This is a genomic window from Flavobacteriales bacterium (genome assembly GCA_019694795.1).
In the GTDB taxonomy this organism is placed as follows: Bacteria; Bacteroidota; Bacteroidia; order Flavobacteriales_D; family UBA2798; genus UBA2798.
Map to the genome: position 1 here is coordinate 1 of JAIBBF010000017.1, position 57671 is coordinate 57671.

Consider the following 57671-nt stretch of genomic DNA (forward strand, 5'->3'; position numbering starts at 1 on the left):
GGTAATCGATACGATGGCAAGGATATATCACTCTTTTACGATTGAAATTACGGATCAGGCTTTTGTTTCCGGCGAATTTCAGTATAAGCAAACCGCAATAGTTCATTTTCTGAATCGCAATCAGAAAATTATTGATACTGAAAAATACGGAGTAGCCGACACCAATCTGCTCTATCAAACGCTGCACGACGAGGGAATTTTGGATCTCAGCAATTGTTACGTAAAAAATTTCTCGCTTAACGACTACCGCTCCCGCTTCGATATCGGTAAGCTGGATGTGGTGCACATTAAATCGTTTTCTGCCATCAATACCTTTTTCGACAGCGAGGACATCAGCGATTTTTCGCATGCCGAATTTGATGGTGTTTCGGCGGATTTTGTGAACACCCACTTTGCCAATGGAGCAGTTTCCTTCTATAAATCGAAATTTCACGATATAGATGTCGATTTCTCGAATGTGAATTTCGGAATGGAAAACGTGAATTTCCAGTTTACTTCATTTGGGAAAGGCAACATCAGTTTTGAAAATACCGTTTTTGGGGATGGAGATGTTTCTTTTGTGAATACCTCATTTGGAGAAGGGAAAGTCAACTTTAAGAATGCAGATTTCGGACTGGGGAATGTCGATTTCCACTTTGCGCGATTTGGAAAGGGAGATATCAGTTTTGACAAAGCCAATTTCGGTGGAAAAAAAATCGATTTCAGGAGAGTGGAATTTGGCGAGGGAAAACTGGAATTTACGCGGACTTATTTTGGCGACGGAGAAATTTCATTTGAAGAAAGTGAAGGCGGTAAAGGACGGAAATCGTTTAAAAAAGCCATTTTCGGAAATGCGAATGTATCGTTTGAACTTTGTCATTTCGACGAAGAACTGAATTTTGAAAACGCCGAATTTGCCGGTGGAAAAATCAATTTTTTTAAAGCACAGGTAAAAGGGATTTCTTTTCGGAATTGCCAGTTAAATAACTACCTGGATTTGCGTGTTGACCGTTGTGAAATTCTGGATCTTTCCAATACGATTATCAAAGACATTATCGATTTAAAACCCGGATTTTCGAAGGTTGAAATCAGTACACTTTTATTAGTCGGAGCCCGTAATCTGGGTAAGATTTTTATTGATTGGGAAGAGAATAGTGTTTATCATTTAATAACGAGTCAGGCCGACAGCAGCGCGCTCGAAAAAGCAGAACAGTTCCGCATGCTGAAGGAAGACTTTAATGCGAGTGGTCAGTATAACGACGAAGATGCCGCCTACGTTGAATTCAAACGTTTTGAATTAATGCATTCCAAAGCCGAACGCATTCGTAAACATCCATCGCAAAAGTGGATGATCATTTTTTCTACTCAATTACAAAAACTGCTTTTCGATAAAATGGGATTGTACGCTACCTCTCCCATCCGTGTATTAAGCAGCATGCTCGTTGTGTATTTATTTTTCACCGCTATTTACGCCCTGGTTCCCTATACCGGCTGGGGAGAAATACAAACGGGACTCAGCACTCCGGAGCCGCTCAGTCAGACTATCATTTCATTTTATTTTAGTGCCGTTACTTTCTTCACCATTGGTTATGGCGACTACTTCCCTTATGGTTTATTACGGTGGATTGCCTGCGTGGAAGGATTTGCAGGTGTATTTATGATGGCCTATTTCGTGGTAGCCTTTGTGCGAAAAATGTTACGCTGATTAGTGGAACCAGTAATAGATTTTTTTCATCCATTCATTGTTAAAGGCAATTAATCCTTCTTCCGTTTTCCACCATTCGTATTCCTTGTATTTAATGCTTGGAGCACCCACCAAACAATATTCAATTCCCGAATCTTCCAACTCATTATCGAATACCGATCGCATACGGGATGTGTGGTAGAGCGATGACAATAACATGATTTTTTTTAATCCGTGTTCCTCACAAAAACGATGAATCACTTTCGCTTCTTCGAGTGTAGAAGTGGATTGATTAATCACAATAATATTCTCCTTTGGAATACCTTCTTTTTCCAGGTAAAAAGCCGTGGCCTCTGCCTCGGTCATTTTCGTCCCCACCGCCTCCAAAATAGAAGGCACATTTTCTCCGGTGCAAACAAAATAGCTGGCAAATCCTTCTTTATACATTTTTAAAGCATGCTTACCCCGCTCCAATGAACCTCCTCCCATAATGAAACAATAATCCACTTTTTCCGGTTCATCTGCAGAAATTAAACAAGATGCCATTCCGCGCATAATGGGAAAACGCAGCAAGAATAAGATCACGATTATACCCAGGTAAATACTCCAGCGGATCATTCGTCTGCGATGGAAAAAGTTCCGGATTAGGTCCATCACCCTGGTGGTCCAATTTTTCATTCCGTAAATTTAAGCAATGTGTACGCTTCGTATATTTAAAACATGAAACTGAGCAGCGATTTTTTTATTGACGAAAACGTGGTGGATCTGGCACAACAACTTTTAGGCAAGGTGCTGGTTACCCGAATCGATGGGAAAATTACTTCGGGTATTATTTCAGAAACCGAAGCCTATAACGGAATTTCGGATAAAGCCTCGCATGCCTATGGTGGAAGAAAAACCGCCCGGACTTCAACGATGTATGAAAAAGGAGGAATTTCATATGTGTACCTCTGCTATGGAATTCATCACCTGTTCAATGTGGTTACGGGTCCAAAAAACAATCCGCAGGCCATTTTAATTCGTGCCATTCAGCCACTGGAAGGTAAGGAGGAAATGATGCGGAGGAGAAAATCGAAAAAACTCAGCACCGGTGGACCCGGCACTTTAAGCCAGGCATTGGGAATTGGAATACAACATAATGCCATCTCACTTTGTGGTCCGCTGATTTATATCCGGGATGAAAACATCCGTGTATCTCCTTCTTCCATTGCTATTGGTCCACGCATCGGGGTTGATTATGCCGGAGAAGATGCATTGCTCCCGTATCGCTTTTTATTGACGAAAGATTATACGCATTAGTCAACAAGAGGGCATTTCGCTTGTTTTATCCTAGCTAAATCGCACGAAAAGGTTAATTTTGCAATTCACTTCAATTCATGGGTACACAGGTTAAGCCGTATAATCAGAGTCAGGGTAAAAAGGAGCAGGTTGCTCAAATGTTTAACAACATATCCGGCAAATATGATTTTTTAAATCATTTCCTCAGCATGGGTATCGATCACCTCTGGAGAAGAAGGGCGATTGGTATGTTGCGTAAAGAACAACCAAAAGAAATGCTCGATATTGCCACCGGTACCGGTGATTTTGCCATTGCAGCCTTAAAACTGAATCCGAAAAAAGTGACCGGCATAGATATTTCCGTAGGCATGCTGGAAAAAGGCCGTGAAAAAATGAAGAAGAAGGGCTACGACGACCGTATTGAAATGCTGGAAGGCGATTCGGAAAATCTTCCATTTGCAGATGCTTCGTTTGATGCCATTACAGTTGGATTTGGCGTACGTAATTTCGAAAATCTGGAAAAGGGATTAGGCGAAATGCTCCGCGTTTTGCGTCCCGGTAAAACCGCCATCATTTTGGAATTTTCCAAGCCGCGTCGTTTTCCCGTTAAACAAAGTTTTAATTTTTATTCGCGCCGTGTTATTCCTTTTATCGGAAGAACCATATCTAAAGATAAAGCGGCCTATACCTATTTACCGGAATCGGTTGCGGCATTTCCGGAGGGACAGGACTTTCTGGATATCCTAAGCAAAGTGGGATACACCGATGTAAAATCCAGAACGGTATCCGGTGGAATTGCCACTATTTATTCGGGCAGAAAAAAATCTTAAGCAACAAAGTCATGATTTTTTCGTTTCTGAATCCGGAGGTACGCAATTGCATGAATGAGCATCATTTTTGGAAGAAACAAATTATCCTGATTGTATTTATTCTTTTTATCCCCTTTTCTATCCGGGCTCAAAAAGAAAAAGTAAACAACCTGCGGAATTTCGATAACAAACCTTATCACTTTGGTTTTATTCTGGCTTACAACTCAGCCAACTTTTATATGGATTTGTACGATGTATTTCCCACATCCGATTCATTGATGAATGTCACCTGCGAAAAACAACCCGGATTTGATTTGGGTCCGCTCGCCTCATTGAATTTCAGCAAAAACATTTCTCTTCGTTTTATACCCGCTATTTCGTTTCAGGACCGCAAGTTGCTTTACGATTATTACAAATACAAAAACGGAAAACTGCAACACGATTACGTAACACGCAGAGTGGAATCTACCTTCATCAATCTTCCGCTCAACCTGAAATTAAGAACCGACCGCGTAAATAATTTCGCTGCTTATGCCGTTTGTGGTTATCAGTTCAGCATCGATATGCAATCGCAAAAAAATGTAAGTAATAGCGGACCTCAAGCCATTGTAAAAATTAAAAACATTGATCAGGCATGGCAAGTAGGTGGCGGACTGGATTTTTTCCTACCCTATTTTAAATTCGGTGTTGAATTAAAATTATCGCATGGTATTCCCAATCTTTTAATTCAGGACGGAACCATGTATTCGTCTCCAATCGACAAACTGCGGAGTAAGACCTGGTTATTGTCGCTCACCTTCGAAGGTTAAATACTGTGGCACGTACCTTACAACTTTCAGTTCTTCCGGAAGACACGCAAGATGATGAGCATTTGCTTCGTGCCATTGTACGCCAAAATGGAATTCCTCAGCATGAAATCGGATCGTTTCATGTGGACCGCAAATCGGTGGATGCGCGAGGAAGAACCGTTAAATTTCAACTAAAAGTTACTGTGTATTCACCCGGTGAAATTCCGGATGAAAAACCTTTTGTATTTGAAGGGAAAAATGTTTCGAATGCAGAACCGGTGCATATTATCGGGGCTGGACCAGCAGGATTATTTGCGGCTTTGCGTTTAATTGAATTAGGTAAAAAACCAATTGTATTTGAACGCGGTAAAAACGTGCGAGATCGCCGCAGAGATTTGGCCGCCATTAACAAAGAGCATTTGGTGAACCCCGAATCGAATTATTGTTTTGGTGAAGGTGGTGCAGGAACCTACTCCGACGGAAAACTGTACACGCGTTCAACCAAACGAGGTGATGTAAACCGTATTCTGCAATTATTGGTTCACCATGGTGCAGGCGAACATATTTTAGCAGAAGCTCATCCGCATATTGGTACGAATAAACTTCCTAACATCATTGTAAAAATCCGCGAAACGATTTTGGCACACGGAGGGGAAGTCCACTTTAACAGCAAACTCACGGATATTATTTTTTCGGGTGATTCGATTCGTCAAATCGAAATCAACAACAATGAAAAACACGATATCAAGTTTTTAATTCTGGCTACGGGTCATTCTGCCCGCGACATTTTTTATTTACTCGACCGCAAAAAAATTCTCATCAAAGAAAAACAATTTGCATTGGGCGTGCGCGCAGAACATCCGCAGGAATTAATTGACCGTATTCAATATCATTGCAAGGTCCGTAATCCCTATTTACCTCCTGCCTCCTATTCACTCGTTGAACAGGTGAAAGGTTTAGGTGTATATTCGTTTTGTATGTGTCCGGGCGGAATCATTGCCCCCTGCGCTACGGGTCCCGAAGAAATTGTCACCAATGGTTGGTCGCCCAGTAAACGCAACAATCCCTTTGCCAATTCCGGAATTGTAGTGAGTGTATCCGATGAAGAACTTGCTCCCTACCGAAAATTCGGTGCATTGGCAGCGCTTAAATTTCAGGAAAGTGTTGAACGGATGTGCTGGTCCACCGCCGGAAAAACCCAAACTGCTCCTGCGCAACGCATGGTTGATTTCAGCAGAAAAAAAATCTCTGCCGATTTGCCCTCATGCTCCTATCAACCCGGTATTGTTTCTACCGATTTACATCAGGTTTTACCACAGGGAATAGCGCAACGTCTTGCACAGGGATTTGAATTGTTTGGTAATAAAATGAGAGGCTATTTTACCAATGATGCTGTATTGGTAGCTCCTGAAAGCAGGACATCTTCCCCCGTTCGCATTCCACGCGATAAGGACAGTCTTCGTCACCCCCAACTCATCAACCTCCTTCCATGCGGAGAAGGGGCCGGATATGCCGGCGGAATCGTTTCTGCGGCCATTGACGGAGAACGCTGTGCGGAGTCCTGCATTTTGAATTCATAGTCGAATAGCGGATATTGCATTCATGATTCGGAAAGATATTTTACAATTCATCGTTATTGCATTTGGACTCGCATGGATTATTGCCTGGCTATTATATGTAACGGGGACAACCTACGGCGGATTATCTTCCCAGATTCTGGTGGCTGTTTATTACATGTGGGCTCCTGCAACGGCTGCTATCCTTGTTCATTCCTTCGGTAAAAAAGAAGCGTTAAAATCCATCGGCTGGAATTATGAATCGCGCACCAATGAATGGTTGTATCTCACACCAATGATTGTTACCGGTACCTATCTTTTATACCTCCTTATTTTATTCCTCGGCGGAAATGTATTTTGCATTGAAGGGTTTGGTCACCTCGATTTTAGCAATACTGCTCTATCCATTAAAATGTGGGAACTCAGCGGGGCGGATCCTTCTACACCGGCAGTTAGTTTACCTTTTCCTGCATGGGGAATGTTTATTGTTACCTTTTTCACGGGATTAATGGCGGGTTCCACCATCAACCTGGTGTTCACCTTTGGTGAAGAATTAGGCTGGCGCGGATTTTTACTTAAGAACATTCAGCATCTCGGCTTTTGGAAAACAACGTTCATTAGTGGAATCATTTGGGGATTATGGCATGCTCCATTGGTGGCTATGGGACATAATTTTCCGGGAACACCCATCTCTGGAATTTTCATTATGACGGCCGGTTGTCTGGCCCTGACTCCCCTGTTTAATTATGCGATGCATAAAAGCGGCAGTATTCTTATTCCCTCCGTGTTACATGCCATCATAAACGGAACCGTTAATGCTACGCAACTTTATTTATACGATAACGATCCGCGTTACACCCACTTTTTAGGATTGGCCGGAATCATCAGTATTTTAATTGTTACTGTGGTCATTTTCCTTTTGGATCGAAACTACATTTCAACATTCAGTTCCTATAATCAGGAAAAATTGTCACAACCCACCGAGTGATAAAGACATTTTTTCATTCTTTGGAATGAGGAACCTGTAAATATTTCCGCTTTTTTCTATTGGCACATCCCTTGCGCAATTCCATTTCAGAGATCGCGAACTCTTGAACGTTAAACATTAAAAAAAAATCACCATGAGCCTGATTAGAAAATACAACAGCTTTCCATTTTTTCCGAGCGTATTCGACGATGAACTTACACGCTCGATGAGCAAATGGCCCGGCACTATGCATTATAGTGCAAGTATTCCCGCAGTGAATATAACAGAAACAGAAAATCAATTTCAGATTGAAGTTGCAGCTCCGGGAATGAACAAAGAAGATTTTAAAGTGGAGCTTGAAAACAACATTCTCACCATTTCTTCAGACAAAGAAGAGAAAAAAGAAGTGAGTGACGAAAAAGGAAAATTCACCCGCAAAGAATTCAGTTATCATTCCTTTACACGTTCCTTTTCCATTCCAGAAAAACTGATTGAACAATCGAAAATCAGCGGTAAATATGAAAATGGAATTCTGCAAATTCTATTGCCGAAAAAGGAACATCAGATTGAAAAACCGAACAAACAAATTCAAATTCAATAAAGAAAAGGGGGCTCAGCCTCCTTTTTTATTTTCTTGCCCGCGTCATTTCCCGTTTACCGGGCGGGCCAGGCAATGTTTCCACTGTAAACCCCGCCGTTTTTAAATTGCGTTTTACTTCGCCTTTTGCGCAATAGGTTACCAATACGCCTCCGGTTTTCATTAGAGAATAAATTTTTTCGAAAATAGAAATGGTCCATAATTCCGGCTGAACACGCGGTGCAAATGCATCATAAAACACAAGATCTGCATTCTCAATTCCAATTATCTCTTCAATTCCTTGGTCCATTTTCTCCAATGAAAAGTATTCGTCCAGTTTCACCGTTTCATTCCATTGGCAGGTGTGAAGCTGTTTAAATTCATCTTCCATTGCTACTTTTTCACCATAGTGCAGTGCGGAAAAAATGCTTTCATTCAATGGAAATTTTTCGCTGCTGCAATAGTGTATTTTCACACGGTGACTGCGTGCAAATTGCCAACTGAGCAATGCATTTAATCCTGTACCAAATCCAATTTCCAAAATAGAAATGGAGGACTGTTGGTGGGAAATAGGTTTTAATCCCGCATCAATAAAAACATGCAGCGATTCGGTAAGTGCTCCGTTTACGGAATGATAGGTTTCATCCTTATCCGGCAGATAAAGTGTCACCGTTCCATCAGCGGTAAGTACCGTTTCAATAGTGGATTGATTTTTCAGAAAAAGGTCGTTTTTACGATGCAACGGTTCAAATTTACCGATAAAAGGAACATGGATAAAAGCAAGGGTTTAAAAGGTGAAATAGGCAACACAACCCTTCGACACAGGCTTACGTTTTAAGAACAAATGGACATTAAAACGATAAGCCATGACTGATAAATCAACCGCCTATGCTTTCCTTGTGATTGGGATTTTCACAATGATCGCGATCTTTGTGTGCTAAGCACGCTCTCTCCTCTATCGATATAGATTCCCGGTTCGATGAATTTTCGACCGGGATTTTTGCTTTTGTGGGATATTAGTTTACATTTATAGGGTTAACAATCAACCACAACCAAAAAAAATTTTAGTTATGTCAATTGAAAACTACTACAACATCGTAGAAAATTGCATCCGCAATCTCGGTGTTGACCCGGCTCTTTGCCGTGGCGAAAATCCCGGACAATGGAGTCTGGTTAAAGGATCTGCAAAAGTGTGGATCGATGTATGGTATATTGAAAGAGAACAACGGGAATACATCCAGGTGATGTGTCCTGTGATGGAAGTTAACACTTCTAATCCACAAGATTTATACAAAGAGCTTTTAGAAATCAACGATAAGTTATTCGGATGTGCATTTACCATTTACAACAATTGGGTATGGTTAAAAGTCATTCGCGAATGTGCAGGTATCGATGAAGCTGAAACTTCTGCAATGATTCTGAGAATCGGAAATTACAGCGATCAGTACGACGATTACCTCATTGGTAAATACAGCACTGCATCTGCAGGTAATCAGGCACCCTGATTATTCCCAACGCATTGAGAAAGCCATTCCCCCCGGAGTGGCTTTTTTTTTACCGCTTATCCAAAAATGAACATTTCTTATTTTCCCTTTGTTATTTTTGTCGACATGAAGTTTCTCCAGGCGATAGGGCTATTTCTTTTGGTACTCACCTCTTATGCACAGGGTGAGAACAATCAGCGCTCTATCCGTGCCACGCATTCGGGAACTAAAATTAAAATCGATGGTGTGCTGAATGATTCCATTTGGCAAAACAGCGAGAAGCAAAGTCAGTTTTACCAACAATACCCCTTCGATTCATCACGTGCCGTTTCCCGCACCGAGGTGATGGTCAGTTTCGATGATGAACACCTTCACATTGCGGCCATTTGTTATGATGATTTACCGGGTGAACACGTCATTCAATCGCTTAAACGCGATTACGATCCCACGCTCAGCGATGGATTTTATGTGTATATCGATCCCTTTTCGGATCAAACCAACGGATTTGTTTTTGGTGTAAATCCGCATGGTGCGCAATTGGAGGGACTTTTACAATATGGCGGTTCCATGGGCATTTCTACGGTTTGGGATAACAAATGGTATTCGGAAGTAAAGCAGTATCCCGAAGAGGGAAAATGGGTGGTAGAAATGGCTATTCCGTTTAACACTCTACGTTATCCGGAAAAAGTTCTGGAATGGAAAATCAATTTTTGTCGCTACGACCTAAAGCGAAACGAAATCTCCGTCTGGTCGCGCGTGCCCCGGAATTTTCCTCCAACATCATTGGCCTTTACCGGAAATCTTCAATGGGAAAAATCGCCCGAAAAAAAGGGTGCAAATATTTCGCTGATTCCTTATCTCATTGGAACAGGATCGCAGGATTATTCCGGAAATAATAAAGCGGAAGGGAAACCCAATGCGGGTATGGATGCAAAAATTGCGGTGAGTTCATCCCTCAACCTCGATCTCACTGTTAATCCCGATTTCGCCCAGGTAGAGGTGGACCGGCAGGTTACCAATCTTTCGCGTTTTAGTTTGTTTTTTCCTGAGCGAAGAAATTTCTTTCTCGAAAATTCCGATTTATTTGAGCGCTTCGGATTCCGACAGATTCGTCCCTTTTTCTCCAGGCGGATTGGTCTTTCCAACGGAAGAGCGGTGCCCATTTTATTCGGTGCACGTTTAAGCGGAAAAATAAACCGCGATTGGCGAATTGGTGTAATGAATATGCAAACCGAGGGCGGATCGCAGGAGGGATTAAATCCGCAGAATTATTCGGTTGCGGCTGTCACTTACCAATTAAAAGGAAGATCTAATCTATCTGCCATTTTAGTGAACCGGCAGGGATTTGAAAAGAACAGTGTGAATTGGTCGGACTACAACCGTATTGCGGGTATCGACTGGAACATTGCTACGGTAGATAATAAATTAATGGGAAAATTATTTTTCCATCATTCCTTTTCGCCCGATCAAAAAGACAATGCCTTTGCGCATGCTTCGTGGTTGCATTATGAAACACCGAAAGTCACCTTTGAATGGAATCACGAATACGTGGGGAATAATTATGCAGCCGAAACCGGATTTGTACCGCACATTGATTTTTACAATCCGAATACCGGCGAAATTGAAAAGCGTTCGTATTTGCGTTTAGAACCCTATGCATCGTATTCGTTTTATCCGAAATCTGCCATCGTTAATAATCATGGTCCAGCCGTGTACATGAGTCAGTATTTCGACGGCACCTACAAACAAAATGAGCGTTTGTTATCCTTTCAATACATTGTCAATTTTCAAAACTCTGCCATTGCCGGTGTAGAAGCGAATAACAATTTTGTGTGGTTGTATTTCGATCAGGACATCACCTTTTCCGATAATACACCTGTGGCTGCGGGTGCTTATACCTTCAATAATTTTTATCTCTATTACAATTCGAACAAACGGAAAAAATTCAGTTTTAATTCGGGACTCGAATACGGTACTTATTATTCGGGTACAAAATTCACTTTAGAAGAAAGCATCAATTTCCGTAAACAACCCTGGGGAATTTTCAGTTTAACGGCCCAATACGATCACATTGTGATGCCTGAAGGATATAAGGATGTTGAGTTATTGTTGTTATCACCGCGGGTGGATTTATCATTTACAAAATCCTTGTTCTTTACCACTTTTGTGCAGATCAATACGCAAATAGAAAATGTAAATATCAATTCCCGTTTACAATGGAGATTTCGTCCGATGTCGGACCTCTACCTGGTTTACACCGAAAACTATAATCCCTACAACATCTCCATTAAAAACAGAGCTCTGGCGGTGAAATTGGTTTGGTGGATTAATGTGTAATAAAGCGAAAACTACAGCGTAGTATTTTTCCATTGATGAACATAAAATTCAGCCGCTTCCTGTAATCCGCGTTCCAAATTATATTCCGGCGCATATCCCAACACTTGTTTTGCTTTATCAATGCTGGCCAGCGAATGTGGAATTTCGCCCACACGTTCCGATTTATAAACCGGAGAAAGATGCGCCACGTCGGGTTGATAGTGTTGTAAAATGCTTTTTAAATTCCCGATTAAATCATTCAGCGTTGTACGTTCGCCATAAGCCACATTAAACACTTCACCGAATGCATTGGACTCCGAAGTAAATGCTGCTTTTTCGTTGGCTTGAATTACGTTTTTGATATAGGTAAAATCGCGCGAGTTATTTCCGTCGCCATAAATCTCGGGCGATTGCTTATTGAGCATTAACTGAATAAATTTCGGAATTGCCGCTGCATAAGCCCCGTTTGGATCCTGGTTTTTTCCGAACACATTAAAATAGCGCAATCCGATTATTTCCATGCCGTACAACTGATGAAAAACACCGGCATATAATTCGTTGACGTATTTGGTAACCGCGTAGGGCGATAATGGTTTTCCGATGTTCTCTTCCACTTTCGGTAATTCTTTGCTATCGCCATAGGTGGATGAACTGGCCGCATAAACAAAACGACGAATCCCTTCGCGATGGGCCGACTGCAACACATTGAGAAATCCACTGACATTAATTTCGTTGGTAGTAAGCGGATCGTTAATGGAACGGGGCACCGAACCAAGTGCAGCCTGGTGAAGAACAATCTCCATTCCTTTCACCGCTCGTTCGCAGGTGGAATAATCGCGGATATCACCGGTGATTAATTCAAATTGCGGATGCGAATAAAAGTCGGCAATATTAGAAGGTTTTCCGGTGAGGAAGTTATCGAGAACACGAACGGAATGTCCTTTAAAAAGAAAATACTCAACCAGATTTGAACCGATAAAACCGGCACCACCTGTGATGAGTATTTTCTTTGAATCAGTCATGAACGACCGAAAATTTATTTTGCGTAGTTAACAGAACGCTTTTCGCGGATAACAGTAATTTTTACTTGTCCGGGATAGGTCATTTCCGTTTGAATTTTCTGAGAAATATCGAATGAAAGTTTGTCTACATCCGTATCGCTCACCTTTTCACTTTCGCAAATCACACGAAGTTCTCTTCCTGCCTGAATTGCGTAAGCACTACTCACTCCGTTATAGGAAAGCGCAAGTTGTTCCAGTTCTTTAATCCGTTTAATGTACGACTCAACAATTTCGCGACGTGCGCCAGGACGAGCACCTGAGATGGCATCGCACACCTGCACAATGGGGGCGTAAAGTGTGGTCATTTCTACCTCATCATGGTGAGCTCCGATAGCGTTGCATACATCCGGTTTTTCACCGAATTTTTCGGCGAGTTTCATACCCAGAATAGCATGTGGTAATTCCGGTTCTTCATCCGGCACTTTCCCGATATCGTGCAGTAATCCGGCACGCTTCGCGATTTTGGGATTGAGTCCGAGTTCCGAAGCCATAATGGCGCACAAATTGGCGACTTCACGGCTGTGTTGTAATAAATTTTGACCGTAAGAAGAACGATACTTCATCCGACCCACCATGCGGATTAATTCAGGATGTAAACCATGAATTCCAAGGTCGATAGTGGTACGTTTTCCGATTTCAATTATTTCTTCATCGAGTTTGTGTTTGGTTTTAGCCACCACTTCCTCAATACGCGCAGGATGGATTCGTCCGTCGCTCACCAATTGGTGCAATGCTAAACGGGCAATTTCGCGGCGAATAGGATCGAAACAGGATAGGATAATGGCTTCCGGCGTATCATCCACAATAATCTCAACTCCGGTTGCTGCTTCCAGCGCACGGATATTTCTTCCTTCGCGGCCGATAATTCTTCCTTTCAATTCATCATTTTCGATATTGAAAACAGAAACTGCATTTTCTACTGCTTGTTCGGTAGCAACGCGCTGAATGGTTTGAATTACGATACGTTTCGCTTCTTTGTTTGCGGTTAATTTGGCTTCATCCATGATTTCTTTCACGTGAGCCATTGCATTGGTGCGTGCTTCAGCTTTGAGTGCTTCAACCAATTGCGCTTTCGCCTCTTCTTTGCTGTAACCGGAAATTTTCTCGAGTTCTGATACTTGTTTCTGATGTGCTTTATCGAGTTCTTCCTGACGCTTTTTAATTTTTTCGTTTTGAGCATTCAATTGCTCGCGCTGATTGAGAATATCCTTTTCGGTGCGGGTAACGTCTTCCATTTTTCTGGAGAGTTCCTTTTCCTTACTTTTAATTCGGTCTTCAGCACTTTGAATTTTGCGATCGCGCTCGATCACCGCTTTTTCATGTTCTTCTTTGAGTTGAAGAAACTTTTCTTTGGCCTGGAGGATTTTGTCTTTCTTGATGTTCTCGCCTTCTTTTTCTGCTTCGCGGATTAATTCCTGACGTTTGTTTTTCATAACGCCATTTAGAATAACCCACACCAGAATTCCGCCGAGAACCAGTCCTGCTCCGATACCAATCATTAAACTCACTGGTTCCATTTGTGTATATAAAATTTTAGTTCAACAAAGGCTGATCATTCACCTTCGAAGCAGAACACGTGCAGAAAATCAGAGACGCTCCAGATAAGCATCGAGCATGCGATTCACCTCCTGCAATTCGCTTTGGTCGGCAGGAACATTCTCCCCCTTTTTATTGCGCAATTGTGTAGCGAGCTGAAGAGCGGTCATGGCTAAAAGATCCTGAATATCTTTTACTGCGTAATTCTCCTGAAGCATACGAATGTTATCGTTGACTTCCTGCGCAGCCGCACGAATCAATTCCTCTTCTCCCGGATTCACCGAAAGTGGATAGGTCCGTGTACCGATTTGGACTTTTATGGAGATTTCGCTCATAGTGACCTTTACTTGCTCAATAACGTAATACAGTTATCGATTTCCCGCATGAGTTCATTGATCTTCGTTTTCATCTCGACCGATTTCTCGTCCGACCGGTTCAATGATTCAGCGTTTTTTAGCACTTCCAGATTTTGAGATAAACGCGCGATTTCGGATTGGCGCTGGTCGAGTTCGGTATGAAGCTGGCGAATAAATTGCTGCAACTGTTCGCGCTCGGACTCCAATGCGGAAAGCCTGCCCTGCATTTGGCCGGCAGTTACTTTCAGTTGTTCACAATGGTTGATGAGATTTTCAACCTTTGTTTTAACCGAAGTACCCAAATCACCTGATCCTGTCATCGTTAGTAACTCCTAATCGGGAGTGCAGATACAAAGTTAACAAAGGGTAGCAATAAGCCCAACTTTTTTAGGTCTTTCCTGTGGAAATCTTAAGCAGCAAGGCATTCAGGCATAATTCATGCTGGGGTATTTTTGTATCACCCCTGGTGACGGGCAGTAAAAACAGATCGATTCTCCAATGAAAACCAGATTTCTATATAGCAAGCGCATGTTGATGGTCCTCAGCATAATGATGTTTCAACAAGTTTATGCACAAAACTATCCCAAAGGCTATTTCAGATCTCCGCTCGATATCCCCCTTTACCTCTCCGGTAGCTTCGGGGAATTAAGGGCTAATCATTTTCATACGGGACTCGACATCAAAACCCAGGGCGTGGAAGGCCTGAAAGTGTATGCCGTGGCCGATGGATACGTTAGCCGAATCAGGGTATCGCATTATGGGTACGGACTGGTGATGTACATCAATCACCCCAACGGTTACACGAGTGTATATGCACATTTGAGTCAGTTTAACACGGTACTTGGGAAATACGTGAAGGATAAGCAATATGAACTGCAAACCGAGGAAATTGATCTGGATTCGCTACCTGAAGGAAAATTTCCGGTGAAAAAAGGTGAGGTCATTGCCTTATCGGGTAATTCGGGAAGTAGCGGTGGACCCCATCTCCATTTTGAAATTCGTGAAACAGCAACGGAAAAAGCCTTGAATCCATGGTTGTTTGGTTTTGACATCAAAGACGATGTTCGTCCCACTATTCATGATATCAAAATCTATCCTTTATCCGACAAAAGCGTGATTTCGGGTCAAGGCCAGGAAAAAACATTTTTAGCAAAAGGAAGTAATGGTCATTATCAGTTGAAAGATTCGGTGGTAAAAGTGAGAGGTGAAGTCGGATTTGCCATTCACACGATTGATCTGACCACCGGCTCGGGAAATTTATGCGGTGTGTATGAAGTTGAATTATACATGAACGACAGTTTACTCTGGAAACAACAAATGTCCTGCATCGACTTTTCCACCAATCGCTACATCAATGCGCATATGGATTATCTGGAACATCGCGACGACAAAAGCAGTTATCACAAATCATTTATCAGTGGCAATAATCAATTAGAAATTTATCCCGTTAAAGTGAACAATGGCTGGGTGACCATTAAAGCCGGTGAACGAAAAAAAATGAAGTATGTGGTGAAAGATATTAAAGGGAATTTATCGCAATTGAATTTCACCATCGAAAGTGATTCCACCCTATTAAAAACTGAAAAAGCTGAACCATGTAAGGCACCCAAATCGGGTGAATTCGGATTGTTTCCCATTCACTGGGATCATCCTAACGTGATTAAGTTTATGGATTTTGAAGCTTTGATTCCCATTTTCGGTATCTATGAAAATCAATGTGTAGTGGTAGAACGATTAGCCCGGAGAACAAATGCTTTGTCCTTCACCTACAAAATCGGCGACCCGAACAAACCGATGCAGGATTATATGGAAATTGCATTACCAACGGATAGTATTGCCGATTCGCTTCGTGCATTTGCTTTAGCGGTTTACATCAATGGAAAAGGAAGAATCAGTTCGGAAGGCGGTAAATGGGAAAACGGACATTTAAATTTTAAAACCCGAAGTTTCGGAAGTTATGCAGTTATGCTGGATACCGTTGCACCTGTGATTAGTCCCGTAAATATTTCGGAAGGGAAAAACACTGCTGCACTAAAAGAGCTGCAATGGAAAGTGGCCGATAATTTATCCGGTGTTGCACAATACAGTGCGTTTATCGATGGGAAATGGATTTTACTTCATTACAACGTTAAAAAGGGAAGTCTGCATTTAAACCTGCAGGAAGAAAAATTGGAAAGCGGATCTCACCGTGTTGAAATTGTTGTGAAGGATGAAAGGGGAAATCGTGCTACATTTGCCTGCAGCTTTACACGATGAGTCAGGAAAAAATTTTATTGGTCGTTTTAGGTCCCACCGCTTCCGGTAAAACCGATCTGAGTATTCGATTGGCATCTTTTTTTTCGACCGAAATCGTATCTGCGGATTCCCGGCAAGTATTTCGCGAAATGAAAATCGGAACGGCGCGTCCGGATGAATCCGAGTGGCAGCATGTTCCCCACCATTTACTTGGTCACCGCTCCATTCACGAAACCTACAATGCCGGCATTTTTGAAGAAGAAGCTTTGGCCTGCATTGCATCGATCCACCAAAAAAACAAGACGGCGATTTTATGCGGTGGAACGGGTTTTTATATTCAATCGGTACTCGAAGGTTTTGATGATGTTCCCTCGCGCGATGAAGAAATTCGTTCGAAACTGACGCAGGAATATGAGTCGGCCGGAATTGAATTCCTGCAACAAAAACTACTGCAATTGGATCCTGCTTTTTATCAGGTGGCCGAACTGCAAAATCCACAGCGATTAATTCGCGCATTGGAAATTATTTTAGTAACGGGCAAATCGCCATTGGAATTACGCAGCGGAAAAGCGAAAGATCGTCCATGGAGAAGCATCTACATCATGCCTGATCTTCCGCGTGAAGTTTTATATGACCGGATCAATAAACGGGTGGATCAAATGATTGAAGCGGGAATGGAAAATGAAGCGAGGAATTTATTTCCTTATCGACATTTAAATGCTTTGCAAACGGTAGGTTATTCGGAATGGTTTTCTTTTTTTGAAGGTGAAATTTCGAGAGAAAAAGCCATTGAACTTATCAAACAACATACCCGGAATTATGCTAAACGTCAACTGACCTGGTTCAGAAAATTACCGGATGTTCATCTGGTGGATCCGCATTTACCGATTGAAAAAATTGTTCAACAAATCGGATTATAATGCGGAATTGGTTTGCTTCGTATAAAAACATCGACCGCTCTGTTTTTCTATTGATCATTGCAGAATGTTGTCTGCAATTAATCAATGCTGCTTTTATGTTGATTTTATTAATCTACATGCAAAAAAGCGGCTATCCCGATTATAAAGGCGCCGATTTTATCAAGTACCGATTCCTCTCCGTTTTATTGTTTTCGGTACCGGTTGGATTGTACATCCGCAACCGCCCGATTCGTCCCTTGTTTTATTTTGCTTCACTGGTAGTCCCCATTTCTTCTCTGGTTATTTTATATGCGGTGGAACATCATTACGACTACCTCATATACGGCGCTCAATTCATTTGGGGAATAGGATTTTCCTGTATACAAATTGCAGCACTTCCTTACATACTCCGGAATTCGAGTCCGGGCACCATTACCGAAGGGATTTCGTTGAGTCATGCCACATGGAGTATCGCCGGATTATTTTCCGGAATTTTAATTTATGCATTGCATGGTTATGATCCCGTTTCATTTCATGAACGGAATTTACTTTTTCTGTTTGCCATTGCCGGATTCGCTGCTGCATTGTTTGTAGCGATGATGGACAAAAACGAAAAACTGAATGATCCGGAAGCTGTGGATTCGGAAAAAAATAAAAATTACGACTGGAATCTAATTATTGAAGCATCAATTCCGATTGTGATTATTGCCGTTGGAGCAGGATTAACCATTCCGTTTATTTCTCTTTTCTTTTTTAATATACATGGCATCGATTCGGATCGTTTTTCACTGATTGCTGCACTGGCATTGGGTTTAGTGGTTACCGGCACCATGCTCGTACCTCAGATAAAAAATCGTTTAGGTTATCGTTTAGCTGTACCCCTCACCCAATCGCTCGCCGTGCTTTCTCTTATTGCTCTTGCATTTACCGAATTGTGGAAAGGAAATTCCTGGGCATTGTATCTGGCGATTTTCTTTTATGCTATTCGTCAACCTCTCATGAACATGGCAGGACCAATGACCTCGGAAGTCACCATGAATTACGTAGGCAAACGCAACCAGGAAATGATGAGCGCACTCAGTGCCAGTATTTGGAGCGGGAGTTGGTTTATTAGCGCCTACATGTTTGAACTCCTGCGAAAAAACGACATCAGTTACATGAGTATATTCCTCATTACATCCGGTTTATATGCAGTGGGCATTATCGCTTATGTACTTTTATTCCGAAAGCACGAGCAGAAAAATGCATGAAAATTATTTATGGATTACATGAATAAAATTTCTGCCCAAATCATTGCACTGTAATATTTGTACCTACATTTGTCGCGATGAATAAAGAGCGCGTATTACTGATCATGCTGGCCAGCCTGCAGTTCACCAACATTATTGATTTTATGATTATGATGCCTCTGGGCAAACAGATCATGGAGCTTTTCCGGATAGAGACTTCGCAGTTCGGTGTGGTGGTGGCTTCCTATACGCTTTCGGCATGGGCTTCGGGTATGGTGGCTTCTTTGTTTTTAGATAAGTTCGATCGTAAATCATCCTTGTTGTTTACATATTCCGGATTTATCACCGGTACTTTTTTATGCGCACTTGCACCCAATTATGAATTGTTGGTAGGAGCGCGGATTCTGACCGGAATTTTCGGCGGAATTTTAGGTGCTCAGGTTTTAGCCATTGTTGCAGATACGGTTCCTTTTGAGCGAAGAGGTACTGCAATGGGGATTATTATGGCCGCTTTTTCACTGGCTTCTGCATTGGGAGTTCCTATTGGAATTTTTATTGCCAAACACTGGAACTGGCAAATGCCTTTCATTGTAATCGGATCGTTGGCATTTATCATCTGGATCATTGCTTTTTTTGTACTTCCTTCCATGCGGGCACATTTACAAAATGTGAAAAAAGAAAGTCCCTTTTTACTTTACAAAACCGCTTTCACCAACAAATATCAGCGCAATGGTTTGCTCATGATGATCATCATGATGTTTGGTCACTTTATGATTGTCCCCAACGTTGCCACCTACTTGCAGTACAATGTTGAGTTCAGCGAAGAAAGCCTGATGTGGGTTTATCTCTGTGGTGGAATAATTTCGATTTACTCGAATCCTTTAGCGGGACGTTTAGCGGATAAACATGGTAAGGAAAAAATATTTATTGTGTTTGTCCTCCTCACTACTCTCCCTGTTTTTCTCATCACCCATTTGGGTGTGGTTCCGGTTTATGTAGCAGTTGGAATTACGACTTTGTTTTTCGCTTTTTCGGGTGGAAGATTTTCTCCGGCTCAGGCTCTGATTTCGGAAACGGTAAATCCGCAACACCGGGGCAGTTTTATGAGCTTTGTTTCCGCCATGCAGCAATTGGGTGCCGGACTAGGCGCTTTGATTGCAGGCATCATTATGAGTACGGGTCCCGACAAAAAAATCCAGGGTTTCAACGTGGTAGGTTACGTGGCCATTGGGGTAACCCTCTGTTCCCTCTTTTTCATCCACCGGATAAGGCCTCCCAAAGCCTGATTTCGTCAGGATTTATAAGCCTTTCATAAGCCTTTCAACAGAGGTTGAAAACTTTCTGCATCCCGTTCCCTCATTCCTTCGTCTTAGGTGTAACAAAAGCTCTAAATCTTTCGTTTAGAAACTGTAAAGCCTAAAATCAGACATATAGAATGAGGCAGTTAAAAATCACAAAACAGGTTACTAACCGTGAGACTTTGTCTCTCGACAAGTATCTCCAGGAGATTGGACGCGTTGAGTTAATCACCGCAGAAGAAGAAGTGGAGCTTGCTCGCCGTATCAGGGAGGGTGACCAAAAAGCATTGGAAAAACTGACCAAAGCGAATCTTCGTTTCGTAGTATCGGTTTCCAAGCAGTACCAGAATCAGGGATTGACCCTGCCGGATTTGATTAACGAGGGGAACCTTGGTTTGATCAAAGCCGCACAGCGTTTTGATGAGACCCGCGGATTTAAGTTTATTTCTTATGCCGTATGGTGGATTCGTCAATCGATTCTTCAGGCCCTTGCAGAACAGTCGCGTATTGTTCGTTTGCCGCTCAACAAAATTGGTTCGATCAATAAGATCAACAAAGCATTTGCAAAGTTGGAGCAAACCTACGAACGTATTCCGACCGATGATGAATTGGCAGAAGTATTGGAATTAACCCCTGAAGAAGTTAAACAATCGATGCGGTATAGTGGTCGACATGTATCCATGGACGCTCCTTTAAAGGAAGGCGATGACGACAGTTCGAGCATGTATGATGTATTGGTTGGAGAAGACAGTCCGAGTCCCGAAGGTGGATTAATCAAAGACTCGCTTCGTCGTGAAATTGAACGATCGCTCACTACCCTCACTCCCCGTGAAGCAGATGTGGTGCGACTTTATTTCGGATTGGGTGGAGAACATCCTTTAACCCTTGAAGAAATCGGAGAACGTTTTGATTTAACCCGCGAACGTGTTCGACAGATTAAAGAAAAAGCGATTCGTCGTTTGAAACACACTTCGAGAAGTAAATTATTAAAAGCTTATCTCGGTCAGTAATGATTTTCTTAAAACAAATTTTGGCAATGGCATGTCTGAGCGGCATGCCATTGATCTTTTCAGCAATGATGGTGCACACCAATACGACAGGTCCGATTTCTTCGGACGGGAAAATTGAATTAAAAGCCTTTGAAAATAAAAAAGGTAAAATCACTGAATTCAGTGATTATTATTTCAACACCGGTAAACAATCCTACTTTATTCAACCCTGCGGAAATTCCTTATTCAGCAATGGAGTGATCCGCAGAATAGTTGGAGAAAAAATTCACATTATCGGTGAACTAAAAAACGGACAATGGGATAATTGTTCCAGTGAAATGGTTCAAAGCAGAACCGGGGAATACCTCATTATTTCTACGATTGAATTATTGAATGATCCGGAATATTTTATTTCCGACGGAAGCGGAAATGCTTATGATTTGCGACAAAATCAAATTCATTATATCCCTGTAAAACCCGAAAATTCTTCATCTGGAATGTATTCGGGAGGCGAGGAAAAAACAACTTCGATTGATTTGTTATCCTACCTGGATTTACGCGATCAGATAAAAACGCTGTGCATGGATAAAGCATTGCACATTAAAAATCGCGTTAAAGGAAGCGTGGGAATTCGTTGGAAGGAAAACAATAAGATAAAATCGGTGATTGTTTCCGACGAAAGCGGTGCAAAAATTCTTCAATCCTTAAAATCGGCTTTACACGGAAGATAAGCTTGCTTTATGTATTTTTGAAAAAATACTCCTGCATGCGTTTTATCTTTTTATTGCTTTTGAACATTTCATTTCTGCAACTACATGCACAATCGAAATTGTTCACGATTAGCGGATCAATTTCTAAATCAACCTACACTGTTTTAAAGCACCAGAAAGTTGAATTCGGCTTGAAACCGGATCCTGCCATCTTGCATCAGATTGAAGATTATCTAAAGACAAAAAAAGGTGGTATCAATCCTTATGCAGAGGAAGATATTACCATTCGTTGTTCTTTTTTATCTCCCTCCGGAAAAGTACGTGAAATCGACGCCTTTTATTTTGTTCCCTATAAACGCGATTTGAATCAAAATAAATGGAACAAGGATAGTACCTCTACTCCATTCCGCATTCGCTTTGCACCCAATGAAACCGGAAAGTGGGCCATGGCTGTGCGAATCATGATAAAAGGTGAGGTAAAAGAAATACTTCCTGATTTCAACTTTCAGGTAGAGGCATCTTCCTCCAGAGGTCATCTCCAGTTACCCGGGAAAAAGAGTCCGAATCAACGCCAGCTGATTTGTTCGGAAGATCAAAAAAGTTTTTTTGCCATTGGAGAAAACATCACCCATTCCAACTACATCCAACTCGACCCGATCAGCCATGAACGTCATAAAAAATGGATTCGTCAGATGGCCGATAATGGCGGTAATTTTTTGAGAATGGAATTTGGAGCTCAAAATTTTTTAATCGACTGGCTGGATCTGGAGGATTATTCCGGAAGAATGAATTACGCCATGGCTTTTGATGAAATTGTGGATTTATGCAGCGAGCGCGATATTTATTTTATCATGTTTAATCACCATGTTGAATACGATGCAGCGGAAGTGGATAAAGGCTGGCTGGATCGTCCGGTACAATGGAAAAAAAATCCCTACCACACGCAATTGGAAATTGAAAATTCGGAGGACGTATTTACTTCTGAAAAGGCATGGACCTATTTAAAACGCAGGTACCGATATATTTTTTCCAGATGGGGATATTCGCCACAATTCAGTATTTACGAATTTTCGGAAGGCGATAACGTATTCGGAAAAAATGCAGAAGGAAAATCGAAATACCACAACGATAAATCGATCCGGAAATCCTTTAATGAATTTATAACCCGGCTTAAAACATACATTCAAAAAGACCTTGGCTATTCGGAAAAAATAGTAGGCGTTAGCTTTGCATCCAATCCCGACGAACGCGCCATGGAGCAGCATATTTATTCCATTGCGGATATGTGTTTCGTTCACAAATACGGAGAACAAAAAGATGAGAATTTCATTCAACGCTGGGGAATGATGGATCGATTGTTTGCTTCTTTTTCCAAACCTTGCTTAATGGAGGAAATGGGTCCGAACGATGGTAACCTTTATTGCTGTTCTAAAATTCAATACCACAACGATATGTGGTCGACCGCCTTTATGGGTGGAATTGGTTGTGGTATGCATTGGTGGTGGGACCGTGGTATTCACGATAATGGTTATTATACCGACTTAAAAGCCTTATCGAAATTCTGGCAGAATGAGGATTTGAGCGACCGCGAATATTTTCCAAGAAAAACATCCGATAAAATGTCGTTCACCGTTTCTGCACGCAAAAAAAGGAAAATAGAAACTTTCTATTTACGCGATAAAAGTGGCGATCGTATTTATGGCTGGACCCACAACGCTACGGCATTTTGGTGGAACGAAAGCAATGCCTGCATGGATGAACTGAAAGCGAAAAAATATTTAAGTAAACCCTGTAAAATGGAAGATGGAGCAGAATTAGGTTGCGCTCCACCTTGCGCTGCGTGGATCGATTATGGAAGTGATCGTTTTAAAGATGATTACGGAAAAATTATTCCGCTGGAAAAAGAAATCATCGTTATTCCCGGATTAAAAATGAGTCCCCTCTTTGGTAAACACCACTACTACCAGGTGCAATGGTTTTATACCGGCGGAAGCGGGGGATTAATGCAGGAAGCGGTGATTGGTACAGATGCAGGAGGAAATCTGAGTATCAGAGTCCCGAAGATGGGTCCCGATTTACCCTATAACGATTATGCATTTAAAATCCGTTATGTGGGTTTACAAAAAGGAATAAAGGCAGGTCCATCCAGTGGTCCCTTTTAATTTCCATCCACTGCAATCCTGATAATGACCCGCGTGCCTGCTGCTTGATTTTTTTCATCGAATAAATCCTCGATCTGTATGGCACCGGAATCTTTGATATCGCCGCTTTGTTGATTGAGAAGTGCCAGTCGTTCCTGTGTTACGATTAAGGCCATGGATTTATGCTGTGCATCTTTTTGCATTTTATTTTCGAACGCCTGTTTTCTTCCAATGCCATTATCCTCTACCATGCATTCAAGAATTTTTCCGTGCAGACGAAACTCAATTTTAATATGTCCCCTTCGTTGTAGTCCGCTGAAACCATGGATCAGTGCATTTTCTACAAAGGGTTGAAGTAAGAGTGAAGGAATCATGATTTCAGAAGTATCGATGGATTCATCCGTGATAATTTCGAAATCGAAAGAATCGTTGCGGGTGAATCGTTCGAGCAGGAGATAATCTTGCAGGGTTTCTACTTCTTTTTCGAGGGGAATTAATTGTTCTCTTGAATTTTCGAGAATGGAACGCATTAAGCGGGAAAATTTTGCCAGATAACTTCGCGCTGTCTTTTCATCCTTTTGAGTGATGAGTCCCTGAATAGAATTCAATGCATGAAAAATAAAATGCGGATTCATTTGCAAACGCAGTGCTTTCTGTTCCAGCTCCACCATTTGTTTTTCCACCTTTAATTTTTCGCGCAGTGCTTTATGCCGTAAACGCGACCGGCGGGTAATGAGGATAATGACAGATGCAATAATTATTACGAAAAATAAAATCAATAATAATCGAAACCACCATTGTTGCCAGAAGGGTGGATGAATGAAAAATGAATACTGCAAAGGCTCGGTGGAAACTACTCCGTCTTCATTGATGCCCCGGACCATAAATACATAATCGCCGGGAGGAAGATTGGAATAGGTGACCTCACGCTTAAGTGAAAGCGGCGACCATTCTTCATCGACCCCATCCAGTTTCCATTGGTATTTTACGGAAACCGGACTCCGCTGATCGATTCCTATAAATTCGAAACCAATATGGTTTTCATCATAATTCAATTGCAAATCGTCGTCGATCTCTCCCCATTTCGATACGTGATCTGCAAAGCGTGTATTGGCAATGGGCTGATAAAAAAGATTGATTCCGGTAAACCGCATGCGTGGTGCAAAATTATTTCGCTCCGAACTGCGGGGATCGTGTCGCGTTAATCCGTTGATCGTGCCAAACCAAAGCGAACCATCGCGTGTTTTGGTAACGGAATTCTGACATGTTTCTATGCCTTGAAATCCTTCTGACTTTCCATAATGTTTTTTTTCGGTGACTTCCGAATTCTCATTGAGAATTAAATGATCCACTCCATTATCTGAACCCGCCCAGAGATTATTTTGGTCGTCGATTTCGAGCAGGTAAAGGTTGTCGGAACTTAGTCCGTTATCTTTAGTAAACCGTTCAATTTTTGCGCTGCGGTAAATATCTACGCGACTCAATCCTCCTCCACCGGTAGCCACCCAGAGAAATCCGTTTTTATCCTCACGCATTCCTCTAACAATCGCGCTGCTTAATCCTTCTTCGAGCGAATAGTTTTTAATGGATTCATCGCTGATTACGCCAATTCCTCCGCCTTCGGTACCATACCAAATTCTTCCATTCTGATCCTGATGTAAACAATTCACCCTGCTTTTACTTAAACCATCGCCTTCTGAAATTTTGCGTGCTGTAAATGGATGTTCATTCGTAATTACAGTAATTCCTCCTCCTGCAGTGGCCAACCATAATTTACCGCTTTTGTCACGTAAAATATCTTTAATCCAGTTACTGCTTAATCCATCACGCGTGGTGAAATTTTTAAATCCGCTGCTATCTTTTCTCCACAATCCTTTTCCCTCCGAACCCAACCATATTACACCGTTATTATCGCAGAAAATGGATTTTACTTTTTCATCCACAAATCCCGAATCGGCATTGTAATGGATGATCTCTCCATTTCGCAAATTCATTTTTAAAACACCCTTTACGGAAGTTCCCATCCATAAAACGGAATCACCCTGGTGACAAAGCGAAAAAATATAATTTCCTGCTAATCCGTTTTTCTCCGTATAGTGAATAAACTGCTCGCCGGAATAGCGGGATACTCCTCCTCCACTTGTTCCCACCCAAATATTTCCCCAACTGTCCTCGTACAAGGTACTCACATGATCATTGGCCAATCCTTCCTGCACACCAAAATGGGTGATGAGTGAATCGCTTAACCGAATGCGATAAATTCCTGCATCATAAGTGGCAATCCAGCAATTTCCTTTTTTATCGTACAACACATCGTGAATGATATTGCTTTCGAAATTTTCATTCAGTATTGAAGGACTAGCCTTCGATCCGGAAAAGAGTTGGAGTCCGCCGCCATACGTCGCCACCAGTAATTCTGATTTTCCCCATGAACGAATGCTACGCACCAGCACATTGGTAAAACCATCTTTACGGCGATAAGTAGTTGCCGCGAGCGAGCGGTTCACAGAATCCAAATGATTTAATCCGAAATCATCGCCATACCAAACCGAATTTTTTCCATCGATAAATACCGAAGAAATCATATCGCGGTTGAGGGCATGCTTGCAACTCACACAGGTGTATTCACCATTTTTAAATACGTACAATCCTTTATTGGTGGCCAGCCAGAGAATTCCGTTTTTATCTTCGGCAATGGCGTTGATGGGAACCGGATTGGATTTATACTCGAGTGGATAATTTTGAAATTTCTTTCCATTGTAAACCGAAATTCCGACCGCTGTTCCAATGATGATTTCTCCTTTTTTATTTTTAATAAAACACGAGATAAAATCATTGATTAAACCATCACGGGTTGTGAGCTGACGAAAACTGACGCCATCGAACTTGCTGATTCCTCCTCCACGCGTACCGAACCAAATGTATCCTTCGGGATCTTCGATGATGGCAAACACCTGCGATTGAGCGAGACCTTCACCAACGGAATAGTTCCTGAAATTGACCTGCTGTGCGGCCAAACCGGAACACCAAAGCAAAAGACATATGGAAAAGTAATTTCTCACGGATAATTGCCAAAAGGCTACACAAAGTAAGAAACTGTTTTCGTTTTTTCGAATACTTGGGAATTTGATTGAAGCCGGCTTATATTTATCCTGAAAATGATACGCAGATGGATATCGGGCACCTGGAGGTGGATGAAAAGGTACAAATACCTGCTTTCGGCTATTGTGCTGATTTTATCCGTCTGGTATTATAACTGTCTTCCGGCGGAACTTTTTAGCGACCCCACCTCTACGGTTTTGTATGATAAAAACGGGGATATCCTTGGAGCACGAATCGCCGAAGATGGTCAATGGCGTTTTCCGCATAATCCGGAAGTGCCGGAGCGTTTTGCAAAATCGATTGTTCAATTCGAGGATCGCACTTTCTATTCCCATTGGGGAGTGAGTCCAAGCGCGATTGCACGTGCCGTGAAACAAAATTTTTCGGCAGGAAAAGTGGTAAGTGGAGGAAGCACCATCACCATGCAAGTGGTGCGGTTAATGCGCAAAGGAAAAGGAAGAACGTTTTACGAAAAAAGTGTAGAAATGATTTTAGCTACACGCATGGAATGGTCCTATTCCAAAAATGAAATTCTTGCATTGTATGCATCCAATGCACCTATGGGAGGGAATGTGGTGGGACTCGATGCTGCAGCCTGGCGCTATTATGGAAGAACACCCAATGAATTGAGTTGGGCAGAATCGGCAACCCTGGCCGTATTACCCAATGCACCAAGTCATATTTTCCCCGGAAAAAATCAGGCAAAACTTAAAGCGAAACGCGATCGTGTATTGAATCGCTTATTTGAAATTGGAGAAATTGATTCGACAACCCTCATCACTTCATTGGCGGAACCATTGCCACAATCGCCACCCGATCTTCCGCAATTGGCTCCGCATTTAATGGATCGCTTAATTTCATCGGGTTATAAAGGTCAACGGATTTATACCACCATCGATGGAAAATTACAGGAACAGATCACAAAAATTCTTGAACAACATCATCAGCGTTTAATGGATGATGAAATATACAATGCCGCTTGTCTGGTAGTGGATGTCACCACCGGTGATGTGGTTGCGTATATCGGAAATGTAGAAAACGATGATCCGGAACACGGTAGTGATGTAGATATTATTCCCGCACCGCGAAGTTCCGGTTCCATTTTAAAACCGTTGTTATATGCCGGAATGCTCAATGACGGATTGATAACACCCACTATGTTATTTCCCGATGTGCCCACACATATTTCCGGTTATTCACCTAAAAATTATAATCAACGTTACGATGGAGCAGTTCCTGCTAATCGTGCCTTATCGCGTTCGCTAAATGTTCCTGCCGTTCGGATGTTGCAACAATTTGGTATTCCAAAATTTCATTATCTGCTGAAAAAACTTGGAATGCAGACTTTGTATTTTCCTTCTTCGCATTATGGTTTATCACTCGTGCTTGGAGGTGCAGAGACATCACTATGGGATCTGGCTCATATTTATGCCATGATGGCGAGAACGCTGAATGAATATCCGGAATTCAAAAAAGATTTAAATGCGCGTCCACATTTTTTCCACTCCGAAAAATTCAATCAGTTGCAAGCGGAATTTCAAGTGGAAGAGCCTATTTTGAATCCTGCCTCGGTGTATTTCACCTTTCAGGCGATGATAGAAGTTGCTCGTCCGGAAGATGAAGCACAATGGCAAAATTTTTCGAATGCACGCCGGATCGCATGGAAAACAGGAACCAGTTTTGGATTCAGAGATGCCTGGGCCGTTGGTGTAAATCCGAAATACGTTGTAGCGGTTTGGGCAGGAAATGCAGATGGTGAGGGTCGACCCGGCTTAGTGGGCGTACAAGCTGCGGCTCCCATTTTATTCGATGTTTTTTCTCGTTTACCGAATGCAGGTTGGTTTCGCGTTCCTTATGACGATATGCAAAAAACTGCGATTTGCAGATTAAGCGGACATCGTGCTTCTCCGTTGTGTTCACCGATAGATACCACATGGATTCCATTGTCCTCCCTGAACACTACGGTTTGTCCGTATCACCAGATTTTACATTTAGACCCGCAGAAAAAATTTCGTGTCACCAGCGATTGCATGGATCCTTCTGAAATGGTAAACGAATCGCGTTTTGTATTGCCACCGGTGATGGAATATTATTACAAAAGCAGAAATCCCACCTATAAAGAAATTCCTCCATTTCGAACCGATTGCATGGAGCAGTCGGAAGAATTGCAAATGGAAATTCTATATCCGAAAAAACCGAGTAAAATTTTTATTCCGGTTGGGATTGATGGTTCCATTGGTAAAACAGTGTTTGAAGTAACCCACCGCGATCCGAATGCTGAAATATACTGGCATCTCGACGAAGATTTTCTGGGGACTACTTCCGGAATTCATCAGATGGAGTTGAGTCCTGCATTGGGAAAACATCAACTTACGTTGATCGACAATAACGGAAAACGGATTAGTCAGACCTTTGAGGTCATAGGTAAATAATCAATGTTGTTTCAAATTGTTATCCTGCATGCGGGTGACATCTCTCATTATGAGAAAAAGTAAAACTGCAGGGACAAATAACAGCAACGCAAAAACGGGTCCCTGCCAGGAATTCTCGATTAAAAAATAAATCTGCGAAGATTCTTCCTGTGGAGCACGAAATCCGATGATAATGGAAAACAATGTCGGCAACCAGTAAAACAACCACCAGGCTAAAATTCGGGGATCATCATAAATTTCACGACGATCCAATTGTAAACTGCGGGAAAAAATTTCGCGCATTACACGAAGCGGAATATAAAAACAAGCTACCGGTACAAAAAACCATCCCACAGCCCAGGATGGTTTAAATTCCAAATCATCGAAATGTAGCCAGAGATTATCATTGGCTCTGTAGAACCATAAGCAAACAGCTACAATGGCCAGAATGGTAAAAAAGGCATAGAGGTTGAACATTTGGGTCCACCACCCATTTTCCGCTTTTAATTTAACCATATCCTGATACGTAGCAGGAGGAGCATCGGCGAGTGAGGACATGAATTGGTAGTCGACCCAATTAAACGCAACATTAAAAACACAGCTCAACAACAAAGCAATTGCAGCGAACCGGGTGCGAATGATTAATGGTGTTTGAAAAGATGGAATACCTGTAGTCTTCATACGTGTAATTCGCTTTTAGTCGATGAAGGTTGAAGGTAGGTCCCGATTACCATTCCCAATATAGAAACACCTAAAGCCGGAAGAAAAGGTTCCAGTTCGGGATCAACAATAAAATATAAAATCAAATAGGTAATCATTCCCGAAAACATGGAAACCATGGCTCCGGTGGCTGAGGATTTTTCCCAATACAAAGCGGCAACCATCGGTACCAGCAAAGAAACAATTCCCAATACGGAACTCATACTTACCAATTCGAAAATATCGTTACCACCCAGAGCAAGAACAGTAGAAATAACCGACATAATAACAATACTCCAACGCACCAATGCTAAAAATTCTTTGTCGGAATATTCTTTTTTACTCAATGGTTTAATCAGGTTTTCGGACAAGATACTTGCAGGTGCCAAAAGTGCGCCACTGCATGTTGAAAGCACAGCACTTAACAATGATCCGAAAAAGAAAACCTGAACGAAGACCGGTGTATGCATGATCACCAAACGCGGAATGACCTCCTGCGTTTCTTCATAATTTTCATTGGGATACATTACTCTCGCAGCTAAAGCAATAAACAATGGAAGCATGGCAAAAACGAGATATAATCCTGCGCCGATATAAGTAGAACTTACAGCTGCCCGTTCGGATCGCGCAGAGTTTACCCGTTGAAAAATATCCTGAGAAGCCAGTGAGCCTAATCCCAATGTTAACCACATGGCGATCCAGTTCGACCAACCCAATCCGTTGTTTTCCGGAAAAAAGGTAAATGTATCAGCTGGTGCTTCATGAATAATTTTCTCCCATCCACCGGCTTCCGATACCAGGAAAAAACAAAGAATCAGCATTCCCGCCACAATAAAAATACTTTGAATAAAATCGGTGATGGACACCGCCCACATTCCTCCGATGAAAGTGTAAAAGGTCACCAAAACAGCACAACACACAATGAGAAAGGAAAGGTTTACATCGAGTCCGCTAACCGATAATACCGATTTTAAAATTAAACCCAGAGCAATCAGCTGCGCTGCGATGTAACCGAAAAATGTGATAAGCATAAAAAAAGAAGAAACGATTTCGACTTTTTCTCCGAAGTGTTTACGGAATAAATCGCCAATGGTGAGCAAATTGAGCCGATAAAGTTTACGAACGAAAAACACTGCAAAAAGTAAAAGACATAATACCCCACCAAATGGATCTTCGATGGTTCCGATTAATCCATGTTGCAAAAATTCGGAGGAAGCGCCAAAAACGGTTTCCGAACCAAACCACAATGCAAATAAGGCCGTGGCATTAAAAAAAGGAGGCAAACTTCTACCCGCCTGCACGAAATCGGAACTCGAACGAATCCATCGAGTGGCTACAAAACCAATGGCCACCGTTAACAAAAGATAAAGCAGGGTAAAACCGAAAAGCATGAAGTAAAAATAGAAGAAAATAGAGTCCGAAAAATAAAAAGGGAATTATTTGCGGGAATAATGAATCACCGAAGTGAAAAATACAAAGGCAAAACCAAAGCAAAGCATCAGGAAAAAAGGAAGGGATAAATAATTTTGCAGGCATAGCGACATCAGAAATCCGGCCCCAAACACCAGCATAAATAATCCTTCCAGCCAAACGATCAGTGGAATATGATGGAGGCGGTAAGCAGAACCGGTCCACTTCCCGCTATTCCCCCGTATTCCAAATTTAGGCGTACGGACAAAAGCCGATTTTTTACCGAGATAACCTTCCACTACCCCAAGCGCGTTGTAAAGACTCATGCCCAGTGATACAGATAAAAACAAGGGAAACAAATACAAAAACTGAAACAGCGATTTTACTTTCTGTTTGGAAATAGACAATTCGGAAACCAGATAAAAAACGGAAATAAAGAACAATCCGAAATAATAAATAAACATCCAGGAATACACCGATTGATGTTCAGGATAATGATGAACGATTAAAATAACAGGGATACTTAAAACACCAATGGCGAAAACACAGATGAATAAAAAACTGTTGAGCAAATGAAAAACCGAAATAACTTTTGTCCCTAATGAAATCTCTTTATTACGCAACACCTTTCCAAGATTTTTCCTTGCACATTCGGCAGCGCCTTTCGACCATCTGAATTGCTGTGCATTTAAAGCATTCATTTCAGGAGGTAATTCGGCAGGACAATCCAGTTCATTGCGATAAATAAATTTCCATCCGCATAACTGTGCCCTGTAGCTGAGATCTAAATCTTCGGTGAGCGTATCACTTTGCCAACCTCCGCTTTTTTCGATGCATTCCTTTCGCCAAACTCCTGCGGTACCGTTGAAATTAATAAAATGATTACCCGCGTTTCTGCCGTTCTGCTCAATGGAAAAATGAGCATCCAGCGCAAAAGCCTGCAGTCGGGTTAAGAGCGAATAATTTTTATTGAGATGTCCCCACCTCCCCTGAACCACGCCTACATTTTCCTGTTGAAAAAAGGGAATACTCTTTTTCAGAAAATCGACCGGCGGTAAAAAGTCGGCATCAAAAATGGCAATGAATTCACCTTTCGCCAGGGATAATCCATAAGCCAAGGCTCCTGCTTTATATCCAATTCTGTTTTCACGTTGCAGATGGGTTATCAAAAATCCCATTTCCCGGAATTCTTCACTTAATGCACGCATCAGTTCCACCGTTTCATCCGTGGAATCATCCAGCAGTTGAATTTCCAGTTTATCTTTTGGATAATCCATAGCAGCAACCTGACGCAACAAGCGCTCGGCGACGTATTTTTCATTGTATAAGGGTAGCTGTATGGTAACCATGGGCCATTCTACCGGATCGGGGAATGACTTCACCTGTTTCCGGAATGCAAAACGAATGACCAAATACAACTCGACGATACTGTAGAGTAAAATAAAGGTCAGAAACAAACCATAAATGAAAACCGGAATTAATTCCATCAACGGTATTTTAAAATGGTTTTAATGATTTTATATCCGGCCATTATGGTCCCTTTCACGGTGCCACTCACTTTGGAAACACCAATTCGTTTTCGGTAATGGACTTCCACCTCCTGAAAAGGAATTTTTTGTTTGGCTACTTTAATCTGCATTTCAACCGTCCAGCCATAATTCCGGTCCACCATTCCAATTTGCTTTAAGGTATTAAAATCGATTGCACGGAAAGGACCCAAATCAGTGTATTTAACGCGATAAATTTTCCGCATTAAGAAAGTGGCCAGCCAATTGCCAAAAACCTGCTGAGGCGTCATGGAACCTTTTTCCCTGAATTTTTTCACGCGTGAACCAATCACCATTTTCGCATCTCCATTGAGAATGGGTTGAATTAATTGATCCAATTCAGTGGGATGATCGGAATAATCGGCATCGAGAAAAACCACTATATCGGGAGAATCCGTTTTAGCAGCGAGATAGGCAATGCCTTTTAAACAAGCAGCACCGTAACCACGTTCCTCTTCACGCAACACCGTAGCTCCTTGTTCCCGACTCCTTGCTGCCGTTTGATCCGTAGAACGGTTATCCACCACCACAATTTCCCTCACCAGGGAACGGGGAATATCCCGAAGCACAAGAGCTATGGAAGATTCTTCGTTGTAGGCGGGTATAATGACGTCGACTTTCAATGCTGTAAATCTAAGTGAATCTACATAGTTTTTTTATATTGGTGACCAATACTTTTAATATGCCCTCAGCACTCAAAGATTTATTTTCGGCCGGACTGGTAAAGCAATTGGGAAAATCCATTGCGTTAAATGCGCGTGAATTCGATGTAAAGGCATTCGAAAAAAAAGTGCTCGACAAACAATGGAAAGAGCTTGAACTGAAACAACGCATGCGAAAAATCTCCACAACATTGGGAGAGTGTTTGGATATTCCCTATCAACAACAATTGACGGTACTAAAAAAATCAGCATCGCAGTTTAATGGATTATTCGGAATGGTATTTCCGGATTTTGTGGAGGTATACGGACAAGCACATCCGGATTTATCGCTCGATGCGCTTGAATTTTTCACTCCATTTTCCTCTTCCGAATTTGCCATTCGTCCCTTTCTGCTCCATTACCCTGAACTTACCCTAAAACGAATGATGGAATGGTCGAAAAGCAAAAATTATCATGTCCGCCGCTTAGCCAGTGAAGGATCCCGTCCGCGACTCCCCTGGGCCATGGCAATTCCTGCGTTAAAAAAAGACCCCTCTCCTGTTCTTCCCATTCTCGAAAATTTAAAAAATGATCCGGAAGATTATGTCTACCGCAGTGTAGCCAATAATCTAAATGATATCAGTAAAGATCATCCGCAACTGGTACTTACACTCTGCAAAAAATGGAAAGGACAATCCAAATCGGCCGATTGGGTGGTTAAACATGCATTAAGGACATTGCTCAAAAAAGGAAATCAGGAGGCGCTTCAGTTATTTGGTCACCACGATAAAAACAATGTGGCCATAGAATCATTTTCGCTGAATAAAAAAAGCTATTCCATTGGAGAACAGATGTCCTTCCGCATAAGCATAAAAAACAGCGATAAGAAAAAACATTCTTTCCGCCTCGAATACCGCATGCACTACGTGAAGGCCAACGGAAAAACCAGTCCGAAAACCTTCCTCATCCGAAAAACAGAATTATCCGGCGGCGAATCCCTCTCCATTAGTAAATCGCAGTGGCTCAAAGACTTCAGCACGCGAAAACATTACAGTGGCAAACACAGTATTGAATTGATAATCAACGGCGTGGTCAAGAGCAAAATCGATTTTAACCTGAAATAATTTCAGCTTTAAATTTTGGTCATTTTTTTTATTTAGTATGCATGCATAATAAATATTCTGCTATATTTGACTGAAATGAAGCCTGAAGAAACAATCGATTTTCATATCCGCTGGGCCTGGCACAGTATCGCGCGCTTGTATAATGGACAAGCTGAAAAACACGATTTGAGCATGTCCACCGGTTACGTCCTGCTCAACATCGATCAGCGCAGTGGAACACCCTCCACCAAGCTGGGTCCGAAAATGGGAATGGAACCCCGCAGTTTAACGCGGACCCTCAAAGCCATGGAAGAGGATGGATTAATTATGCGCAAGAGTGATAAAAGTGATAAGCGAATGGTGCGCATTCATTTAACGGAACTGGGCAGAAAAAAAAGAGAGATTTCGAAACAGGCAGTGATTCGTTTTAATGAATATATCGGCGATCGTATTTCGAAAACCAAACTCCAGCATTTTTTCGACGTGATGGAGCATCTCAATCATATTTTAGAAGAAGAAACACCCGAACATTTATTCGGTAAAAAACAATAAGAACCAACAACAGCACATTGTATGCGTCACATTAAAAAAGTTGCAGTACTCGGATCGGGAATTATGGGATCACGTATTGCTTGTCACTTTGCCAACATCGGCTGCGAAGTCTTACTCCTCGATATTGTTCCACGCGAATTATCGGAAGAGGAAAGTAAAAAAGGACTCACACTCGAACATCCTGCCGTGAGAAACCGGATTGTAAACGCTGCTTTGCAGTCGACCCTCAAATCCAATCCTTCTCCGATTTATTCCAAAAAATTTATTAGTCGCGTTAAAACCGGAAACTTTGATGATGATATGCCGAAAATTGCGCAATGCGATTGGATCATCGAAGCCGTAGTGGAGCGTCTGGATATCAAACACCAGGTATTTACCAATGTGGAAAAATACCGCACACCTGGAACTTTAATTTCAACCAATACTTCGGGTATTCCTATTCACATGATGCTCGAAGGAAGAAGTGATGATTTTAAAAAACATTTCTGCGGAACACACTTTTTTAATCCACCCCGTTATCTGAAATTACTGGAAATTATTCCAACCCCTTCTACCGATCCTTCCATCATCGATTTTCTGATGGAATTCGGAAGCAGAAATCTGGGTAAAACAACTGTGCTTTGTAAAGACACTCCTGCATTTATTGCGAACCGTATTGGTGTATATGGAATCATGGCCTTGTTTCACCTGGTGGAAGAAATGGGACTCAGCGTGGAGGAAGTCGATAAATTAACCGGACCCGTTTTAGGTCGACCCAAATCCGCTACCTTCCGCACCTGTGATGTAGTTGGATTGGATACCTTGGTGCATGTTGCCAATGGACTGGAACAAAACTGCAAACAGGATGAAGCGAATGCTTTATTTAAATTACCTGCCTATGTGGCCAAAATGAATGAGAACAAATGGCTGGGTGATAAAACCAAACAAGGATTTTACAAAAAAGTAAAAGGAGAAAACGGCAAAAGCGAAATTCTTGCACTCGATTTAAAAACACTCGAATACCGCGCTCAAAACAAAGTGAAGTTTGCAACCCTCGAAGGAGCGAAGCAAATTGATGCACTCGAACAACGTATTCCATTTTTGTTTGCCGGAAAAGATAAAGCGGGTGAGTTTTACAGAAAAAGTTTTTCCGGTTTATTCAGTTATGTTTCATTCCGCATCCCCGAAATTTCTGATGAAATCTACAAAGTAGACGATGCCATGAAAGCCGGATTCGGATGGTCGCAAGGTCCCTTCGAAATTTGGGATTGTGTTGGACTCAGCACTGCAGCTTCTGCTATGAAGGCTGCCGGTGTTTCCTATGCGGGCTGGATTGATGAAATGATTGCTTCCGGTGCTACTTCGTTTTATAAAATTGAAAACGGTGCACGCAAATACTTCGATATTCCATCTAAATCCTATAAAGTAATTCCAGGTACCGAAAGTTTAATTTCACTTTCTACCATTCGTTCGTCCAATACCATTTGGAAAAACAGCGGCACTACCATCACCGATTTGGGAGACGGAATTTTAAATATTGAATTCCACACCAAAATGAATACCATTGGCGGTGAAGTCATCGAAGGAATAAACAAAGCCATTGATCTCGCAGAAAAAAGTTATCGCGGACTAGTCATTTCCAACGACGGTGAAAATTTCTCTGCCGGTGCAAATCTGGGAATGGTATTTATGCTTGCGGTTGAACAAGAATGGGATGAACTTGATTTTGCTATCCGTGCTTTCCAAAATACCATGATGCGTGTTCGCTACTCTTCCATTCCGGTAGTTGTTGCTCCGCATAACCTGGTACTTGGTGGCGGATGTGAAATGTGTTTGCATGCCGATAAAGTGATTGCGCATGCAGAGACGTATATGGGACTCGTAGAATTTGGTGTTGGTGTAATTCCCGGTGGTGGAGGAACCAAAGAATTTGCGGTTCGCTTAAGCGATGAACTTCACGAAGGTGATGTTGAAATCAATCAATTCAGAAACCGCTTCCTCACCATTGGTCAGGCAAAAGTTTCAACTTCTGCTTACGAAGCATTTGAATTAGGATATCTGCGTCCAGGCATCGATGAAGTGATTGTTAGTCGCGCTTACCAATTAAGTTATGCTAAGGAAGTTTGTGTTTCACTTGCCGATAAAGGATACACCAAACCGGCGCAACGAAATGATGTCCGCGTATTAGGAAATTCCGCATTAGGCATTGTGAATGTAGGTGCACACTCCATGCTGAGCGGAAATTACATGAGCGAACACGATCATAAAATTTCCATTGAATTAGGAACCGTGTTATCAGGTGGAGATTTATCGGTACCGTCCATGGTTTCGGAACAATACCTGCTCGATTTGGAACGCCGTGCATTTTTAAAATTATGCGGAGAAAAGAAAACACTGGAACGAATGCAAAGTATTCTTACCGGTGGTAAAGTATTAAGGAATTAACATGGATTTTGAAGAATTATTTTCCCAACTCGAAAAGAACAAAGTTAATTACGTTATCTGTGGAGGCTTAGCCGTGGCTCTTTATGGAATTCCACGTATGACGTTCGACATTGATTTGATTATAGAAATGGAAAAACAAAATCTATTGCAATTTGAAAAGACCATGAATGAACTAGGTTATCAGTCTATTCTACCTTTTTCCTTAAATCAACTTATTGAAAAAGAATCCATATCAGATTTGATTAAAGACAAAAACCTAATTGCATTTGGTTTCTTTAATACAACCAGAAATAAAATGAATATTGATGTATTGGTCGATGTACCTGTAAGCTATGAAAAAATTAGCTCAAAAAGGGTGCATAGACAAATAGGAAAAACAGGTTTTTATCTAATGAATTAATTGAATTAAAAAAGTATGCCAACAGAATGCAGGATAAAAAAGACATTGAACAATTAATGGAATTAAAAAACAAAAAGAATCAGGATGGAATTTGAATATAATATTGACCCCAGGCATTTAGAAGACTTTAGTAAAAAAAGTGCTGAAGAAGTATTGCAACTGATTTCGGATACCTGGGTATTTATTACTTCAACGTTAAGTCCTTCTGAAAAGATTGAATTTCTTAATCGAAAAAGAGAAAAAAAAATGAAAATGAACTCAAATCAACAACCAAAATAAACTATGGAAGCATATATAGTATCCGCATACCGAACTGCAGTTGGAAAGGCCGGAAGAGGCGGGTTCCGGTTTACACGTCCCGATGATCTCGCCGCTACCGTTATCCGTCACATGATGGAGCAATTACCGATGGTTGACAAAGAACGTATCGATGATGTAATTGTTGGTAACGCTATGCCTGAATCGGAACAGGGATTGAACATGGGACGATTTATTTCGCTTATGGGACTCGACACCGAAAAAGTTCCGGGAATGACCGTGAATCGTTATTGTGCATCGGGACTTGAAACGATTGCCATTGCCACTGCAAAAATTAAATCCGGATTGGCCGATTGCATCATTGCAGGCGGTAGCGAGAGCATGAGCCTTATCCCTATGGGAGGATGGCGTGTTGTTCCTAATCCGGAAGTATCGAAAGAACATCCCGACTGGTATTGGGGAATGGGCTTAACCGCAGAAGCCGTTGCGAAGGAATATAAGGTGTCGCGCGAGGATCAGGATGCGTTTGCGTATCGTTCGCACATGAAGGCCTTAGAAGCGATAAAAAGCGGTAAATTCAAGAATGAGATTGTCCCTGTTAAAGTAAAAGAAAATTACCTGGATGCGGATATGAAGAAAAAGGTGAAGGAATACATTGTGGATACTGATGAAGGACCACGTGCCGACACCTCGCTCGAATCGCTGGCGAATCTGAAACCGGTTTTTGCCAATGGTGGATTTGTAACTGCAGGTAATTCCTCTCAAACTTCGGATGGAGCAGCATTTGTAATGGTTATGAGTGAACGCATGGTAAAAGAATTGGGTTTACAACCCATCGCCCGCCTTGTAAGCTACGCAGCTGCAGGAGTACCACCACGCATTATGGGAATTGGTCCCGTTGCCGCTATACCCAAAGCATTGCAATTAGCAGGATTATCGAAAAATGATATTTCGTTGTTTGAATTGAACGAAGCCTTTGCATCGCAATCACTCGCCGTTGTGCGCGAGCTCGATTTGAATCCGGAAATCATCAACGTCAACGGTGGCGCTATTGCATTGGGTCACCCCCTCGGTTGTTCGGGAGCAAAACTTTCCGTGCAATTATTTAATGAATTAAAAAGAAGAAATCAGAAATACGGAATGGTGACCATGTGCGTGGGTACGGGACAAGGCGCTGCCGGAATTTTTGAAATGTTATAAATCACGAAGTATACGAACATCTAAATAACCGATTCATGAGTAATCCAATTAAAGGTGGAGAATTTTTAATCCGCGAAACCGAAGCCAAGGACATTTTCATTCCCGAAGAATGGAATGAAGAACAAAAAATGATTGCCCAAACCTGCAGAGATTTTCTGGAGCAGGAAGTATTTCCGAACCTGGAACGTATCGACCATCAGGAAGAAGGTTTAATGGTGGAATTGCTGAACAAAGCAGCAGAATTAGGAATGCTCGGAATTACCGTGCCGGAAGAATACGGCGGATTCGGAAAAGATTTCGTTACGGGAATGCTAACCACTGAGGTTACCGGGGCGGGACATTCCTTCGCTGTTGCCTTAGCTGCGCATGTTGGAATCGGAACTTTACCTATTCTGTATTACGGAAACGAAACACAAAAACAAAAATACATTCCCAAACTGGCCAGCGGAGAATGGAAAGCAGCTTATTGCTTAACCGAACCCGGATCAGGATCTGATGCTAATAGCGGAAAAACAAAAGCGGTACTGGATGCCGATGGAAAAAATTATACGCTGAACGGACAAAAAATGTGGATCACCAATGGTGGATTTGCAGATGTATTTACCGTTTTTGCAAAAATTGATAACGATGAAAATCTTTCTGCATTTATTGTTGAAAGAAGCTGGGAAGGAATTTCGTTTAATCCCGAAGAAAAGAAAATGGGAATTAAAGGATCGTCGACCCGACAAATCTTTTTCAATAATGTGAAAGTCCCGGTAGAAAACATGTTATCGGAGCGCCAGAATGGATTTAAGATTGCGCTCAATATTTTAAATATTGGTCGTATTAAATTAGCCGGTGCTGCATTGGGTGGCGCTAAAGAAGCCATCACCAAATCGGTGCAATACGCCAATGAACGTCAGCAATTCGGAAGACCCATTTCCAAATACGGAGCCATCCGCCACAAATTGGGCGAACAGGTGATTCGTGCTTTTGCTGCAGAATCTGCAACCTATCGCTGCTCGCAAAATGTAGAAGATGCTATTGATGCTTTAAAAGCCGGTGGAATGGAAAAAGAAAAAGCCATTCTGAAAGGTGTAGAACAATTTGCTGCTGAAGCTGCCATTTTAAAAGTGGCAGGATCGGAAGCGCTCGATTATGTAGTGGATGAAGGTGTACAAATTTACGGCGGAATGGGATATTCTGCAGAAGCACCGATGGACCGTGCTTACCGCGATTCACGCATCAACCGTATTTTCGAAGGAACCAATGAAATCAACCGTATGTTGATTGTAGATATGTTACTTCGTAAAGCGATGAAAGGTGAATTGGATTTGATGGGTCCCGCTATGAAAGTAGCACAGGAACTGATGTCGATTCCCGATTTCTCTTCTGAAGAAGAAACTGCATTTTCGAAACAGAAAAAATATGTGCGTCAGTTTAAAAAAGCCGTGTTAATGGTAGCAGGAGCAGCAGCACAAAAGCTCATGAACAACCTCGCTAAAGAACAGGAAGTGCTGATCAATATTGCAGATATGATTATTGACACTTACGTTGCTGAAAGTACCTTACTGCGTGCCGAAAAAATTGCAAGCATGAAAGGCGAATCCGATGCTGCGGTGTATATTGATATTGCGCGTTGTTATATTAATGATGCTGCCGATCGTATCAATAAAAACGGTAAAGAAGCCATCAACAGTTTTGCAGAAGGTGATGAACTTCGTATGATGTTAATGGGATTAAAACGCTTCACCAAAATTGATTCGTTTAATGCCAAAGAAGCGCGCAGAAATGTAGCGGCTAAATTAATTGAAGCCAATAAATATTGCTTCTGATATGTTCGAACACAAGAAGAAACCACTTCTTTCCCGTTCACAATATGTACAGCGGATCATCAGAAATTTTCTGTGGTCCGCTGTCATCGTTTTTATTTCTCTTCTCATTGGAATGATCGGTTATCATTTCATTGCGGGATTAGGTTGGATAGATGCTTTATTGAATTCGAGCATGATCCTGACCGGTATGGGTCCCGTTGATCCGATGCCCAATGATGCCTCCAAATTATTCGCCAGCTTTTATGCCTTGTTCAGCGGTGTTGCGTTTTTAACTACCATGACCATCCTCTTAGCTCCAGTTGTACATCGCTTCATGCACAAATTCCATCTCGAAGATGAAAAAGATTAACCGCTATTTAAGCACACTCGCTCTACCAGTTTTTGCCTTGTTCTTTTCCTCTTGCGGAAACGAATCGCCAACGAAAGAAAATGCTACCGATACACGTCAAACCTCAACGGCTGATACGCTCTTGTGGGAAAAAGCTATGGTAGAAAAATCGGAGGGCGACTGCAAAGCTGGAAATTGCATTCAGGTTTCATTTCAAACACTGAAGTTTATTTCCGGTAATAAAGTAATCGACGATGCGCTGAATGCCTGGCAGGAAAAAACAATGATTGAGATGAGCGGACAAAATGCAGCCGGAAATTTAAATGAAGCAGGCGATAAACTCATCCATAATTTTCTGAATGAAATGGAATACGATCCGGAATATATGCAGTCCTGGGAAATGGAATGCGTAGCTTCCATCGACTTTCAGGATACGGAAATCATTTCCTTATCGGTTTCTGCCTATACCTATTTCGGAGGTGCACATCCCAATTCGGATGTAGCTATGATCAGTGTTTATAAATCGACCGGGAAAATGGTGACCTTAGAGGATCTTGTAAGCGATACCGCACAGTTGAGATCCATTGCGCAGGAAAAATTTAAAGCGGAATTCTGCAAAGAAACCAAAGGCGATTGTTCCGAAGCGGGATTCGATTTTGGAGAAGAAGATTTTCCGCTGGCGGCGAATTTTGAGGTCACCGAAAAAGGAATTTTATTTTTCTACAACCAATACGAAATTGCACCTTATGCAATGGGGACCTTCGATTTAACACTGGAATGGAAAGAAATCGAATCGATTTTAAAAGGGAAATTAAAAGGCGGGAAAAAATCCTCAGTTTAAAAACTGCTTGTGCCAGCTTTCTGAAATCGGTAATTTAAATCCGGCTAAAAATTCTTTTTTATCCTTAACCAAAGGATTATGCACTAAGGTATGATCCGTGATTTTTCCGGCTTGTTTTAAATCGGAAAGTGCATGAAGGGATACTAATTCAATTCCTGAATTTATTTCAACTGCCACTTTCATACGATCCATAAACGAAAGTTTTAAATCGTTCTCCATGGCGCGGACAAATGCCACACTTTTATCAATGGAACAACCCGAAGCAGAAGCATGATGTTCATCCACCATCACCATTAAAAATAAATGATCAATGATGTCGATATCCGCTTGTAAAGGTGTGCCGTGGGTGGACCATCCCTCTACAAATTGTTTCGCTGCGTTTTGAATGTGCGCAACCTCAGCATCGGTCAATAAACGATCGGCCTGGTAAATCCAAACGCGACTATCATCGGGTAAATTTTTCCAGTCGGCCATTTTATAAATCTGCTGCGTTGGCAATTAATTCGGCAATATCTAAAACCTGAATTTCTTTTTCCTTGTTGAAATTCTTCACACCGTCGGTCATCATGGTATTGCAAAACGGACAACCCGTTGCAATTACATTTGGCTGTAGCGATAACGCTTCTTCGGTGCGTTCGATGTTGACTTCCTTATTTCCGTGTTCGGCTTCTTTAAACATTTGCGCACCGCCAGCACCGCAACAAAATCCTTTTTGTTTGCAACGCTTCATTTCTACGAGCTCTACATCGAGTTTGGCAATGAGTTCACGCGGAGCTTCGTATTCGTCGTTGGCGCGACCGAGATAACAGGGATCGTGAAAAGTAATTTTCTTTCCTTTAAACTCACCGCCGCCTTTAATTTTTAGTCGACCTTCATTAATAAGCGATTGCACGAATTGTGTATGGTGCATCACTTCATAATTGCCGCCCAGTTCGGGGTATTCGTTTTTGAGGGTGTTAAAACAATGCGGACAAGCCGTCACAATTTTTTTCACTTCATACGCATTTAGCACCTGAATATTTTGCATGGCCTGCATCTGAAATAAAAATTCATTTCCGGCACGTTTGGCCGGATCGCCGGTGCAGGTTTCTTCGGTGCCCAATACAGCAAATTTTACATTGGCGCCATTTAATATTTTCACCAAAGCCTTGGTGATTTTTTTAGCGCGGTCGTCGAAACTTCCTGCACATCCTACCCAAAACAACACTTCCGGAGATTCTCCCGAAGCCATGTAATCGGCCATTGTTTTTACATTCAAAGCATTGCTCATGATCGCTTATTTTTCGAAAACCTGAATGGTAACTTCTTTCTCGATTAAATCGGTAAATCTTCCTTCGTAACGTGTAGCACGCACCATGTGATTATCGATCCAGTGATAATTTCCTCCACGTGGTTTACCCATCAGCAAAGCGTGGTATTTAAATCCGTTCTGTTGCAACCAGTTTTCGGTTACCTCGCGGTGTTCTTCGGTGCGCGAAGTGAAAAAGGTGATGATGTGACCTTCATCGTACCATTTGTTTAACGTAATCAGCGCTTCAGGATATAAAGCAGCGTCTTTCATTCTCCATGGTTCTTCATTGGGAATGTCGTCGCAAATGGTTCCATCGATATCGATGAGGTAATTTTTAATGTGAGAAGGAAGAACGGGACTCAGATGTTTCCCGTTCTCCTCTAATGAAATCAGTTGAGAGTCGTTATGCATTGATTATTGTAAATGGTATTGCGTGATTTGAGCGGCAGTTGGTGTTACTACTTTTACTTTTTTGCGCGCTACTTCTTTTTCTGTTCTTCCATCGGTGCTGTAAATGATCAGATCAATGGTCTGACCCGAAAGTTGTGATGGAACCTGCACATTGAAATCGGTGGTATTAGGTACCTGCGAAATACGGGCTGCATCAAAAACAACGCGGTAGGTTCCGGTGTTCATTTTCGATTTAACGGAAATAACATTGTTGTAACCAGCGAACAGGGTGTCCTTGCAATCTTTGAATTTTACGGTTACGCCGCTTACTTGTGGCGTTTGTGCTTTAACAGCGAAAGCTGCGAAGACGAAAAACAGAAATAATAATTTACTTTTCATACGATTGGTTTTTATTTGGTTAGTTTTCATTTGCCCAGTTCAATCGATCTGCAGGCGAAAACTGCCATGGTGCTCCGTTGTTCTCAATATTGGTAAACATACCGGTGAGTTCAGCAGGGGCTTTGGATTCTTCCATAACCAGGTATCTCCGCAGATCAACGATGATCGAAAGGGGATCGATGTTCACCGGACATTCCTGCACGCATGCATTGCACGAGGTACAGGCCCACACTTCTTCTGCACTGATGTAATCTCCCAATAACGATTTACCGTCGTTATGTTCCTTACCAAATTTCCTGCCATTTGCTGCAACTTCCTCCAAACGGTCGCGGGTATCCATCATAATTTTTCGCGGAGAGAGCAATTTACCGGTCTGGTTGGCCGGGCAGGACGAAGAACAGCGTCCGCACTCGGTACAGGTATAGGCGTCGAGCAATTGTTTCCAGGTGAGATCCGTAACGTCTTTAGCTCCGAAACGCTTCGGCTCCCCTGCTCCCTCAGCCGGTGCGGCATAAGGATTAGCGTTGGGGTCGAACATCAGCTTTACTTCGTTGGTAACGCTTTCGAGGTTATTGAATTTACCTTTCGGATTCAGGTTGGAGAAAAATACATTGGGGAAAGCCAGCACAATGTGGAAATGCTTGGAATAAGGCAAGTAATTCAACAAGGCAAAAATACCAATGATGTGGAACCACCAGCAGGCACGTTCAATCATGATTAAAGCCCCATCGCCGAGTCCGCTTAACATTGGTACCAGCAGCGACGAAACAGGAAACATACCGGCTTCGTGGTAGTGACTCACATTCCTGCTTTGCAAAATACTGTCGGAGGCATCCATGAAGAGGAATGCACTCATCATTAAAATTTCTGAAATCAGAATGAGGTTGGCATCGCTCTTCGGGAATTTGGTCATTTCACGGTAGTGAAAACGCGCAACCTTAATCACGTTACGGCGAATGAGGAATACCGCACAGGCAATGATCACCAGGGTGGCTAATATTTCGAAAGAGGCAATGAGAAAATTATACAGCGAACCCATGAAGGACAATACACGATGTGTACCGGTAGCACCGTCGATCAGGATTTCTAAAAGTTCAATGTTGATGATGATGAAACCGACGTAAACACATAAGTGCAGAAGCGCAGGTACGGGTCGGCTCAACATTTTTTTCTGACCTACCGCCACCAGCAACATCGTTTTCCAGCGCTCTTCTTTGCGATCGCTGCGATCGAGGGGGTGACCGATACGAATGGCCGCAATGATCTGGCGGACTTTCAACGTGAATAATACCGTAGCTGAAATCAGCAATAGAATAAAGGCGATGTTTTCTACTGTAATATGCATTACTTATTCAGAATTTCTTTCAGTTTCTTTTCTTCCTGGGCATCCAGTTTTATACCCTTCTCTTTTCTTCCTATAACAGAGAAATGCAGGTAACGGTTCGGATGTTCTTTAATATTTTCCAATAAACGATTCAGCTGATCGTTGGTCGACACCAATGCCATGTACAAGCTATCGCTCGATACGAGTTTACCCAAGGTTCCTTCACCCTGGTTCACTTGCGATAAAATGCCATTGAGGTCGGTTACGGTTTTGTTCAGGTTGCGCACGGTACCGGCTAAATCCGATTTAGCGAGACTATCCGTAATCACCGCCACATTGTCGAGGGTTTGATCGATGGAGTGATTGTTCTTCTGAATATTTCCGGTGATGGATTCGAGTTTGGAAAGAATAGCAGAAACTTTTCCGCTTTCATTATCCATCATCACATTGAGTTTATCGGTGATGGATTTTAAGTTGCGCAGCGATAATTTAAAACTTTCGATACTCGCTTCGAGATCGTCGGAATTGTCGCCCAGTACGCGGGATACTACCGAGACCATGGTATCGATGGAGCCCATCAGGTTTTCTGCTTTTTGTTTGATCGGAGCAATTTGCGCATCCACTTTCGAAGCGAGCGACATATCCTCTTCCGAAATTAGGGTATCGCCGTCCATGGCAAATTCTTTTCCTTCGCCGGGTAAAATCTGAATGGCGCGGGTTCCGAATAAATCGGCAGAAATGAGTTTGGCGCGACTATTCTTCGGGAAATCCAGCATGTCGTTATCGATGATGAAAGTAACCAACATCCGAAGCCGGCCCGTTTTGGAATCTTTGATGAGTTCTGTTTCTACTACCTGACCCACTTTTAATCCCTGGTATTGCACGGGACTCGCAGATGCCAGTCCGGCCAGGTCGTCGTATATCACATAGTACTGTCGTCCGTGTTTAAACAAATCAATTCCCTTGAGGTAGTTCACCCCATAGATGAGAAATGCAATAGCTGCTACAACTACGGCACCTACTTTAACTTCCTTACTGAGTTTCAAAACGAGGTTTTATTGGTTGGCCATTTCTTTGGCTTTGTGGATATCGATCCGTTGTCCGTTTAGAAATGCAATGACAAATGCGCCCTTGTATCCCTTTTCCCGAACCTCGCTCTCCCACTTTTTTGCCTCGTCAAAATTATTACTTTTTCCGTAAGTATATTTATATAAACCGTCCGATTGATAGTAATCAACAGTTTCCAATCCCGGAAAATTCTGCGGATTGTTCTCAATGGGTTTGGATGATGTACGGATTTGCACTTTAAACACCACCTTTTCCTCGCTATAGGGATAAGCCGAAAGCGGACCCTTCACCACGGTGTTTTCTTTGTTTTCTTCCTTCTTGATTTCTTCTTTTTTTACCTGGTCTTTCTCTTTGTTTTCAGGCTGTTCCGTCTTCACTTCTTCTTTTTTCACCACGGTGTTCGTCTTTTTTCCGCTGATGATTTCATCGGGATTTCCGCGTTCTTTTACCTTCACGCCATTGGCGATGTCTACCGAATTTTTGTAATCGACAAAGGCTTTAAAAATGGCTTTGGCAATATTGAACTGGTCCTCCTCACTGTTGAGAACTTTTTCTTCTTCCGGATTGGTCAGGAATCCGGTTTCTACCAATACGCTGGGCATGTTCACCTGGTGAAGCACAAGAAATCCGGCCTGTTTAACACCGCGATTGATCACATTGGGAGTGCCGTCCACATAATTCTGAATACCTGCCGCAAAGGCCATGCTCTGATCGAGAAATGCACTGGCCATGATGGTGATACCGATATAGGCATCCGGATCTTTTACGTTAAAATTCTGGTATTTGGTCTGGTAATTATCTTCCACCATGATTACTTCATTCTCGCGCTGGGCCACTTTCAGCTGGGCTTCACTCTTGTGCAAACCGAGCACATAGGTTTCTGTGCCCTTCGATCCCGTATTGGCCGACGCATTGGCGTGAATGCAAATGAATAAATCGGCTTTATTGCGATTGGCAATGCGGGCGCGTTCTGCCAGTTCTACAAACTTATCTTCGGTGCGGGTGTAAATCACTTTCACATCATCGCCGAAATAGGTTTTAATCATTTTACCCAGCTTCAGGGAAATGGAAAGCGCCACATCGGCCTCGTGCGAGAATTTACCCAAACAGCCGGGATCTTTACCACCGTGACCCGGATCAATCACCACAGTGCGGATGCCCAATGAATCGCCCAGGCTTGCCTGAACCTGCGTAATGGCAAAAAAACAAGCCAGCCACACAAGAAACCAGGCATTCATCCGTTTCGAAATGGCATGTTCAAGGTTGTTTTTCATCATCACCGAATATTAAATTGCGTAGTTTTGAGGCTTAATAACAAAATTAGTACCAAGGCCTTGCCACAGAGGAAACGCAGCTTAGTATTTTTCCCCGTTCGTGTGTTGATAAACGCAATTGCAGGGCTATTGGTTACACCCCTCCTGGCCCAACCGGCAGATACGGTGGCTATTCCAAAATCGCCCATTAAATCGGAAGTAAAATACAGCGCCCGCGATTCGATGCGTTTCGATATGGCGGAACAAAAAGTGTATCTCTACGGCAATGCGCAGGTTTTCTTTGAGTCCACCTCCCTCAAAGCCGATTACATGGAATTCAGTTTTAAGGACAACCTCGTGCTTGCGAGGGGAACTACCGACAGCCTGGGGAATGTGATTGGTCAGCCCACCTTTAGTGATAAGGGACAAGAACTCACTGCGGGAGAAATCCGATATAATTTCGAAACCAAACGCGGCGTTATTCGCGAGGTGCGCACCCAACAGGGTGAAGGATACATCCACATGGGCGTATCGAAAAAACAAAGCAATGATGAAATCCATCTGGAGCACGGAAAATATACGACCTGCGAACTGGACCATCCGCATTATTATTTTAACCTGAGCAAGGCGATCATAATTCCCGACGACAAAATTGTTTCGGGTCCGGTGAACCTGGTGGTGGCCGACATCCCCACTCCACTGGCATTGCCATTCGGATTTTTTCCGAATAAAAAACGGGAATCGAAAGGCATCATTATTCCGCAATACGGACAATCGCCCACGCTGGGATTTTATTTGCTCAATGGCGGATACTACACGCCACTCGGAAAAAAAGGAAAAGCCGATTTGCAGATTCTGGGCGATATCTATTCGCGCGGCAGCTGGGGAGGAAAAAGTATTTTGCGTTACAATTCGCGTTACCACAACAACGGATTGCTGAATTTATCCTACACCAATCTGAAACGTAGCGATCCGGAATTTCCGGATTATTCCGAGAGCAAAGAATTTTTTATCCGCTGGCAACACAATCAGGATCCGAAAGCACATCCTTATCGTCGCTTTAGTGCCAATGTAAATGCAGGAACACGAAATAATTTCCAGAACAACTTTAACACTTACGCGCAGGATTATCTCAGCAATACCTTTCAGTCGAACATCAGCTGGTCCTACCTCATTCCGAATAAACCCATTAACCTTGCCGCTAACTTGCGCCATAATCAGAATTCACTTACGGGAATTGTGAATCTTACCTTGCCGGAACTGACCATGAACGTGAATCGTTTTTATCCCTTAGCCGGTTTGCGTAAAGAAGGCAGCAGTACAAAAAAATGGTACGAGAACATTGGTATGATTTACTCTACCAATCTGAAAAACGATGTTACCATTGCCGACAGTTTATTATCGCTCGACCGGCCCGAAGAAATTACTAAACGCATGCGCAATGGCATGAAACATTCGGGAAGTATTTCCACTTCGTTTAAAGTGTTTAAACAAAAATTCAGTTTTAATCCCGCCGCCAGTTTTACCGAGCGTTGGTATTTGCAAAGCATTTCTAAATCGTGGGATAATATTTCGCAGACTACGGTTACCGATACCATCAACGGATTTCGCCGTGCAGGTGATTATAGTTTTTCTGCATCGCTTACCACCAAGCTGTTTGGGATGTATGCCTTTAAAGGAAAAAAACAATTGAAAATCCGCCACGTCATTACACCGGCCATTAACTTTTCTTATCATCCCGATTTTAGCACGAAGGAATACGGTTATTTCGGAAGCAATGCCAGTTACTCCTCCTATTCGCCCTTCGATATCGGAATTTATGGTCAGCCCCCCGTTGGAGAAGCGGGATTGATTGCATTGAGCCTAATGAATAATCTGGAGATGAAATACAAATCGGCCAGTGATACGGTGACCGGATATAAGAAGGTGGTGCTCATTGAAAATTTCACCTTGAACGGATCGTACAATATGTTTGCCGACTCCTTGAATTTCTCCATGATTTCACTGAGCGGAAGAACCACCATCTGGCGCAATTTGGGTGTGGTGTATTCGGGAACACTGGATCCTTACAACTACAACAACGGAAAACGCGTGAATGATCTGGCCTGGGCAAAAGGACAAATCGGAAATTTCATGAATCAAAATCTTGCCTTGTCGTGGTCGCTCAAAAGCAAGAATAAAAAAGAGCGGCACAGCATGGAAAAGATGAGCGAAGAAGACCGCAATGAAATTACACGCAACAGCGATGCGTATGTGGATTTCACTTTGCCCTGGACCTTGAGCATCAATTACAACATTCGCAAGGACCGCTATTTTTACGAAGGCGGCGATTCATCGGACATTACGCAATCGCTTATTTTCCGCGGCGATTTGTTATTGACCGAAAACTGGAAAGTAGGATTTAATTCCGGTTACGATTTTACCAGTAAAGATTTCACCTATACCGAAATCAACATCTTCCGCGATTTACATTGCTGGGAAATGCGTTTTAACTGGATTCCCTTCGGATACCGCAAAAGCTACATGATACAGATCAACGTAAAATCGTCGATGCTGCAGGATCTGAAATTAATGCGCAGAAGAAACTGGTTCGATACCTTCTGATCAGAAACTCGGACTGGAAATAGTGCGGTACATGTTTTTATCCGCTTTATTCACTTTCACATTTTTTCCCTTCGGATATTTCACCGTAAACGAAATCAGAAACTCCTTGCTCTCGCCCGCTTTGAGGTCCACATTCCATGTGAGTTTTCCGGTATAATCTTCCGTAATGGCATTGGAAATTTCGTGCACCTCCACGGTGATTTCAGAATTTTGCGACACGGGAAGCTGATCGTTTAATTCAACATGAATGGGTGTTGAATTGGAATTTTTCATGCTGATTTTATAAGTGTAGGTTTCTTTTTTATTGGAGCCAATTACTTTTTGTGCATCCTTATCCTCCACTTTAATGCGGTTCACCACCACTTTATTATCGCGACCCATCGAGAGGTTCAAGGTATCGCCGTAGGTGTTGGGATCGATGTAGGATTTACCAATGAAGGTACCGCGGAAATAAACATTGCTCGGACCCTGAATTAAATTCAGTTTTTCCCAACCGGTTAACTGCGCTACTAAATAAGCACTGTTATCGATTTTAGGCACTGCTTTATATTTAAACGTAGCATCCAGTTGATTGCTGTTTACATCGAGACGATACAGTTTGCTGTCGCTCGGAATAGTATATGAACCATCAATGGGAAAATCGACCGCCACATTGGAAACTACAATTTCGCGATAGGCTACGTTGTCGAGAATTTTTACATCGCCATTGCGGGCTTGTGCTTCTTCTTTGCTTAACTGACGCTGCGAATTCTGATTGTTACTTCCATAATTCAAATACCATGGCGCCAGATCCGGTAAATCCTGATTTTGTAAAGGATCGGAAGTACTCAATACTATTTTCACATTGTTCCAGTCCTCCCCGCTTTGGTTCATCACATTGGCGTTGTAGTCGAGACGAATGCCTTTATCTACGCCATCACTGTGAATATCGTATTGCGGAACCCATGCAGCGCCGCCTACGAGGTATTTTAAATTCATGTTGGTGCTTACAGGTCCGGGTGAATGCACCGTTATGCGTATCTGATAAAAATATTCCACCTTCACCACATTGCGGATTTTTTGTATTTCCTCATTGTATTTTCCAATCAACCGATTCAAATCGGCCAGCGATTCGTTCGACATCCAAATTTGTTTGTACACTTCATTCATGCGCGTACGGTAGAGTTCCGAGAGTTTGCTGAGTTCGGCAACGGTGACATTGTTTTGTCCGCTCAACAAATTAGAATTGGCGGTGATGGTCGCTTTTTCCGCTTCGAGTGCAGCAATGGACGCATTGAGCCGGCGTTTTTCTTTATCCACCAGCATGAGCGTATCCGAGATGCGGACGAGTCGCACAGAATCCTGTTTGCCCTTGGTAATTTTATCCTGCTCGAAATGGAGCGACAACACTTTTACGCCATTACCAAATTGAGCACGGATGCTTTCTTTGGAAACCTTCGAAGAAACATTTTTTACCACCAGCACATTGGAACCCTCGGCCAGCGAAACCGAAGCGCTCTGCTGAATTTCGGCACCGTTGATGTACACGGTGACTTTCTCGATTTTCGATTTTAACACTTTTTCCTCATTGGCCCCCAGGGCGTTGAAGACAAATAACAAGAGTACGGAGCTGAGGAAATAGTTTTTCATACGAAGGATTTACATGTTTTGAACAATCAGTACAGTTGAAATGTTACAAGGTTCAAGCAAAAAAAAGAGAAAAAAGCACAAGGAAACTGTTTTTCACTTTTGTAGTTTTGATCATCAAAAACCGGAATTATGTTTGGGAATGTAGATATACAGCAGGAACTGGAGAAAGAACGCGCATACATTCAGCAATCGCTGTTAACGGAAACGGGACGCATCCTGCAGGAAGCGCGTGAGCAGGATTTGCGCATAGCAAAACGATTTTTCACCCAACGCGGCACGGCAGATTTACCCGATGCAGCAACACTCGATCCGAATCGCATTTTTACTTTATCGGAAATCAGAAATATTTGCATTCGCTATCGCATGCGTTTTTTACCCACTTCGTTTTTTAAAGGCGATATTCCCTATGAAGCCATCATTGAAACACGAAAACTGGAACAAGCCAGCGGACTGTTACCTGATGATTATAAAATTTTAGCACCGCGCCGTTTGTTCGATCTTCCCGATGCAGATGCCGATCCGATGTTGTTTGCTCCCACTTCCGACGGAAGATATTATCTCATTCACAAATGGGGCACCGATATGAAATGGCATCGCCGAATGGTATCGCTGCCTTTGCGCTCGATGGAAAACATGCTCATCACCCTGGTGATAATGGCCGGAATAGTAGCATTGATTACACCAACCGGATGGATTGTACCCAGTTCGCCAATGACAGATACTTCCATGTTCGGCTATTGGGGATTTCACCGAATGGGTTATTTCATTCACGTATTAATTTTACTGATCGGATTTTCCATTATGGGATTTTTCACCTTTCACCGCCATTTCAGCAATGCGGAGTGGGACCGGAAAACCTTTAACTGATATTAATCGCCGAGTAAATCGGTGCTTGTTTTTAAGGACTCGCGGAAGGAGGCCAGCACGCTCATGCGTGATACGAAACCAATGAGTGTTCCTTTATTGAGCACAGGTAAATAATCGACATTGTAGGTATCGAATTTATACACCACCAAATCCATCTGATCGCGAAAATCGATCCAGGTAGCAGGAATCACCATGATGTCTTTCGCCTGCAATTGCATCCAGTTTTCGGAATGCCGACCTAATTTCCGCAACTGATGATCGGAAAGGAGTCCGATTAATTTTCGCTCCTGATCGCAAACGGCCATTACTTTTACTTCGTCTCTGGTGAGCATCTCCATCACCGTGGTGACAGGTGTTTCGGGAGCAATACGCACAATGGAACGATCGATGATATCGGAAACTTTTAAATTGTTCAGCGAAATGAATTCGTGTTTGGTGGTTTCAATTTCCGCTGCCGATTTAGATCCTTTGAAGTGAATGGGAACGCGGTCGAAATATATTTTGGTGAAGAATGAAATAGCCGTGACCATCATTAATCCCACCAACAAATCGTAACTCTCGGTGACTTCCGCAACAAGGAAAATTCCCGTAAGCGGAGAATGCATTACACCGGCCAGCACGGCCCCCATGCCTAATAAAATATAATTGGTGGGATGCAAAATTTCGGAATGCGGTAAAACCTGACGTGCTAATAAAAAGAAAAAGAATCCGGCGAAACCACCCGTTACAAACGAAGGAGCAAATTGTCCGCCTTCTCCACCGGAGTGAACCGTAACACTGGCCGCTAATGGTTTTAATAAAAGCAATGCACCAAATACCAGCATCATGGAAACGGGACTATCATTGAGCACACCGAAAAAAGATTGCTGCCAGATTTTATGAAAATCGCCCGAGATGATTTGTGTGATGCCCACATATCCTTCTCCGAATAAAACCGGCAACATGTATACCACCGTACCAAGAATTAATCCACCCACCACTGCACGTTTCCACTTATTGGAAATTTGCTGCAGCATGAATTTAGAGAGTGCAAAAATTTTGGTGTAATAGAGCGAAAGGAATCCGCAAAAGATACCCATGACAATGAGCAATGGAAATTCCGGCAAGGTAAAGGGAACTGCGCCTTCGATGCGGAAGAGAACATGATCGCCCAGGAAGAGTTCGGAAAAAAATGCTCCCGTAGCTGCTGAAATGAGAATGGGAATAAAAATGGTTGCAGAAAATTGCGGTAAGATCACCTCGGTGGCAAAAATCACCCCGGCAATGGGTGCATTAAATATGGCCGAAATGGTAGCTGCCGTACCGCATCCGATAAAAAGGGTTCTGAATTTATAATTCAATCTGAAAAAACGCGCCGAGTTAGAACCAATAGCGGATCCCGTCACCACGGTGGGCGACTCCAAACCGCTACTGCCTCCCAGACCGATGGTAATTGCACCGGTTATCATTTGCGCGTACATGAGCGTATAATGCAAAATGGAAGAATGCTTGCGAATGGAATCGAGCACTCCGCCAATGCCATGAAAGCCCGCTGCCGATTTAAAAACACGTCCGTACAAACTCACCACAATGAGAATACCAATGGTAGGAAAAAAGAAATACATGATTTGCGGCAAGAAATCGATGCCATCCGTTTCGATAAAGTGGATGACATACTTTAAAAACACCGCCGCCAGCGCTGCAAGAAATCCGACCTGTATGGCCAGCAAAACCATAAAAGCCCGATTACCGATATAATCCTTCCGGCGATTTACCAGATTGAGATACAGTCTCTGAAATCGTTTCATGCCCTGTAAACTTAACAAATCCCCCCGTTTTTTCCCTTGAAAAACCTACATTTTTCACTTTTTTTCACGCTTTTTTAATTCCAAAATTTGGAGATATCTCCAAAGCCATTATATTTGCACTCCCAATTCAGGGAGTTTAGTCTCTATTGGGCAATTGAAATATTGAAAAATAAAATGGGAGTTTAGCTCAGTCCTGACGCTTACGGTCAGGATCCCATAAGGGACTGGTTCCCGAGAGCATTGAAATAATAAATGGGAGTTTAGCTCAGTCCTGACGCTTACGGTCAGGATCCCATAAGGGACTGGTTCCTGAGAGCATTGAAATAATAAATGGGAGTTTAGCTCAGTCCTGACGCTTACGGTCAGGATCCCATAAGGGACTGGTTCCTGAGAGCATTGAAATATTGAAAAATAAAATGGGAGTTTAGCTCAGTCCTGACGCTTACGGTCAGGATCCCATAAGGGACTGGTTCCTGAGAGCATTGAAATAATAAATGGGAGTTTAGCTCAGTCCTGACGCTTACGGTCAGGATCCCATAAGGGACTGGTTCCTGAGAGCATTGAAATAATAAATGGGAGTTTAGCTCAGCTGGTTCAGAGCATCTGCCTTACAAGCAGAGGGTCGGCGGTTCGAATCCGTCAACTCCCACTGAAAATCAATAAGTTAAAAGGAGTGCGAAAGTGCTCCTTTTTTCATTTGCACACAATTTGCACACATTTTTCCGGAATTGGATTTGTGACTGCCCTTTTTTCTTCTGCTCCTACCCACTTTGGCAGTGCCTCTTGACCATTTGACTGTTCTATTCTGCTCTATCCACTTAGGCATCATTTTGGTGATTCATTTCTAATTAAAAATTAATTCAACGAATGAACAAAAGCTTTACTCACCAAAACAGGATAACATCAACAAATTAAAAGAAACTCTATTTTAGAATTTAGATAAATAATGGAAGGCTTCACCTCCTGAATGTTGTATGCGTTTATTGCCCAACAATTCTTCAACAAATACACCAAAGGCATAATGGTTTTTTTCTCCATTGTTTAGCGTATCTCGCGTTAGCATTAAATCAAATTCCTGTTCCCATCCTTTTTTCGGATGTAGAAAATATCCCATCCATCTGCTTAAATCGTTTGCTGTAGTATAGATGTTTGAAGCGCCGATGTCCTTACTGGTATTTTCCGCGACTGCAAATTTATATTTGCCAATCTCATTATAGGGTGTAGCAATTTTCGGGAGGAAATTTTGATTCGTTTCATCCACGTAAGTGTCATTTAAATTTAAGGGTAGAAAAATTTGCTCTCTCATCCATTGGTGAAATGGGGTATTTGTGATTCGTTCGATGATTAGTGCTAACAATACATAATTTGAGTTAGAATACATGTATTTTTCACCGGGGGTAAAGTTTAAAGTTCTTTGTTTACATAAATACCGGTAATCATCTTCTGTTGTAATATCATCCCCATCTCATCATATTGCATATTTTTTTGTGTATTATGGCTGAGTGCAACCGAACGATTCAGAAGAAAAATACAGAGGAATTATCAGAGGAACAATCAGAGGAACAAAAAGAACAGATCAAAGAGTTTCACTGGTTGAGATGAACAAACAGAACCAACATAAAAACAAAAAGTTTCCCTAAAGAAACTCTTGCCGACCGAGAACACCTCAATCCAAATTCGTTAATAAAACTTATGCGGGTGCGCCATGTTTGGCTAAAAACCTATTGGCTTTCTCCAGTTTCTTTGGGAAAAGAATTTTATTACTCAAAGCATTCAAGCTTTTGTCAATAGTAACATTAGGCTGTTGCTTCTTGCTATTTCCTTTTTTTTTGGAAGAACTTTTGGTAGTATGTTTTGTTGACTTTTTCATTGCTTGTACAAATATACGAAAATTATCGCCTTTTGTTCACCATAAACGCCTCATAGTTAACACCCTTTTCAAATGGCTCCCAATGGCCGTTTGCAAACCCCTTTAACATCAAGCATTTCGTTGATTTCCTCCAGATTATTGGCAATCCCTCTCTGATAAAGCCTGGTACGGGATGCGCTCAGTCCAATTGCGAACACTTGAGCTTTTGGGTGCTTTTTCAAAAACATCAACGTAGTTTCGGCAACTGTTGCCAGGACTTTCTGGCTATCCCCGTTATCGGTAACCACCGAATCAGAAATTTCACCAGTTTCAGGGGCTTTATCGCCAAATGCCAGATTATAAGTATTTAGAATACCAGTTGGGCTATACTGAACAACTTTTACAATATCCCCTTTGATTCCAGAACTGATAAATTCAAATTCAATCATAGCCTCAGAGGCGTGGATATTGTAACGTTCTAACTTCATTAAACAAACTTAACAAAAATTACATCTGAAAAATTACGTTGACAAATGGTGATTTTTATCCTTTTTAAATCCATAAGAAAAATACTAATATTTATTGGTG

At 42.2% G+C, this 57671-nt stretch carries 50 protein-coding genes and 1 tRNA gene; 29 read left to right on the forward strand and 22 right to left on the reverse strand.

The annotated features are described in order from the left end of the window. Positions 1-1684 (forward strand): potassium channel family protein (locus tag K1X56_07225; GenBank protein ID MBX7094492.1); only part of this gene is annotated, 1684 nt, incomplete at its 5' end. Here the strand turns inward: K1X56_07225 and K1X56_07230 are convergent. Beyond that, on the reverse strand, positions 1685-2341 hold the full coding sequence (locus K1X56_07230) for a YdcF family protein (GenBank protein ID MBX7094493.1): 657 nt from the start codon (positions 2339-2341) through the stop codon (positions 1685-1687). A 42-nt stretch (positions 2342-2383) separates the two neighbouring features. Here K1X56_07230 and K1X56_07235 point away from each other — a divergent pair, with 42 nt between their 5' ends. The 6 genes from K1X56_07235 to K1X56_07260 all read left to right on the forward strand — a co-directional run bounded on the left by K1X56_07235 (position 2384) and on the right by K1X56_07260 (position 7662). Then, a complete protein-coding gene (locus K1X56_07235; GenBank protein MBX7094494.1) occupies positions 2384-2962 on the forward strand; it encodes a DNA-3-methyladenine glycosylase in 579 nt (192 codons plus the stop codon). A gap of 77 nt (positions 2963-3039) precedes the next feature. Next, a complete protein-coding gene (gene ubiE / locus K1X56_07240) occupies positions 3040-3771 on the forward strand; it encodes a bifunctional demethylmenaquinone methyltransferase/2-methoxy-6-polyprenyl-1,4-benzoquinol methylase UbiE (protein ID MBX7094495.1) in 732 nt (243 codons plus the stop codon). Between the two features lie 11 nt (positions 3772-3782). Beyond that, positions 3783-4559: an outer membrane beta-barrel protein gene (locus K1X56_07245; GenBank protein MBX7094496.1), complete on the forward strand. Its 777-nt coding sequence runs from the start codon at positions 3783-3785 to the stop codon at positions 4557-4559. A gap of 5 nt (positions 4560-4564) precedes the next feature. Continuing rightward, on the forward strand, positions 4565-6118 hold the full coding sequence (locus K1X56_07250) for an FAD-binding protein (GenBank protein MBX7094497.1): 1554 nt from the start codon (positions 4565-4567) through the stop codon (positions 6116-6118). Positions 6119-6140: 22 nt separating this feature from the next. Continuing rightward, positions 6141-7082, forward strand: coding sequence for a CPBP family intramembrane metalloprotease (locus K1X56_07255; GenBank protein MBX7094498.1), 942 nt, complete (start codon positions 6141-6143; stop codon positions 7080-7082). A gap of 133 nt (positions 7083-7215) precedes the next feature. Continuing rightward, positions 7216-7662, forward strand: coding sequence for an Hsp20/alpha crystallin family protein (locus tag K1X56_07260; GenBank protein MBX7094499.1), 447 nt, complete (start codon positions 7216-7218; stop codon positions 7660-7662). Between the two features lie 25 nt (positions 7663-7687). Here K1X56_07260 and mnmD read toward each other — a convergent pair whose 3' ends face one another. Next, positions 7688-8356, reverse strand: a complete 669-nt coding sequence (gene mnmD, locus K1X56_07265; protein ID MBX7094500.1) for a tRNA (5-methylaminomethyl-2-thiouridine)(34)-methyltransferase MnmD — start codon at positions 8354-8356, stop codon at positions 7688-7690. A gap of 352 nt (positions 8357-8708) precedes the next feature. On the opposite strand from mnmD, the gene K1X56_07270 reads away from it, so the two are divergent. After that, the gene (locus K1X56_07270; GenBank protein ID MBX7094501.1) at positions 8709-9143 is read left to right on the forward strand and encodes a YbjN domain-containing protein; all 435 of its coding nucleotides are present in this window, start codon (positions 8709-8711) and stop codon (positions 9141-9143) included. A gap of 105 nt (positions 9144-9248) precedes the next feature. Continuing rightward, positions 9249-11459 (forward strand): carbohydrate binding family 9 domain-containing protein, encoded by a 2211-nt coding sequence (locus K1X56_07275; GenBank protein ID MBX7094502.1) that lies wholly within the window; start codon positions 9249-9251, stop codon positions 11457-11459. Between the two features lie 11 nt (positions 11460-11470). Here the strand turns inward: K1X56_07275 and K1X56_07280 are convergent, their stop codons facing one another. From K1X56_07280 to K1X56_07295, 4 genes are all read right to left on the reverse strand, one after another. Continuing rightward, positions 11471-12460, reverse strand: a complete 990-nt coding sequence (locus K1X56_07280; GenBank protein MBX7094503.1) for an SDR family oxidoreductase — start codon at positions 12458-12460, stop codon at positions 11471-11473. A 14-nt stretch (positions 12461-12474) separates the two neighbouring features. Next, positions 12475-14016, reverse strand: a complete 1542-nt coding sequence (gene rny, locus K1X56_07285; protein MBX7094504.1) for a ribonuclease Y — start codon at positions 14014-14016, stop codon at positions 12475-12477. A gap of 69 nt (positions 14017-14085) precedes the next feature. Further along, the gene (locus tag K1X56_07290; protein MBX7094505.1) at positions 14086-14370 is read right to left on the reverse strand and encodes a cell division protein ZapA; all 285 of its coding nucleotides are present in this window, start codon (positions 14368-14370) and stop codon (positions 14086-14088) included. An 8-nt stretch (positions 14371-14378) separates the two neighbouring features. Continuing rightward, positions 14379-14711, reverse strand: a complete 333-nt coding sequence (locus tag K1X56_07295) for a hypothetical protein (GenBank protein MBX7094506.1) — start codon at positions 14709-14711, stop codon at positions 14379-14381. A 178-nt stretch (positions 14712-14889) separates the two neighbouring features. Here K1X56_07295 and K1X56_07300 point away from each other — a divergent pair, with 178 nt between their 5' ends. The 7 genes from K1X56_07300 to K1X56_07330 all read left to right on the forward strand — a co-directional run bounded on the left by K1X56_07300 (position 14890) and on the right by K1X56_07330 (position 23913). After that, positions 14890-16647: a M23 family metallopeptidase gene (locus K1X56_07300; GenBank protein MBX7094507.1), complete on the forward strand. Its 1758-nt coding sequence runs from the start codon at positions 14890-14892 to the stop codon at positions 16645-16647. Further along, on the forward strand, positions 16644-17546 hold the full coding sequence (miaA, locus tag K1X56_07305) for a tRNA (adenosine(37)-N6)-dimethylallyltransferase MiaA (GenBank protein ID MBX7094508.1): 903 nt from the start codon (positions 16644-16646) through the stop codon (positions 17544-17546). The genes K1X56_07300 and miaA overlap by 4 nt, the downstream gene beginning before the upstream one ends. Beyond that, positions 17546-18775 carry an MFS transporter gene (locus tag K1X56_07310; GenBank protein MBX7094509.1) on the forward strand — a complete coding sequence of 410 codons (1230 nt, stop codon included), beginning with the start codon at positions 17546-17548 and terminating at the stop codon, positions 18773-18775. The genes miaA and K1X56_07310 overlap by 1 nt, the downstream gene beginning before the upstream one ends. A 77-nt stretch (positions 18776-18852) precedes the next feature. Beyond that, the gene (locus tag K1X56_07315) at positions 18853-20040 is read left to right on the forward strand and encodes an MFS transporter (GenBank protein ID MBX7094510.1); all 1188 of its coding nucleotides are present in this window, start codon (positions 18853-18855) and stop codon (positions 20038-20040) included. A 149-nt stretch (positions 20041-20189) separates the two neighbouring features. Beyond that, the gene (locus K1X56_07320) at positions 20190-21062 is read left to right on the forward strand and encodes an RNA polymerase sigma factor RpoD/SigA (protein ID MBX7094511.1); all 873 of its coding nucleotides are present in this window, start codon (positions 20190-20192) and stop codon (positions 21060-21062) included. Positions 21063-21088: 26 nt separating this feature from the next. Beyond that, positions 21089-21772: a hypothetical protein gene (locus K1X56_07325; protein ID MBX7094512.1), complete on the forward strand. Its 684-nt coding sequence runs from the start codon at positions 21089-21091 to the stop codon at positions 21770-21772. Positions 21773-21807: 35 nt separating this feature from the next. Continuing rightward, positions 21808-23913, forward strand: a complete 2106-nt coding sequence (locus K1X56_07330; protein ID MBX7094513.1) for a DUF5060 domain-containing protein — start codon at positions 21808-21810, stop codon at positions 23911-23913. Here the strand turns inward: K1X56_07330 and K1X56_07335 are convergent. After that, entirely contained in the window at positions 23910-26909 is a 3000-nt protein-coding gene (locus tag K1X56_07335; GenBank protein ID MBX7094514.1) for a histidine kinase, read from the reverse strand. The genes K1X56_07330 and K1X56_07335 overlap by 4 nt on opposite strands. A 141-nt stretch (positions 26910-27050) precedes the next feature. Between K1X56_07335 and pbpC the strand changes: the two genes are divergently transcribed. After that, complete coding sequence (pbpC, locus tag K1X56_07340) at positions 27051-29426, forward strand: penicillin-binding protein 1C (protein ID MBX7094515.1); 2376 nt, start codon at positions 27051-27053, stop codon at positions 29424-29426. On the opposite strand, the gene K1X56_07345 is transcribed toward pbpC, so the two are convergent. Genes K1X56_07345 through K1X56_07360 form a run of 4 tightly spaced genes read right to left on the reverse strand, consistent with a single transcriptional unit; the run spans position 29427 to position 33684 of the window. After that, complete coding sequence (locus K1X56_07345) at positions 29427-30086, reverse strand: DUF4328 domain-containing protein (GenBank protein ID MBX7094516.1); 660 nt, start codon at positions 30084-30086, stop codon at positions 29427-29429. Continuing rightward, complete coding sequence (locus tag K1X56_07350; protein MBX7094517.1) at positions 30083-31495, reverse strand: sodium:solute symporter family protein; 1413 nt, start codon at positions 31493-31495, stop codon at positions 30083-30085. Before K1X56_07350 ends, K1X56_07345 begins: the two co-directional genes overlap by 4 nt. Before the next feature lie 45 nt (positions 31496-31540). Continuing rightward, positions 31541-33001 (reverse strand): glycosyltransferase family 2 protein, encoded by a 1461-nt coding sequence (locus tag K1X56_07355; GenBank protein ID MBX7094518.1) that lies wholly within the window; start codon positions 32999-33001, stop codon positions 31541-31543. Then, the gene (locus K1X56_07360; GenBank protein ID MBX7094519.1) at positions 33001-33684 is read right to left on the reverse strand and encodes a glycosyltransferase family 2 protein; all 684 of its coding nucleotides are present in this window, start codon (positions 33682-33684) and stop codon (positions 33001-33003) included. Before K1X56_07360 ends, K1X56_07355 begins: the two co-directional genes overlap by 1 nt. A 59-nt stretch (positions 33685-33743) precedes the next feature. Between K1X56_07360 and K1X56_07365 the strand changes: the two genes are divergently transcribed. The 9 genes from K1X56_07365 (at position 33744) to K1X56_07405 (ending at position 42622) form a co-directional block, all read left to right on the forward strand. Then, positions 33744-34826 (forward strand): DNA alkylation repair protein, encoded by a 1083-nt coding sequence (locus tag K1X56_07365; GenBank protein MBX7094520.1) that lies wholly within the window; start codon positions 33744-33746, stop codon positions 34824-34826. Positions 34827-34901: 75 nt separating this feature from the next. After that, on the forward strand, positions 34902-35357 hold the full coding sequence (locus tag K1X56_07370) for a MarR family transcriptional regulator (GenBank protein ID MBX7094521.1): 456 nt from the start codon (positions 34902-34904) through the stop codon (positions 35355-35357). Positions 35358-35378: 21 nt separating this feature from the next. Then, positions 35379-37781, forward strand: coding sequence for an enoyl-CoA hydratase/isomerase family protein (locus K1X56_07375; GenBank protein ID MBX7094522.1), 2403 nt, complete (start codon positions 35379-35381; stop codon positions 37779-37781). A gap of 1 nt (position 37782) precedes the next feature. Next, positions 37783-38181: a hypothetical protein gene (locus tag K1X56_07380; protein MBX7094523.1), complete on the forward strand. Its 399-nt coding sequence runs from the start codon at positions 37783-37785 to the stop codon at positions 38179-38181. An 84-nt stretch (positions 38182-38265) separates the two neighbouring features. After that, the gene (locus K1X56_07385; protein MBX7094524.1) at positions 38266-38460 is read left to right on the forward strand and encodes a hypothetical protein; all 195 of its coding nucleotides are present in this window, start codon (positions 38266-38268) and stop codon (positions 38458-38460) included. A gap of 3 nt (positions 38461-38463) precedes the next feature. Continuing rightward, entirely contained in the window at positions 38464-39639 is a 1176-nt protein-coding gene (locus tag K1X56_07390) for an acetyl-CoA C-acyltransferase (protein MBX7094525.1), read from the forward strand. A 35-nt stretch (positions 39640-39674) separates the two neighbouring features. Continuing rightward, the gene (locus tag K1X56_07395; protein MBX7094526.1) at positions 39675-41453 is read left to right on the forward strand and encodes an acyl-CoA dehydrogenase family protein; all 1779 of its coding nucleotides are present in this window, start codon (positions 39675-39677) and stop codon (positions 41451-41453) included. 1 nt (position 41454) lies between these two features. Beyond that, entirely contained in the window at positions 41455-41802 is a 348-nt protein-coding gene (locus K1X56_07400) for a hypothetical protein (protein ID MBX7094527.1), read from the forward strand. Then, positions 41789-42622 (forward strand): DUF3298 and DUF4163 domain-containing protein, encoded by an 834-nt coding sequence (locus tag K1X56_07405; GenBank protein ID MBX7094528.1) that lies wholly within the window; start codon positions 41789-41791, stop codon positions 42620-42622. Before K1X56_07400 ends, K1X56_07405 begins: the two co-directional genes overlap by 14 nt. Here the strand turns inward: K1X56_07405 and K1X56_07410 are convergent. From K1X56_07410 to K1X56_07440, 7 genes are read right to left on the reverse strand one after another with little or no spacing between them, the layout of a single operon-like run. Then, positions 42614-43096 (reverse strand): ABC transporter ATPase, encoded by a 483-nt coding sequence (locus K1X56_07410; GenBank protein ID MBX7094529.1) that lies wholly within the window; start codon positions 43094-43096, stop codon positions 42614-42616. The two genes, K1X56_07405 and K1X56_07410, sit on opposite strands and share 9 nt — an antisense overlap. A gap of 1 nt (position 43097) precedes the next feature. Next, positions 43098-43892: a (Fe-S)-binding protein gene (locus tag K1X56_07415; GenBank protein MBX7094530.1), complete on the reverse strand. Its 795-nt coding sequence runs from the start codon at positions 43890-43892 to the stop codon at positions 43098-43100. 6 nt (positions 43893-43898) lie between these two features. After that, complete coding sequence (locus K1X56_07420) at positions 43899-44324, reverse strand: phosphoheptose isomerase (protein MBX7094531.1); 426 nt, start codon at positions 44322-44324, stop codon at positions 43899-43901. Between the two features lie 3 nt (positions 44325-44327). Further along, positions 44328-44702 carry a hypothetical protein gene (locus tag K1X56_07425; GenBank protein MBX7094532.1) on the reverse strand — a complete coding sequence of 125 codons (375 nt, stop codon included), beginning with the start codon at positions 44700-44702 and terminating at the stop codon, positions 44328-44330. A gap of 19 nt (positions 44703-44721) precedes the next feature. Next, positions 44722-46047, reverse strand: a complete 1326-nt coding sequence (locus K1X56_07430) for a (Fe-S)-binding protein (GenBank protein ID MBX7094533.1) — start codon at positions 46045-46047, stop codon at positions 44722-44724. After that, the gene (locus K1X56_07435) at positions 46047-47072 is read right to left on the reverse strand and encodes an MlaD family protein (protein MBX7094534.1); all 1026 of its coding nucleotides are present in this window, start codon (positions 47070-47072) and stop codon (positions 46047-46049) included. The genes K1X56_07430 and K1X56_07435 overlap by 1 nt, the downstream gene beginning before the upstream one ends. A gap of 9 nt (positions 47073-47081) precedes the next feature. Then, the gene (locus tag K1X56_07440; protein MBX7094535.1) at positions 47082-48368 is read right to left on the reverse strand and encodes an N-acetylmuramoyl-L-alanine amidase; all 1287 of its coding nucleotides are present in this window, start codon (positions 48366-48368) and stop codon (positions 47082-47084) included. Positions 48369-48497: 129 nt separating this feature from the next. Here K1X56_07440 and K1X56_07445 point away from each other — a divergent pair, with 129 nt between their 5' ends. After that, on the forward strand, positions 48498-50951 hold the full coding sequence (locus K1X56_07445) for a hypothetical protein (protein MBX7094536.1): 2454 nt from the start codon (positions 48498-48500) through the stop codon (positions 50949-50951). Here K1X56_07445 and K1X56_07450 read toward each other — a convergent pair whose 3' ends face one another. Beyond that, a complete protein-coding gene (locus tag K1X56_07450; GenBank protein ID MBX7094537.1) occupies positions 50952-52580 on the reverse strand; it encodes a DUF4139 domain-containing protein in 1629 nt (542 codons plus the stop codon). 129 nt (positions 52581-52709) lie between these two features. Here K1X56_07450 and K1X56_07455 point away from each other — a divergent pair, with 129 nt between their 5' ends. After that, a complete protein-coding gene (locus tag K1X56_07455; protein MBX7094538.1) occupies positions 52710-53447 on the forward strand; it encodes a hypothetical protein in 738 nt (245 codons plus the stop codon). Between the two features lie 2 nt (positions 53448-53449). On the opposite strand, the gene K1X56_07460 is transcribed toward K1X56_07455, so the two are convergent. Further along, on the reverse strand, positions 53450-55234 hold the full coding sequence (locus K1X56_07460; GenBank protein ID MBX7094539.1) for a chloride channel protein: 1785 nt from the start codon (positions 55232-55234) through the stop codon (positions 53450-53452). A 574-nt stretch (positions 55235-55808) separates the two neighbouring features. Between K1X56_07460 and K1X56_07465 the strand changes: the two genes are divergently transcribed. Next, positions 55809-55883 (forward strand) — tRNA-Val (locus tag K1X56_07465). A 279-nt stretch (positions 55884-56162) separates the two neighbouring features. On the opposite strand, the gene K1X56_07470 is transcribed toward K1X56_07465, so the two are convergent. Together K1X56_07470 and K1X56_07475 are read right to left on the reverse strand one after the other, a co-directional pair. Beyond that, complete coding sequence (locus tag K1X56_07470; protein MBX7094540.1) at positions 56163-56615, reverse strand: beta-lactamase family protein; 453 nt, start codon at positions 56613-56615, stop codon at positions 56163-56165. Between the two features lie 557 nt (positions 56616-57172). Further along, on the reverse strand, positions 57173-57571 hold the full coding sequence (locus tag K1X56_07475; protein ID MBX7094541.1) for a hypothetical protein: 399 nt from the start codon (positions 57569-57571) through the stop codon (positions 57173-57175). Between the last annotated feature and the right edge of the window lie 100 nt (positions 57572-57671).

What these genes read in the sequence shown, in the direction of transcription:
- K1X56_07230 (MBX7094493.1), bottom strand. Translation starts at nt 2,341, where the DNA reads ATGAAAAATTGGACCACCAGGGTGATGGACCTAATCCGGAACTTTTTC.
- K1X56_07235 (MBX7094494.1), top strand. Translation starts at nt 2,384, where the DNA reads ATGAAACTGAGCAGCGATTTTTTTATTGACGAAAACGTGGTGGATCTG.
- ubiE (MBX7094495.1), top strand. Translation starts at nt 3,040, where the DNA reads ATGGGTACACAGGTTAAGCCGTATAATCAGAGTCAGGGTAAAAAGGAG.
- K1X56_07245 (MBX7094496.1), top strand. Translation starts at nt 3,783, where the DNA reads ATGATTTTTTCGTTTCTGAATCCGGAGGTACGCAATTGCATGAATGAG.
- K1X56_07255 (MBX7094498.1), top strand. Translation starts at nt 6,141, where the DNA reads ATGATTCGGAAAGATATTTTACAATTCATCGTTATTGCATTTGGACTC.
- K1X56_07260 (MBX7094499.1), top strand. Translation starts at nt 7,216, where the DNA reads ATGAGCCTGATTAGAAAATACAACAGCTTTCCATTTTTTCCGAGCGTA.
- K1X56_07270 (MBX7094501.1), top strand. Translation starts at nt 8,709, where the DNA reads ATGTCAATTGAAAACTACTACAACATCGTAGAAAATTGCATCCGCAAT.
- K1X56_07275 (MBX7094502.1), top strand. Translation starts at nt 9,249, where the DNA reads ATGAAGTTTCTCCAGGCGATAGGGCTATTTCTTTTGGTACTCACCTCT.
- K1X56_07280 (MBX7094503.1), bottom strand. Translation starts at nt 12,460, where the DNA reads ATGACTGATTCAAAGAAAATACTCATCACAGGTGGTGCCGGTTTTATC.
- rny (MBX7094504.1), bottom strand. Translation starts at nt 14,016, where the DNA reads ATGGAACCAGTGAGTTTAATGATTGGTATCGGAGCAGGACTGGTTCTC.
- K1X56_07290 (MBX7094505.1), bottom strand. Translation starts at nt 14,370, where the DNA reads ATGAGCGAAATCTCCATAAAAGTCCAAATCGGTACACGGACCTATCCA.
- K1X56_07295 (MBX7094506.1), bottom strand. Translation starts at nt 14,711, where the DNA reads ATGACAGGATCAGGTGATTTGGGTACTTCGGTTAAAACAAAGGTTGAA.
- K1X56_07300 (MBX7094507.1), top strand. Translation starts at nt 14,890, where the DNA reads ATGAAAACCAGATTTCTATATAGCAAGCGCATGTTGATGGTCCTCAGC.
- miaA (MBX7094508.1), top strand. Translation starts at nt 16,644, where the DNA reads ATGAGTCAGGAAAAAATTTTATTGGTCGTTTTAGGTCCCACCGCTTCC.
- K1X56_07310 (MBX7094509.1), top strand. Translation starts at nt 17,546, where the DNA reads ATGCGGAATTGGTTTGCTTCGTATAAAAACATCGACCGCTCTGTTTTT.
- K1X56_07315 (MBX7094510.1), top strand. Translation starts at nt 18,853, where the DNA reads ATGAATAAAGAGCGCGTATTACTGATCATGCTGGCCAGCCTGCAGTTC.
- K1X56_07320 (MBX7094511.1), top strand. Translation starts at nt 20,190, where the DNA reads ATGAGGCAGTTAAAAATCACAAAACAGGTTACTAACCGTGAGACTTTG.
- K1X56_07325 (MBX7094512.1), top strand. Translation starts at nt 21,089, where the DNA reads ATGGCATGTCTGAGCGGCATGCCATTGATCTTTTCAGCAATGATGGTG.
- K1X56_07330 (MBX7094513.1), top strand. Translation starts at nt 21,808, where the DNA reads ATGCGTTTTATCTTTTTATTGCTTTTGAACATTTCATTTCTGCAACTA.
- pbpC (MBX7094515.1), top strand. Translation starts at nt 27,051, where the DNA reads ATGATACGCAGATGGATATCGGGCACCTGGAGGTGGATGAAAAGGTAC.
- K1X56_07345 (MBX7094516.1), bottom strand. Translation starts at nt 30,086, where the DNA reads ATGAAGACTACAGGTATTCCATCTTTTCAAACACCATTAATCATTCGC.
- K1X56_07350 (MBX7094517.1), bottom strand. Translation starts at nt 31,495, where the DNA reads ATGCTTTTCGGTTTTACCCTGCTTTATCTTTTGTTAACGGTGGCCATT.
- K1X56_07355 (MBX7094518.1), bottom strand. Translation starts at nt 33,001, where the DNA reads ATGGAATTAATTCCGGTTTTCATTTATGGTTTGTTTCTGACCTTTATT.
- K1X56_07365 (MBX7094520.1), top strand. Translation starts at nt 33,744, where the DNA reads ATGCCCTCAGCACTCAAAGATTTATTTTCGGCCGGACTGGTAAAGCAA.
- K1X56_07370 (MBX7094521.1), top strand. Translation starts at nt 34,902, where the DNA reads ATGAAGCCTGAAGAAACAATCGATTTTCATATCCGCTGGGCCTGGCAC.
- K1X56_07375 (MBX7094522.1), top strand. Translation starts at nt 35,379, where the DNA reads ATGCGTCACATTAAAAAAGTTGCAGTACTCGGATCGGGAATTATGGGA.
- K1X56_07380 (MBX7094523.1), top strand. Translation starts at nt 37,783, where the DNA reads ATGGATTTTGAAGAATTATTTTCCCAACTCGAAAAGAACAAAGTTAAT.
- K1X56_07385 (MBX7094524.1), top strand. Translation starts at nt 38,266, where the DNA reads ATGGAATTTGAATATAATATTGACCCCAGGCATTTAGAAGACTTTAGT.
- K1X56_07390 (MBX7094525.1), top strand. Translation starts at nt 38,464, where the DNA reads ATGGAAGCATATATAGTATCCGCATACCGAACTGCAGTTGGAAAGGCC.
- K1X56_07395 (MBX7094526.1), top strand. Translation starts at nt 39,675, where the DNA reads ATGAGTAATCCAATTAAAGGTGGAGAATTTTTAATCCGCGAAACCGAA.
- K1X56_07400 (MBX7094527.1), top strand. Translation starts at nt 41,455, where the DNA reads ATGTTCGAACACAAGAAGAAACCACTTCTTTCCCGTTCACAATATGTA.
- K1X56_07405 (MBX7094528.1), top strand. Translation starts at nt 41,789, where the DNA reads ATGAAAAAGATTAACCGCTATTTAAGCACACTCGCTCTACCAGTTTTT.
- K1X56_07410 (MBX7094529.1), bottom strand. Translation starts at nt 43,096, where the DNA reads ATGGCCGACTGGAAAAATTTACCCGATGATAGTCGCGTTTGGATTTAC.
- K1X56_07415 (MBX7094530.1), bottom strand. Translation starts at nt 43,892, where the DNA reads ATGAGCAATGCTTTGAATGTAAAAACAATGGCCGATTACATGGCTTCG.
- K1X56_07420 (MBX7094531.1), bottom strand. Translation starts at nt 44,324, where the DNA reads ATGCATAACGACTCTCAACTGATTTCATTAGAGGAGAACGGGAAACAT.
- K1X56_07425 (MBX7094532.1), bottom strand. Translation starts at nt 44,702, where the DNA reads ATGAAAAGTAAATTATTATTTCTGTTTTTCGTCTTCGCAGCTTTCGCT.
- K1X56_07430 (MBX7094533.1), bottom strand. Translation starts at nt 46,047, where the DNA reads ATGCATATTACAGTAGAAAACATCGCCTTTATTCTATTGCTGATTTCA.
- K1X56_07440 (MBX7094535.1), bottom strand. Translation starts at nt 48,368, where the DNA reads ATGAAAAACAACCTTGAACATGCCATTTCGAAACGGATGAATGCCTGG.
- K1X56_07450 (MBX7094537.1), bottom strand. Translation starts at nt 52,580, where the DNA reads ATGAAAAACTATTTCCTCAGCTCCGTACTCTTGTTATTTGTCTTCAAC.
- K1X56_07455 (MBX7094538.1), top strand. Translation starts at nt 52,710, where the DNA reads ATGTTTGGGAATGTAGATATACAGCAGGAACTGGAGAAAGAACGCGCA.
- K1X56_07460 (MBX7094539.1), bottom strand. Translation starts at nt 55,234, where the DNA reads ATGAAACGATTTCAGAGACTGTATCTCAATCTGGTAAATCGCCGGAAG.
- K1X56_07470 (MBX7094540.1), bottom strand. Translation starts at nt 56,615, where the DNA reads ATGTATTCTAACTCAAATTATGTATTGTTAGCACTAATCATCGAACGA.
- K1X56_07475 (MBX7094541.1), bottom strand. Translation starts at nt 57,571, where the DNA reads ATGAAGTTAGAACGTTACAATATCCACGCCTCTGAGGCTATGATTGAA.